38 protein-coding genes, 21 tRNA genes, 1 rRNA gene, 1 pseudogene and 1 riboswitch are annotated in these 41,482 nt (G+C 38.3%); of the genes and pseudogenes, 12 read left to right on the top strand and 49 right to left on the bottom strand.

Annotated elements, in window-relative coordinates; translation table 11 throughout:
- Window positions 1-985: 985 nt before the first annotated feature.
- From HNP81_RS21340 to HNP81_RS21330, 3 genes are all read right to left on the bottom strand, one after another.
- The gene (locus tag HNP81_RS21340; protein WP_182503951.1) at window positions 986-2,017 is read right to left on the bottom strand and encodes a S66 family peptidase; all 1,032 of its coding nucleotides are present in this window, start codon (window positions 2,015-2,017) and stop codon (window positions 986-988) included.
- A 105-nt stretch (window positions 2,018-2,122) separates the two neighbouring features.
- Window positions 2,123-2,812: a DUF2306 domain-containing protein gene (locus HNP81_RS21335; RefSeq protein ID WP_312859719.1), complete on the bottom strand. Its 690-nt coding sequence runs from the start codon at window positions 2,810-2,812 to the stop codon at window positions 2,123-2,125.
- Window positions 2,813-2,886: 74 nt separating this feature from the next.
- Entirely contained in the window at window positions 2,887-3,471 is a 585-nt protein-coding gene (locus tag HNP81_RS21330; protein WP_182503949.1) for a GNAT family N-acetyltransferase, read from the bottom strand.
- A gap of 721 nt (window positions 3,472-4,192) precedes the next feature.
- Between HNP81_RS21330 and HNP81_RS21325 the strand changes: the two genes are divergently transcribed.
- Window positions 4,193-4,330: a hypothetical protein gene (locus tag HNP81_RS21325; RefSeq protein ID WP_182503948.1), complete on the top strand. Its 138-nt coding sequence runs from the start codon at window positions 4,193-4,195 to the stop codon at window positions 4,328-4,330.
- A gap of 223 nt (window positions 4,331-4,553) precedes the next feature.
- On the opposite strand, the gene HNP81_RS21320 is transcribed toward HNP81_RS21325, so the two are convergent.
- The 5 genes from HNP81_RS21320 to efeO form a co-directional block, all read right to left on the bottom strand.
- Window positions 4,554-5,582 (bottom strand): NADH:flavin oxidoreductase/NADH oxidase, encoded by a 1,029-nt coding sequence (locus HNP81_RS21320; protein ID WP_182503947.1) that lies wholly within the window; start codon window positions 5,580-5,582, stop codon window positions 4,554-4,556.
- Window positions 5,583-5,755: 173 nt separating this feature from the next.
- Window positions 5,756-6,178, bottom strand: a complete 423-nt coding sequence (locus HNP81_RS21315; protein ID WP_182503946.1) for a MarR family winged helix-turn-helix transcriptional regulator — start codon at window positions 6,176-6,178, stop codon at window positions 5,756-5,758.
- Window positions 6,179-6,559: 381 nt separating this feature from the next.
- Window positions 6,560-8,275 (bottom strand): FTR1 family iron permease, encoded by a 1,716-nt coding sequence (locus HNP81_RS21310; RefSeq protein ID WP_182503945.1) that lies wholly within the window; start codon window positions 8,273-8,275, stop codon window positions 6,560-6,562.
- On the bottom strand, window positions 8,250-9,509 hold the full coding sequence (efeB, locus tag HNP81_RS21305) for an iron uptake transporter deferrochelatase/peroxidase subunit (protein WP_182503944.1): 1,260 nt from the start codon (window positions 9,507-9,509) through the stop codon (window positions 8,250-8,252). The genes HNP81_RS21310 and efeB overlap by 26 nt, the downstream gene beginning before the upstream one ends.
- 6 nt (window positions 9,510-9,515) lie before the next feature.
- A complete protein-coding gene (gene efeO, locus HNP81_RS21300; protein ID WP_028392629.1) occupies window positions 9,516-10,385 on the bottom strand; it encodes an iron uptake system protein EfeO in 870 nt (289 codons plus the stop codon).
- Window positions 10,386-10,598: 213 nt separating this feature from the next.
- Here efeO and HNP81_RS21295 point away from each other — a divergent pair.
- Window positions 10,599-10,946: pseudogene (locus tag HNP81_RS21295) on the top strand (alpha/beta fold hydrolase); the annotation flags it as partial.
- Window positions 10,947-11,253: 307 nt separating this feature from the next.
- Here HNP81_RS21295 and HNP81_RS21290 read toward each other — a convergent pair.
- The 8 genes from HNP81_RS21290 to HNP81_RS21255 form a co-directional block, all read right to left on the bottom strand.
- Complete coding sequence (locus HNP81_RS21290; RefSeq protein ID WP_182503942.1) at window positions 11,254-12,753, bottom strand: malate:quinone oxidoreductase; 1,500 nt, start codon at window positions 12,751-12,753, stop codon at window positions 11,254-11,256.
- A 434-nt stretch (window positions 12,754-13,187) separates the two neighbouring features.
- Window positions 13,188-13,943 carry a class I SAM-dependent methyltransferase gene (locus HNP81_RS21285; RefSeq protein WP_182503941.1) on the bottom strand — a complete coding sequence of 252 codons (756 nt, stop codon included), beginning with the start codon at window positions 13,941-13,943 and terminating at the stop codon, window positions 13,188-13,190.
- A gap of 206 nt (window positions 13,944-14,149) precedes the next feature.
- Entirely contained in the window at window positions 14,150-14,386 is a 237-nt protein-coding gene (locus HNP81_RS21280) for a DUF3953 domain-containing protein (protein ID WP_182503940.1), read from the bottom strand.
- 123 nt (window positions 14,387-14,509) lie between these two features.
- Window positions 14,510-14,962: a DUF5071 domain-containing protein gene (locus HNP81_RS21275; protein WP_182503939.1), complete on the bottom strand. Its 453-nt coding sequence runs from the start codon at window positions 14,960-14,962 to the stop codon at window positions 14,510-14,512.
- Window positions 14,963-15,428: 466 nt separating this feature from the next.
- Entirely contained in the window at window positions 15,429-16,637 is a 1,209-nt protein-coding gene (locus tag HNP81_RS21270; RefSeq protein WP_182503938.1) for a homoserine dehydrogenase, read from the bottom strand.
- Between the two features lie 111 nt (window positions 16,638-16,748).
- Window positions 16,749-16,854, bottom strand: a riboswitch (SAM riboswitch).
- 294 nt (window positions 16,855-17,148) lie between these two features.
- Window positions 17,149-17,391, bottom strand: a complete 243-nt coding sequence (locus HNP81_RS21265; RefSeq protein ID WP_028392635.1) for a DUF2584 domain-containing protein — start codon at window positions 17,389-17,391, stop codon at window positions 17,149-17,151.
- A gap of 29 nt (window positions 17,392-17,420) precedes the next feature.
- Complete coding sequence (locus HNP81_RS21260; protein ID WP_182503953.1) at window positions 17,421-18,221, bottom strand: alpha/beta hydrolase family protein; 801 nt, start codon at window positions 18,219-18,221, stop codon at window positions 17,421-17,423.
- Window positions 18,222-18,802: 581 nt separating this feature from the next.
- On the bottom strand, window positions 18,803-19,756 hold the full coding sequence (locus HNP81_RS21255; RefSeq protein WP_182503937.1) for an alpha/beta hydrolase: 954 nt from the start codon (window positions 19,754-19,756) through the stop codon (window positions 18,803-18,805).
- 771 nt (window positions 19,757-20,527) lie between these two features.
- On the opposite strand from HNP81_RS21255, the gene HNP81_RS21250 reads away from it, so the two are divergent.
- Genes HNP81_RS21250 through HNP81_RS21240 form a run of 3 tightly spaced genes read left to right on the top strand, consistent with a single transcriptional unit; the run spans window position 20,528 to window position 23,083 of the window.
- Window positions 20,528-21,523: an ABC transporter substrate-binding protein gene (locus HNP81_RS21250; protein ID WP_182503936.1), complete on the top strand. Its 996-nt coding sequence runs from the start codon at window positions 20,528-20,530 to the stop codon at window positions 21,521-21,523.
- A 2-nt stretch (window positions 21,524-21,525) separates the two neighbouring features.
- A complete protein-coding gene (locus HNP81_RS21245; protein WP_182503935.1) occupies window positions 21,526-22,308 on the top strand; it encodes an ABC transporter ATP-binding protein in 783 nt (260 codons plus the stop codon).
- A complete protein-coding gene (locus HNP81_RS21240; RefSeq protein WP_246399527.1) occupies window positions 22,286-23,083 on the top strand; it encodes an ABC transporter permease in 798 nt (265 codons plus the stop codon). The genes HNP81_RS21245 and HNP81_RS21240 overlap by 23 nt, the downstream gene beginning before the upstream one ends.
- Window positions 23,084-23,160: 77 nt before the next feature.
- Here the strand turns inward: HNP81_RS21240 and ytkD are convergent, their stop codons facing one another.
- Entirely contained in the window at window positions 23,161-23,637 is a 477-nt protein-coding gene (gene ytkD, locus HNP81_RS21235; protein ID WP_028392641.1) for an RNA deprotection pyrophosphohydrolase, read from the bottom strand.
- A 133-nt stretch (window positions 23,638-23,770) separates the two neighbouring features.
- On the opposite strand from ytkD, the gene HNP81_RS21230 reads away from it, so the two are divergent.
- Window positions 23,771-24,640 (top strand): DUF6612 family protein, encoded by an 870-nt coding sequence (locus tag HNP81_RS21230; protein ID WP_182503933.1) that lies wholly within the window; start codon window positions 23,771-23,773, stop codon window positions 24,638-24,640.
- Window positions 24,641-25,078: 438 nt separating this feature from the next.
- Here HNP81_RS21230 and HNP81_RS21225 read toward each other — a convergent pair whose 3' ends face one another.
- Window positions 25,079-25,423, bottom strand: a complete 345-nt coding sequence (locus HNP81_RS21225) for a hydrolase (protein WP_312859718.1) — start codon at window positions 25,421-25,423, stop codon at window positions 25,079-25,081.
- Window positions 25,424-25,589: 166 nt separating this feature from the next.
- Between HNP81_RS21225 and HNP81_RS21220 the strand changes: the two genes are divergently transcribed.
- Window positions 25,590-25,847, top strand: a complete 258-nt coding sequence (locus tag HNP81_RS21220; RefSeq protein ID WP_182503931.1) for a DUF6154 family protein — start codon at window positions 25,590-25,592, stop codon at window positions 25,845-25,847.
- Window positions 25,848-25,966: 119 nt separating this feature from the next.
- On the opposite strand, the gene HNP81_RS21215 is transcribed toward HNP81_RS21220, so the two are convergent.
- On the bottom strand, window positions 25,967-26,455 hold the full coding sequence (locus tag HNP81_RS21215; RefSeq protein WP_246399524.1) for a Dps family protein: 489 nt from the start codon (window positions 26,453-26,455) through the stop codon (window positions 25,967-25,969).
- A 131-nt stretch (window positions 26,456-26,586) separates the two neighbouring features.
- Here HNP81_RS21215 and ytzI point away from each other — a divergent pair, with 131 nt between their 5' ends.
- On the top strand, window positions 26,587-26,745 hold the full coding sequence (gene ytzI, locus HNP81_RS21210; RefSeq protein ID WP_182503930.1) for a YtzI protein: 159 nt from the start codon (window positions 26,587-26,589) through the stop codon (window positions 26,743-26,745).
- A 230-nt stretch (window positions 26,746-26,975) separates the two neighbouring features.
- Here the strand turns inward: ytzI and HNP81_RS21205 are convergent, their stop codons facing one another.
- Complete coding sequence (locus HNP81_RS21205) at window positions 26,976-27,449, bottom strand: S-ribosylhomocysteine lyase (RefSeq protein WP_028392646.1); 474 nt, start codon at window positions 27,447-27,449, stop codon at window positions 26,976-26,978.
- A gap of 167 nt (window positions 27,450-27,616) precedes the next feature.
- Here HNP81_RS21205 and yidD point away from each other — a divergent pair, with 167 nt between their 5' ends.
- Both yidD and HNP81_RS21195 read left to right on the top strand, forming a co-directional pair.
- Window positions 27,617-27,850 (top strand): membrane protein insertion efficiency factor YidD, encoded by a 234-nt coding sequence (gene yidD, locus HNP81_RS21200; RefSeq protein WP_084552399.1) that lies wholly within the window; start codon window positions 27,617-27,619, stop codon window positions 27,848-27,850.
- Window positions 27,851-27,984: 134 nt separating this feature from the next.
- Window positions 27,985-28,977 (top strand): metal ABC transporter solute-binding protein, Zn/Mn family, encoded by a 993-nt coding sequence (locus HNP81_RS21195; RefSeq protein WP_182503929.1) that lies wholly within the window; start codon window positions 27,985-27,987, stop codon window positions 28,975-28,977.
- 167 nt (window positions 28,978-29,144) lie between these two features.
- Here HNP81_RS21195 and HNP81_RS21190 read toward each other — a convergent pair whose 3' ends face one another.
- From HNP81_RS21190 to HNP81_RS21160, 7 genes are all read right to left on the bottom strand, one after another.
- Window positions 29,145-29,285 (bottom strand): hypothetical protein, encoded by a 141-nt coding sequence (locus tag HNP81_RS21190; protein ID WP_182503928.1) that lies wholly within the window; start codon window positions 29,283-29,285, stop codon window positions 29,145-29,147.
- A 150-nt stretch (window positions 29,286-29,435) separates the two neighbouring features.
- Complete coding sequence (gene menC, locus HNP81_RS21185) at window positions 29,436-30,542, bottom strand: o-succinylbenzoate synthase (protein WP_182503927.1); 1,107 nt, start codon at window positions 30,540-30,542, stop codon at window positions 29,436-29,438.
- Window positions 30,543-30,546: 4 nt separating this feature from the next.
- A complete protein-coding gene (locus tag HNP81_RS21180; RefSeq protein ID WP_182503926.1) occupies window positions 30,547-32,034 on the bottom strand; it encodes an o-succinylbenzoate--CoA ligase in 1,488 nt (495 codons plus the stop codon).
- A 264-nt stretch (window positions 32,035-32,298) separates the two neighbouring features.
- Entirely contained in the window at window positions 32,299-33,117 is an 819-nt protein-coding gene (gene menB, locus HNP81_RS21175; RefSeq protein ID WP_182503925.1) for a 1,4-dihydroxy-2-naphthoyl-CoA synthase, read from the bottom strand.
- Between the two features lies 1 nt (window position 33,118).
- Window positions 33,119-33,937: a 2-succinyl-6-hydroxy-2,4-cyclohexadiene-1-carboxylate synthase gene (menH, locus tag HNP81_RS21170; RefSeq protein WP_182503924.1), complete on the bottom strand. Its 819-nt coding sequence runs from the start codon at window positions 33,935-33,937 to the stop codon at window positions 33,119-33,121.
- Window positions 33,934-35,679, bottom strand: a complete 1,746-nt coding sequence (gene menD / locus HNP81_RS21165) for a 2-succinyl-5-enolpyruvyl-6-hydroxy-3-cyclohexene-1-carboxylic-acid synthase (protein WP_182503923.1) — start codon at window positions 35,677-35,679, stop codon at window positions 33,934-33,936. Before menD ends, menH begins: the two co-directional genes overlap by 4 nt.
- The gene (locus HNP81_RS21160) at window positions 35,672-37,081 is read right to left on the bottom strand and encodes an isochorismate synthase (RefSeq protein WP_182503922.1); all 1,410 of its coding nucleotides are present in this window, start codon (window positions 37,079-37,081) and stop codon (window positions 35,672-35,674) included. The genes menD and HNP81_RS21160 overlap by 8 nt, the downstream gene beginning before the upstream one ends.
- A 265-nt stretch (window positions 37,082-37,346) precedes the next feature.
- Here HNP81_RS21160 and HNP81_RS21155 point away from each other — a divergent pair, with 265 nt between their 5' ends.
- Window positions 37,347-38,276, top strand: a complete 930-nt coding sequence (locus HNP81_RS21155; RefSeq protein WP_182503921.1) for a 1,4-dihydroxy-2-naphthoate polyprenyltransferase — start codon at window positions 37,347-37,349, stop codon at window positions 38,274-38,276.
- 267 nt (window positions 38,277-38,543) lie between these two features.
- Complete coding sequence (locus tag HNP81_RS21150; RefSeq protein ID WP_182503920.1) at window positions 38,544-39,203, top strand: TraR/DksA C4-type zinc finger protein; 660 nt, start codon at window positions 38,544-38,546, stop codon at window positions 39,201-39,203.
- A 96-nt stretch (window positions 39,204-39,299) separates the two neighbouring features.
- Here HNP81_RS21150 and HNP81_RS21145 read toward each other — a convergent pair.
- From HNP81_RS21145 to rrf, 22 genes are all read right to left on the bottom strand, one after another.
- Window positions 39,300-39,371 (bottom strand) — tRNA-Glu (locus tag HNP81_RS21145).
- Between the two features lie 3 nt (window positions 39,372-39,374).
- Window positions 39,375-39,465, bottom strand: a tRNA-Ser gene (locus HNP81_RS21140).
- A gap of 3 nt (window positions 39,466-39,468) precedes the next feature.
- Window positions 39,469-39,543, bottom strand: a tRNA-Asn gene (locus HNP81_RS21135).
- Between the two features lie 18 nt (window positions 39,544-39,561).
- Window positions 39,562-39,638 (bottom strand) — tRNA-Ile (locus tag HNP81_RS21130).
- A gap of 4 nt (window positions 39,639-39,642) precedes the next feature.
- A tRNA-Gly gene (locus HNP81_RS21125) sits at window positions 39,643-39,716 on the bottom strand.
- Window positions 39,717-39,721: 5 nt separating this feature from the next.
- Window positions 39,722-39,797: transfer RNA gene (locus HNP81_RS21120), tRNA-His, on the bottom strand.
- Between the two features lie 26 nt (window positions 39,798-39,823).
- A tRNA-Phe gene (locus HNP81_RS21115) sits at window positions 39,824-39,896 on the bottom strand.
- Window positions 39,897-40,080: 184 nt separating this feature from the next.
- A tRNA-Asp gene (locus HNP81_RS21110) sits at window positions 40,081-40,157 on the bottom strand.
- A 3-nt stretch (window positions 40,158-40,160) separates the two neighbouring features.
- Window positions 40,161-40,234, bottom strand: a tRNA-Met gene (locus HNP81_RS21105).
- Window positions 40,235-40,267: 33 nt separating this feature from the next.
- Window positions 40,268-40,360 (bottom strand) — tRNA-Ser (locus tag HNP81_RS21100).
- Window positions 40,361-40,372: 12 nt separating this feature from the next.
- A tRNA-Ile gene (locus tag HNP81_RS21095) sits at window positions 40,373-40,449 on the bottom strand.
- A gap of 8 nt (window positions 40,450-40,457) precedes the next feature.
- Window positions 40,458-40,534: transfer RNA gene (locus HNP81_RS21090), tRNA-Met, on the bottom strand.
- A 23-nt stretch (window positions 40,535-40,557) separates the two neighbouring features.
- Window positions 40,558-40,633: transfer RNA gene (locus HNP81_RS21085), tRNA-Ala, on the bottom strand.
- A 22-nt stretch (window positions 40,634-40,655) separates the two neighbouring features.
- Window positions 40,656-40,732: transfer RNA gene (locus HNP81_RS21080), tRNA-Pro, on the bottom strand.
- Window positions 40,733-40,740: 8 nt separating this feature from the next.
- A tRNA-Arg gene (locus HNP81_RS21075) sits at window positions 40,741-40,817 on the bottom strand.
- 14 nt (window positions 40,818-40,831) lie between these two features.
- Window positions 40,832-40,920: transfer RNA gene (locus HNP81_RS21070), tRNA-Leu, on the bottom strand.
- Between the two features lie 12 nt (window positions 40,921-40,932).
- Window positions 40,933-41,007 (bottom strand) — tRNA-Gly (locus HNP81_RS21065).
- Window positions 41,008-41,016: 9 nt separating this feature from the next.
- Window positions 41,017-41,098, bottom strand: a tRNA-Leu gene (locus HNP81_RS21060).
- 12 nt (window positions 41,099-41,110) lie between these two features.
- Window positions 41,111-41,186 (bottom strand) — tRNA-Lys (locus tag HNP81_RS21055).
- Between the two features lie 29 nt (window positions 41,187-41,215).
- Window positions 41,216-41,291, bottom strand: a tRNA-Thr gene (locus HNP81_RS21050).
- An 11-nt stretch (window positions 41,292-41,302) separates the two neighbouring features.
- A tRNA-Val gene (locus tag HNP81_RS21045) sits at window positions 41,303-41,378 on the bottom strand.
- A gap of 12 nt (window positions 41,379-41,390) precedes the next feature.
- Window positions 41,391-41,482, bottom strand: a 5S ribosomal RNA gene (gene rrf, locus HNP81_RS21040); the annotation flags it as partial.

Raw genomic sequence — 41,482 nt, 5'->3', positions numbered from 1 at the left:
TCGAGAGACTTCTAGCAAATAGATGCTACAGTAAATTTAATAAAGAAGAAAATCCTGTATTTTGATTTGCAGGATTTTTTTATTCCGCAATCGGGTGCGATTGTTTAATAAGCGTCTCTGTTCTTATTCAACCAACGGGGGCTTTAGTAAATAAAAGAAGGGTTCTACATATTAGTCATATCTAATATGTAGAACCCTTTAATTTATCTATCTTTTTTTAAATTAGGTCTTGATAATTTAATTGTAGGAAGGCTCTAACTTCTTTAAGTAAAAAATTACATTTGCATCCAATAAATCACAATTATTTCCCCCTATTAGCAGACGTTCCACCACTTATACTACGACTTTTTTTGATCAATCCTTTTTATTGACGATAAATGTAATTATGAATGAACTAGAATTATGTATATGCTATTCAATATTTTACTCTCATTTTTATTTTTTGGACTTAAAAAAGTCATAAACAAACCAATAGATAAGTGGAAATATTACAATAGATATAAAACCATACTTGATTGGAACAAATTTATAAATTAAAAACATGATAATTGCAAAAATAATATAAACTACCCATTTATTATTTTTATTTCTAGACATTTTTTACAAAGCTCCTTTTTAAAAATAGGAGAAATTAAAAGTAAATATTCTAATAATCTAAAAGACACCCTTAAAAAAATATGGCAACCAAACTGCCTATAGGAAGTAAAATAGAGAAAAAATTTAGCACATTTTGAAGGATAAAACTTTTTAGAAAAAATAAGCCGAGATCACCTAACCTAGCTCTCAACTTTTCGATAATACATCTTCCACTTCGCTATCCGATGAGAATATTGATGGTGTTGAATTAGGACTGATATTAATACCTACAAGTTCATTGAAGATATTTGGGAATGCTACAGTGCAAAAGAAAGATGATTGTTGATTTATAAAAAATTTGATCATTTTCTACCAGTGCTGCTCAACTATCAAAATGAATAGGTTACAACTATTGTACTCCGCTTTCCAGAATCGAGAATTTCCCCTTCATACAATCTATTTCTGCTTTCGCACCATAAGGCAAAATAAATTTCGGTTCTGTATGACCAAAATTCAAGTTATAAAGAATCGGCAAATCCTCCAAGTTAAATTCCCTCATGACTTTTTGTATTTCTTCCTTATACTCGTCGTAGTACTTTTCGTCTTGCGGTTTACCAAAAATGATTCCATTCGCTTTTTGAAGAATGCCTTGTACAGCATAATTTCGCAACCAATACTTAATAAAATCTGGTTCCGGCTTTTCTTCTGATGTTTCAAAAAAAAGAATACTATTATTCCAATATTTCTTATCTGGCCAAAGTTCTGTTCCTTTCGCAAACTCTAATACTTCAATACAACCACCAATTAGATGTCCTTGTACTACACCTGATCCTTGAAGTAACTCGTAACCCGAATTTTCCTGCATTTTCCGTCGTCGATTCTTATTCTCTTCAATCCATTCTAAACGCTCACTCGTCCATTCTTTAGCCGGTTGAATTTCACCAATAATCTCATTTGAAAAGAGCGTTCGATTTACCATTTCAACTGTATATGGATCCATCTCAACATTTTCAGCAAAATCGGTTAAAATTGCTGGACCGTAATAAGAAGAAATTCCTGCTTTAAGACAAAATAAATGTGAAACGGTCACATCAGAGTAACCCATAAAAATTTTCGGATTTTCACGAATAACATCAAAATCTATATAAGGAAACAGGCGAATACTATCCTCTCCACCAATATTTGCAAAGATTCCTTTAATACTTTCATCATTAAATGCCGTCATCAAATCTTCAGCACGAGCTTGTGGATTTTTATAAAGATATTCTCCCCCTTTCAAACTGTTCGGCATGGGGACAACTTTCAGTTCAAAGACTTCTTCTAATCTCTTTACCCCTTGTTCATAACGCCATCTAAGTCCAGGATCACCAGCTCCACCCCAGGAAGGACTTACTGTCGCAACACGATCTCCAGGCTGTAATTTCTTTGGCTTTATTATCACATTAACTCCCACCCTTATATCATTCAATTTCCTACGACTTACGACCCGATTGCTGAATTAATAAAAATCTTTCATACAGGAAAAAATAAGATCATGAGTTTAAAGTTAGCTCCGGAGGCTTTTTTTAATATGTTTTTTTCCATAGTATATATTGAAACCAACTAACATAGGAACAAGAATTAACGATGGCATAATCCAGAGAAGCAGATTCGTAGAAGAAATATTTAAAAGTCGAGGTGCTCCGAAAACTGTAAAAGCGGTCACTGTTGAAATACAACAAGCAATCATTCCACCGAAGTGCTCAAAGAGCCAGTGCATTCGCTTTACCGGATTCCTTAACCAGTAGTGTAATTGAATCGCTCCAAGAAAAATTCCGAGCAAAGGAAAATATGTAATTAAAGGGGATTGAATCATCACGCCATAGATCCCAATTGCGACTCCGGATACGAGCAATAAGCCACTAACAAATAGGTCCATCATATTTCGGTGTGGGGTTTGTCTTTTCTTAAATCGAAGCACCCGAATTCCATACCATCCTGATGCCCCACTTAAAATGGCAATAAAAATTAAAAACCATGAAAATGAAACTCGCTCTGCATTTGCATGTTCATCCCATAACACACGATAACCGCCCATATAAAAGGCCGATATCGAAACAATTGCCATCGCGCATACATATAACCAACCAACGAAGTTATGAATTTTCCCACCTTTTTTTGTGACAATTGGAATCCAAAACACAAGTAATGCAGTAAAACCACCTATAATATGGAGCCATCTAAAAAAGGAGAACACTTCCACCTTTATCTCATCTCTCATTCAATTGAAATTTATGGTTCTACCTTAGTGAATTGTTTTATTCTTCCAATTTATTTAATACTCAATTTATCTTTTTGAAGTATATCAAAGTCTTGCTTTAACAAAGAATACATATATAAATCGTCAAATTTACCACAAGTAAACTCATAATTTCTCAACAAGCCTTCTTTAATAAAGCCTTGTTTTTCTGCTAACTTTTGTGACGATATATTAAGCGGTTCTATTAACGCTTCTATCCTTTGTAATTTCAAATGTTCAAATCCGTACGTTAATACAGCTTCCAATGCCTCACTTGCTATTCCTTTCCCCCAATAACTTTTGCTTAATTCATAGCCAATTCCAGTTCGATAATGTTGAGGAATCATGTTAAGAAAGCCGCAACTACCAATAACCTCATCTTCCCCTTTTAAAGTAATCCCCCATCTTATTCCTGTTTTATTATTTAATATCGATTGATACCATGATATCTCGCTTAAAGCATCGTTAATTGTTTTAAAAGGTTCTAACCCATAATATTTTATTACTTCTATATCGGACATATATTTCAAAATACTGTTTGCGTCGCCTTTTTTAACTTCTCTTAATACTAATCTATTCGTTTCAAGTACCGGAAAGGTTTCAACATCTTTGATCATAATAAATGCCTCCCTTATTTAATTCTCCAGTTCATTTATTATCACTTTCACTTCCTGGAAAATTACCTCTTTCTTTTAAATTATATTACTGGATAATAGGATAAATATTGGAAATTTTATTATGAATCTTTCGATTTTATAATTTATTTTGTCGAAACATAGGATAAGTTTAACATTCAAAAATTTGGAATTAGATAGATTTTTGGAAGAATGTTCATTAAATAATCCTGCCGGGCATTAGAACAATAAGAAATGGCTATCACTAAGACAGCCATGTTGTTTTCCTAAAGCACCCGATTATTGGACGAAGATTGTACTTCTTTAATCATTAGAATTTTCATCATAAGTACTTTACAGTAAAATTTTACCACATAAAAATCAAAAAATCCTTATCAAAATATTTTTCCCTGTTACTTGAGTAAGAAAATAGCTTTACTCCTTATTGAAGTAAAGCATCCTTTATTATTAAGATAAGGGCTGTTTAGTTAAATAAGTTTTTGAATTTCAATTCCAAATTCCATATCACAGTAACTTATATCAATTACACCAATCTGTTCACATTCATCATCATAAAAGATCTACCCATATTTTAAATGTAATTTCAGTTTTTATCTTGGAAATAAAGGTCAGAATATCACCTGATATGAATGTTTAAGAGGAAAAACATAAGTTCTCAAAAAAAGGACAAACTGTATTTGAAATAAGAAAGGAGATGTGAGACATGACAAAAAAATTTAATAAAGGCAGCCATAATCAAAACTCACCGCAATTACACGGACAAGGTCCTGTTAGTGGAGACAATAGTAAAGGTAATAAAAGAAATAAAAATCAGAGCACTAAAACAGATGGTGTAAATTAAATGATATAAACTAGTCATATTCATTTTAATAATGACTTGAGGAAAAGGAAATATTATATACTGTTGCATATGATATAAGGAAAAAAGAAGGATAGATAAAATTGCTTTATCTATCCTTCTTTTTAATAAGAGATTCGGAGGTAATTCCTCTCTACCTTGCTTTGATTTATCCCGCATTAACGGGCAGTAAAACCCACTGATTGAAGTTTCACTTTATAATTAATTATCTTTTAAAACCATATTTATACTGTTTGGGAACTTCAATTTCTTTTCTCAATTTAGTTGCAGCTTCTATTGGCCAATGAGGATTTCGTAACATTCCTCGTCCGACAGCTACAAGATCTGCCTCCTCATTTCCAATAACAGCGTTTGCCAATGCAGGGTCATCCAATCTTCCCACTGCAATGACTGGAACCTTGAGAGCTTTCTTAATTTCTCCAGCTAATGGTACTTGGTAAGCAGCATGCGTACCCGGTTTCCCCCACGCAGCGATAGGACCTTCACCACCTGAAGAGATGTCAAAAATATCTACCCCTGCATCTTGATATTCTTTTGCAAACTCTATACTTTCGTTAATTCCATATCCACCTTCTACATATTCTTTAGCAGATATACGCATCATTAACGGCATATCTTCTGGTATCTCAGCTTTGGCTGCTTCAATAATTTCTCGGCCAAATTTAGTTAGATCCTTTCCATACTCATCATCTCTTTTATTTGTTAAAGGAGAGTGGAATTGATGAATTAAATATCCATGAGCGCCATGGATTTCAATTGCGTCAACTCCTGCTTTTACTGCGCGCTGTACGGCCTTGCGAAACTTTTCTACCATTTCTTTCACTTCATCTGTTGAAAGAGCTCTAGGTGTTTTTGAATTTTCATCAAATGGAATAGCAGAAGGTGCAACTGGTAACGCAACATCCTCTGCCTTACGTCCAGCGTGAGCGATTTGAATACCAACTTTTGCTCCATAACCGTGGCAAGCTTCTACAATTCTTGCTAAAGCAGGGATTTGCTCGTCTGACCATAATCCTAAGTCAAAGTCTGTAATACGGCCATCAGGCTCAACATCTGTCATTTCAATCATAATAAATCCAGTTCCACCAATCGCTCTATTTACATAGTGCAGGTAATGCCAATCCGTAGCGATCCCATCTTTATTTTCAACCGAATATTGACACATCGGAGACAACACAATACGGTTTTTTAACTCCAATCCTTTTATCTTATAAGGACTAAATAAATGTTCCATGTGAAAAAACTCCTTTTTATTTAATTTGAATGCATGACGCATACATTAAAATTTGAAAATTTTTTTAATAAATTATATGTATGACGCATGCATATAATTTATCGCTAAGTTTACTCCCTGTCAAGCCAAAGTACTCCATCTTAAAATTGAGTACTTTGACTGATGAGGCACTTTCATAACTCTTCTATTAACTGTTTCATTAATCCTTCAACATGAACAGTAGAGAGATATGATTTTAGTATTTCATGGAAAGCAACTAAACTTCCTTGTAGCTTCTTCTCACCTAAGTCAGTTAGGCGAGTATAGGTACCTCTACGGTCATCGGTACAAACATGCTTTTCTAATGCACCACATCTACTCGTTTCCATATTACCGACTAGCCTAGAAAGCGCACTCTGACTTAAACCGATCATCTCTTGCAATTGCTGTAGTCTGAGTTTTTTGTCGGGTGCTTTGTAAAGGTAGTAGAGCACGTAGAATTCTTTTAAAGATAAGCTGTATTTTGCTTGCAGGACATTCTCCAATTCTTTCTTTATTTTATTTTGTATAGAGTCTATGGTTAACCAATGATCCATAAAATCATGATTAGTATTCATGATATTCCACCTATTCTACATAATATTATAGCGTTCTAATCAAAATATATGCACAAACTGGTACGAGACCAAGGGCAAGTTACATTATAGTTCATTAACATATAATTTTACCAAAGTAAAGTGCAAATAGTCAAATTTCTATAAGGTATCTAAGTGAGCACCCAAAATAAAACAACCTATTTGTAAAATATCCAATTTATCCACCAAGTAAAGTGCCACAGACGCTGAATAGCATAAACACAGATAATAACCAAAGAGATAAAGCATTAAGAGTTTATTCCAAACCCAGCATATTGTACCCTTCGATTTAGAACGACCATCTCATTGGTATAATTCATTGAATTAGGGTAGATGAATATATGTAATCATCTACCCTAATAGTTATTTTTGTTTCTTTTTATAGGCAATCGTCGCCCCAACTAGTACAAGTAAAACTGCCTGTCCCATCATTGTTTCAACCGTTGGATAGAAACCAATGATGCTGACTAATGGCAAGCCATCCACAATTGTTGTTGAAACTATGTCCCTTAGTTGTAGTGTATGCAGACTGACCCCAATAATTTTAAAGGCTAGTACGTAAATCAATATTGTTGCCACAGCAAATAATTTATGAATAGGAATTTTTCCACTTGCTTTAAATAACACAAGGGCAAAGATAACTAAAATAAGAAGTGCTACTACGATTCCTAGCACAAATTTAGAAGTCTCCATTTTTGGAGCAATTCCTGCATAAAAAACAAGTGTTTCTGCTCCTTCACGAAATACGGATAGGAAGCTAATGGCTGCCATGGCAAACACGGAGCCACTAGAAATAGCATTGCCTATTTGTTTGGAGATATAGCGATTCCAGCTCGACACACTTGACTTACTATGAAGCCATATTCCTACTCCGATCATCATGGCAGCCGCTAGTAAGCCAACATATCCTTCCATGAGCTCTCTATTCGTATCAACCATTGCAGAGTTGAAAATAGTTGACATTAAAATAGCAGCGAGTGCCGATAAAAGAACTCCTATCAATGCGCCTAGATAAATCCATTTACGCATTGTCTTTTGTCCTGATTTATCTAAAAATGACACTAATGCTAAAATTATGAGCAACGCCTCTAGACCTTCACGTAATAAAATAAGCGCTGAATCCCACATCGTATAGTCAGTACTTCCCTGTACCAGCTCTATCTCTGTGCGGAAAGTATCTAGCTTACTCCTAATGGCTTTGGCATCGACTTTAGATTTCAATAAATCACTAACAAGAATCGGCATATCACTTTCTATCTTTGTATACAGACTGCCATTACGTGTTGAAATATCAATCTCAACATTTGGCCATATTTTAATAAAATCTTTTATTTTATCAGAGGCTGCTATATAGTTCCCTGCTTCAATAAAATTAATCGACTCATCAATATAGGCGATTAATGTCGATAAAGAATATTCTCCCTCAACGACCTCCGCCGTATCATTCCCTGCTACAAAATCCTCGATCGTTTGTTTTAAATCCGCATATTGCGATTTCATTAAGTCTACATCAGGCTCTTCTGAAGCAAGTGTTATCCGTATAAAAGCCATTTGCGTTTCAATTTGGCCATACATGGCAATACTCTGCTCTCGCACTGGACGTTCAATTTTTTTCCATTTGGTATTAAAATCCTTATAGGCTGAATCAATTGTAGGAATGTCACCACTTGTTAGAGCATCTTCAAAGGCTTTCATAATAGGCTTAAATTTCGTACCAAACTCAGCTCTCTGTGCTGCTTCATCCACTGGATTTTCTAGCTTCTCTAGTGCTCTTAATGCGTTTGTCAAAGTGGAAAGAGCTTGTAAACGATCTTCCTTTGACGAAGCTTCCCTTGCTTGTGCAAGAATATCATCAACCTTTTCTTTAGCTTCCTTTTGTTCAGATGTGACGGAAGCCCAATCCTTGGCAAACTGGGCAAGTGCAAGCTCCGCCTCGGCATCCTTATCCTGCTTCGTATTCATTAGCGCATCACTAATAGAAATATATAAGTGACTGTAAGATTGGGCCGCCTGCACTGGTATAGCAAGTGTCAGGACTAAACAGATAATAATACTACACCGCGTTAAAAAGTGCTTCACCTAAATAACTCCCCTTTTGTACACCAGGGAAGCAAGCAAACACGGCACTGCCTCGATGGGTAATGTACTCATTCATTTTATCCAATCGTCCTAAACTATTTTGAACAGTTGTAAATTGGGCTGGATCTTTTTGAAAAGAGATGAATATTAGCCCTGCGTCATGTTCTCCGGTATTCGACATAACACCTGATGCGTAAGAATATGAGCGACGTAAAATACGCGCACCCGATTTACGTGCCAAATGTACATGTGACGTATCTGGCATAATATATTCACCCTTACTATCCTTCGCCTCTACATCAAAATCATCAAATTCCTTGGTTTTCCCAAATGGAGCACCACTATCCCGATAGCGTCCAAATGTTGCTTCCTGATCCTTTAAAGATGTACGATCCCATGTTTCAAGATGCATTTGAATTTTACGTGCAACTAAATAAGTACCATCCTTTAGCCATCCCTTATCGACCCAGACAACTTTATTTAAATCTTTTTCATCTGTAATCGTGGGGTTCACCGTACCATCCTTGAACGCAAATAAATTACGTGGTGTTCCTCCATCAGCCGGGAACGAGTTAAACCCTGCCTGTGACCATTTAATCTCTACCTTACCAGAGGCTGCACGTACTAAATTGCGCACGGCATGGAACGCTACCTGTGGATCATCCGCACAAGCTTGAATACATATATCGCCACCCGTAAATTCTTTTTGTAGTTGATCTTTCGGGAAATGTGGTAAATCCTTTAACTCCGCAGGCTTCAAATGCGAAATACCAAGCTTATCAAACAAAGATGGTCCTACACCGATCGTAATAGATAAATTTGCAACATCCATCCCCGCTGCTTCACCGGTATCTCCTGTAGGAATTCTAGTATTTGTTGTTAAATCGACCATTAATTCACCATTCATTAATCGTTCAACAAGAGGTGTCCATTTTTGGAACAACTCTTGTAGATCTTTCTTCGATGTAAATAATACATCCAAAGAAGCAAAATAAATATTCGTTTGTACAGGGGTAGTGATGCCAGATTGATACTTGCCATAAAAATCCACTTTATTGATTGCTCTAGTACTATCAGCAACAGGCTCAAAGACATCAGAGCCCATTGCTTTTATCACACCACCTAAGCTTGTGGCACCAATAGCAACCCCAGCGGCACCGACGCCTGTCAACTTCAATATGTCACGTCTAGAGACTTTCTTATTTATCCATTTTTCATCGATTGGCTCTGTCATTTATGCTCACTCCAAAATAATGCCCATTTGACTTAATGGTTCACCAAGTTGATTAACAGCTGTTGCAAGTGCTTTCGTGTGGTCCTCTGTTAATTCCTCATATGATACATAGCCACCATTAGCTGTTGCATGCTGTGCTAATAAATCGTCCACTGCTTTGAATTTTTCATCTAATGTTGCTACTAGCTCCTTATCTTTTGCTTCTAATTTTGGACGTAGAATCTCAAAGATTTTTTCTGCCCCTTCAATATTTGCCTTAAAGTCATAAAGGTCCGTGTGAGAATAGATTTCTTCTTCACCAGTAATTTTAGATGTTGATACTTCATTTAATAAATCAACGGCACCAGTAATCATTAAATCCGCTGTAACATCAACCGTTTGAACCAATGCGTGTAGTTCCTTCACATCTGCTAGTAGTTGATCTGCCACACCCTCGTAGCCTGCCGTTTTATTTTCTACCCACAATGCATGTTCAAGTTTATGGTAGCCCGACCATTCTTCCTCGCCTTTGCCCTCTTCCTGAATATCCGCTAAACGACCGTCAATACGTGGATCAAGGTCTCCAAAGCTTTCAGCGATTGGCTCTGACCGCTCGAAGTACATACGTGCTGGTGCATAGGCTGCTTTTGCCCCTTCAATGTCGCCAGCTTTAAAGAGGTTCACAAACTTTTCTGTCTCAAGTAAAAATTGATCCATTTGCTCAAATGCAAATTCTTGATAGCTTGATAGCTCCGTAGATAAATCAACCTCTTGTGCTGCTGGTTCAGTTTCTTCTGTTGCAGGTTTGTCGTCTTTTTTCAATTCCTCTGTATTCTCACACCCAGTTATTAGAATGCCCCCTGCTACTAACACTGACAATAATGATTTTTTTTTCATACTTATACCCACTTCCGAAATAGTTTCATACTTTGATGATAACGATTATCATCATCGATTACAATGAATTTTTTTAAATGAGCCCTGTAAAGTTAATCCATTTACCCAATTAGCAAACTGTATTGTTTTAGTTCTTTGATTAGTTCACAGTTGTATACTAAGAGATAGTTAAAAAATCAAAAGGGGGAAGCTTCGCTACGTTTTTAAAACGTCGATGAAAAGAGAGCGTTTCAGCAGGTTACAAAAGAAATCAATCGAGCTAACAATCTACTATGTATGTTTAATCATGCCCTTCTTAAGGGCGATGACTTCTATGAAGATAAGATAAAGGAAATTAATCCAACCTTGGTAATTCACGGGACAGAAGACACTATCCTGCCATTTGAGCATGCGCTGGCTCTAATAGATGAATTTCCTTACAGCTTGTTGGTCACCCTCAAAGGGACAGGTCATGAAAATCACTCTGACGATTGGACTGGCACAGTTGGCACTGGTAAGGGTAAAGGTAACTTTATCACGGCTGTCGGGAAATTTATGGCAGCTGTTTTTATGTTTGTTTAAAATCTATACTGTCATAACCTTATTATTACTAATATATTAGAAAATTCACCTTTACTTATAGTACGGTTCACCATAGCCTCTCTAACTACGAATATAAAAAAGAACCTTTAATCCAAAGATTTCAAAGGTTCTGTGTCTTATTTCCAATGATATTCTATTATTTACTCAATTCTTTAAGTAATTTTTTATTTTATCTCTGTTTTTTCAATCATTGCCTTATCAATCTCTTCATCATAGAAACGATGTCTATAGATGAAAATGTTGCTTAAACTTATCATTCAATATCATTATTTCTATGTCCAGAGAATTAACTATAGACTAGCTCTTTTTGGCTTAGACCAAGCGTCTCTGCCGTTGAAGTATGAATTTCTTGCAGAAGCTCTGGATTTTCCATTAATGACACGCCATAAGAAGGAATCATTTCTTTGATCTTTGGTTCCCACTCTTCGATCTGTTGCGGGAAGCATTTTTTCATTACCTCAAGCATAACGTGTACAGCAGTAGAAGCACCTGGAGATGCACCTAATAAAGCTGCAATCGATCCATCAGCGGCAGTAATCACTTCGGTACCAAATTGAAGCGTTCCTTTTCCTTCAGGAGTATCTTTGATAACTTGTACACGTTGGCCCGCTACTACTAAGTCCCAGTCTTCGAGCTTAGCGTTCGGGATAAACTCTCTTAACTCTTCCATACGCTGTTCTTTCGATAACATCACTTGCTGGATCAGGTATTTTGTCAATGACATCTCTTTTGCGCCTGCCGCCAACATAGTTAACACATTACTCGGTTTGACTGAAGTTACTAAATCCAACATTGAACCTGTTTTTAAAAACTTCGGTGAGAAGCCGGCAAATGGTCCAAATAGCAATGATTTTTTATTGTCGATAAATCGTGTGTCAAGATGTGGAACAGACATTGGTGGAGCACCAACTTTAGCTTTCCCGTATACTTTTGCATGATGTTGCGCAACAACTTCTGGATTATTACATACCATGAAAATCCCGCTTACTGGGAATCCGCCAATGTTTTTCCCTTCTGGAATACCGGATTTTTGGAGTAAATGTAAGCTTCCACCCCCGCCTCCGATAAAGACGAATTTTGCAGTATGGCGTTCGACGCTACCGCTATCTACATTACGCACTTTTAATTCCCATGAGCCATCACTAGTACGTTTCATATTATCAACGCTATGTTTAAAGTTAATATCGACGTTTTTAGTCTTTAAGTGGTCAAACAACATGTTCGTTAATGCACCAAAGTTGACATCCGTTCCAGAGTCGATTTTTGTTGCCGCTATTGCTTCATTCAATGGACGGTCTTGCATAACTAGCGGAATCCATTCCATCAGTTTTGCTGAATCATCAGAAAACTCCATCCCTTGGAACAATGGATTGTTTGACAGCGCTTCAAAACGTTTCTTTAAGAACGTTACATTTTTATCTCCTTGTACCATACTCATATGAGGCAATGGCATGATAAAGTCCTGTGGATTTTTTATCAGCTTGCTGTTTACAAGATAAGACCAAAACTGCATGGAAACCTGAAACTGTTCATTAATTTTTATCGCTTTACTAATATCTACAGATCCGTCTGGTTGTTCGACCGTGTAGTTAAGCTCGCACAATGCCGCATGCCCCGTTCCCGCATTATTCCATTCATTAGAGCTTTCCTCTCCTGCGTTTGCGAGTTTCTCAAACACTGTAATTTCCCATTCCGGTACTAATTCTTTCAAGAGTGTCCCTAAAGTCGCACTCATGATTCCGGCGCCAATTAAAATGACGTCTGCTTTAGTTTCTCTGCTGCTCATTTTTATCAACCTTTTCCCCTTAAATTTAGCAAAAAAGATGTAGGTTTCACATCACGCTAAGAAATGACCGACTCTCACACCTTTTCTGACTCAATTATACCCCTAAATTTTGCATTACAATTATTTCTATTATATGATAATTTAAATTTATTTAAAAGGTCATAAAAAATGAGAAGCCATCTACAGAGTCTAGCAACATACATAAACATGGCTTATTAATTCATGAACTTTACTTATCACTTTTATAAAAAGAACAAGAAGCCCTCAATTCCTAATGAAATTAATCCTATCCCACCAGAATATAATGCTATTTTAGTTCGGAAGTTTCTATGTTCACTTATTTCTGAATGAAAGTTTGCTCTTTGCTTTTGTCCACCCGCCTATCATGCTAATGCACTTTTTTATTTGAACCATGAATCCAAAAATATTTAATTTTACTTTTTTAATTTAAAGACTATAAAATCAGCACATCTAAAATCTTCTTCAAATGAAGGATATTTTTTTAATATCTCCTTTGATGGCTTTGGTTCTACTATGCTTTCTAAAATAAAACCCGTTTTGATTAAAGTATTAATATAACTTGTTAAGGTTCTATGGAAGAATAACATTTTTTCTTTATCTCCTAACCTTTGTTCATACGCACCTTCATAAAAATATTTATCTACGTTCCAATGTAATTTTTTTCCGTCTTTTGTTTTCTCCCAACCACTTTCTGGAGTAACAAAACAAGGATGTAAAATTGAAAAAATAAAACAGCCTCCATCTACTAATAACCGATACATTTCTTGAAATGCTTTTTCGTAATTTTCAAGGTCTTGAATAACCATATTGGATACTATTAAATCGAAACTTTTATCTTTTAAAAAATTCAAGTCCTCACAATTACCCTGCCTATAATCAATTAACAAATCATTTGGAGTTCTTCCTTTAGCTATTTCTATCATTCTTGGTGAATAATCCACAGCCGTTACAGCAGCTTTAGACTTGGCTAAAATTCTACTTAAATATCCTTCGCCGCACCCAGCATCTAAAACTTTTTTATTATTTACCTTTCCCATAAGTGTTATTAATGTTGGATTTAAAAAAACTTCTTTATGAAGGTCTCCTTGTTCGGTATGAGTTGCTGAATATGTATCCGCGAAACGATCCCACCTTTTAATTGCTTCTTCTGTACCAACATTTAGTTTCATATTTCCCCTCCCTCTAATACAATAATTTTCCTAATTTAATAACCCTTCCCGTTTAAGAAGAAAAAATCCTGCATTGTACAGGATTTTTAATCGAGCTATTTTACAGATTATCTAAAACATCCTAACTAATTTTTTTAGTTACTTAATTGATTCAGCTTATACTTTTAGTAGAAATAGATAATCCTATTGTTTTACTAACTGTCCCTTTAGCTTAATAAAAACCCCTGTATGGAAACATAAAAAGCAAACAAAGAAACACCGATGCACATATAACCCCAAAACTCTTTTTTATCTTTTTGAAGTTCAATTCCTCCTGTAATCATTATTGAAATACTTAATATCAACATCAAATAAGGAATAAACTCAACATTTTGAGTTATTAGACAAAAAACTGCTAACATAACACCAACTATTGATAAGATAATTCTTAATGTTTTTAGCATATTGCTCCCCCTTACAATCGCTCCCCTAAATTCTTGTTTAATTGTATCATTTTTACAGTATAATTTTGTATGAAATCGTAAATTCCTACTTGAATAAACCGCCCCGTAGATTAAGATGAGTAATTATTCAATACCTGCAAACTGCTCCAGTTTATGAATATGTTTTTTATCATACATATGGGTCATGTGTAATTTATCAATAAGAAATAATAAACCAAAAATCCAGAAATCATCTTGTTCATTGAGTCCTTGTGTAATGGCATTATCAATATGTAATTTAAGTTCCTCCCTATCTATACTTTTGAAGATTTCAACAACTGTACTTACACCAGGCCAGTTAATATCTTGAAACCATTGCATGAGGTATGGAATGGATTCTTTATTGTTTGGATATCCAATATTTTGTAAGACAATTGCTGAATTAAACCAGCATGCTTTATGATTTAATTCTGTTTGTTCAGCTAAAATAATTACTTCTTTACCACTTAGTTTAGATAGCTCATTTATGGACTTTTTTTGTACTTCTTCAGAGTTGTGCCAATTTAAGCCCTGAAGCAATGTATTAATATTCTTCATTTATCTACCTTTATTCTATATTTTTATTACTTAATCTGAACTGATTTTGGTATTGCAAGCGTTAATTCCTAGCAAATTAATTAAATTTTGTAGTTAGACTAATCTGAAACGTTGGCATAATGAGAAAAGGCTATCACAAAGATAGCCAAATTTTAAACGTTATCTATGTTCAATTTGAGGATTATACCCACATCTAATTTAACTTATAAGTTGAGCAAGAAATAGCTCAATTCATTTCTGATTGAAATACCATTTTAGATCAAATACATCAAAAGAAATACGACCTATTAAATACATCCTTATATTACATTTATTACTAGATTACTTATTAATATCATATATTAATAAGCAATTATTCTCCATTCAGATAGGTAAGGATTTGCGTTATAGCTCCCTTTTCCTCCCACTCACGTTGTTTGTGCGACTTTCACCACGTAAAGCGTTCCACTTTATAAGTCAAATTAATTCATGAACGAACAAGCGTTTTTTCAGGTAATACCCTCCCGAGAACTTGATATAAATAAACATTAGGCAACTGAATACTACATATCTCTTCCCACGAGGCTTCGACAATAAGAAAGTTTGGATTAATTCTGTTAATGATTGGAATATGGGAAGGAATATTTTCTACAGCCACATCTCCTCCAATTGCCCAGTAAGTCTTGAATGCCTTCACAGATAATTCATTTTGTTCATCTAAGAAAATGGGTGAAAAACTATGTTTATTTATATAAACCAAGTCTTCGATAATGGCGCTTGCTGTTGGAAACATTCCAGCTCCTGGCCCTTGGAGACTAATGTTCCCCACGATATCTCCATCGATGGATACTGCATTTTGCACGCCTTCGATTTGATAAAATGGATGCGTTTCATTTACCAGAACAGGTTTGACTGTGCATAGGATCCCTTTTGCTGTCTTTTCCATAGAAGCTACATGTTTAAATCGATATCCAAATGCTGAAAAGAGCTCAATTTGCTCAGGTGTGATTGATTGAATCCCTTGTCGGATCGAATCCTCCCAATTAGGTATCTCACCAAAAGCCAGTTCACTTAAAATCACTGCTTTGTAAAAGGCATCATATCCTTCCACATCATTTGTAGGATCAGCTTCAGCATACCCTTTTTCTTGAGCAAGTTTTAACGCTGTTTCAAATGGATAAAGTTCTTCTCTCATCTTTGTCAAAATAAAGTTAGAGGTCCCATTAAGAATTCCTTGCACTTTTTGTATAGTATTCACATGTAACAATTGCCTTAGTGTTTGGATAATAGGAATTCCACCTGCGACTGTCGCCTCAAACCCCAAAGTTACTCCCTGTTCTTTGGCTAACTGTTTTAATTGAGTTCCATGATAGGCAAACATTTCTTTATTTGCCGTTATCACATGACAACCTTTGTTCATCGCTTGCTGCAAGTAAGTAAAGCTTGGATTTTTACCAAAGATCGCATCAATTACAACATCTAGCTTCTCAAGTTTAACAATCTTGTTAAAATCATCTGTTAACAGAATATCAGGATCTGGTGCATGATGTTTTTCTATATTCTTAACAAGTATTGCAACCACTTTTACATCTTTCCTAAAAATATTCTTAAGCTTTTCCTGATGTGTTTGAATCGTTTTATAAACGCCCTTCCCCACAGTACCGTAGCCTAATAATGCAATATGTATAGCTGACATTAATTTATTCCTCCTGTCTTTTTTATTAACGATTTTAATGGAACATAAAAAACTCCCCACTGCATATGTACAGAAGGGGAGTTTGAATGACTATATCAAGATTTACCCACCTTCTTATCTTCGGAATTGTTAAAATTCCTCTGAATTTGGCACCGGGCATGATATGCTGGTTGCCGAGGCTTCACAGGGTCAGTCCCTCCGCCTCTCTTGATAAGAAAAGTTATAATTTTTTAACTATTTATAATAATATAATACTTTATATATTTATCGTCAATAGCGTAAATTATACATGTGTTACCAAACTCTATATTTATATATGACGCCATATCTATTTATAGGCATCAACCATTTCTATAAAAGACTACATTTTACGGTTTGCTATTAATAAATGTAAAGCATTGATAACAGTTAATATGTAAAGGGTGAAATCAATGCATTTTCACCCTAACTTGTACTGTTCTTTATATTGTTATACCTCTAAATGGAGACCGTTTCTATTAGGTCAGCTCGCTTAATTCGTTGAATTCAACGACACCAACTGATAGGTAATTTCGGTTTGGTTGTTTGTCCAAGAGATTTTTTGAATAACGGCCATTCCGTTTGTTTCACTTTCGATCGTTTTGCGAACTTCAATTGGAATATCAATTGGGTAGAGGCGATAGCCTTCTTTCGTCAAACGGAAAAGATTTTCTTCCTCTCTATTTTCACGGCCTTTTGTCACGATCATTGTATTTAGTTCCATCGGCATTCCCATAGCATAACCTCTTTCCTTTACTTACGTTTTTAAGCCCATTGTTTTTTTGTTTGGTTTTTCATCCACTGTGTTAAATCACAAACGACTTTTCGGTTGATGTTCGGCGGAAAATAGTGGGTAAATTCGGCAAAATACCAACTCCAAACAGGCTTGTCTTTTTCCTTTAATAGTTTCTCCAGCCTGTAGGCATGTTCAATCGATACGTTATTGTCCTGTTCACCATGAATAATCAGGACAGGTGCAAAAAGTTCATCTACTGCAAACAGTGGTGTGCGGTATTTATATTCGTTTGGAACTTTCTGAGGCGTACCACCAATAACACGCTTCATCATTCGACGTAGGTCTACTCGTTCCACGTAGGTTAGAAACATATCAGACACTCCGCCCCATGTTACAACGGAAGCTGCTGTTTTACAATAGATGGCTGTCCATAGGGCCATAACGCCCCCTCGTGAAAAGCCAAAAATATGTATGTTATCGGGATTTACACGTGGATGTTGTTCGAGTAATGTAAAGCCACTAATCCCATCAGCGCGATCTTCGCCTGCAAAATCTTCATCCCCTTCTCCACCTTGATTTCCCCGATAATACGGTGCAAATACAATGAAGCCTTCTGCTGCAAATTGAACAATACGACTTGGGCGTACTTTACCGACATTTTTAATGCCTCCTCGTAAATATAAGAAGCCGTCATAAATTTGATCATCATCTGGCTCAGCAAGTAGGCCCTTCACTTTCAAGCCTTGCGAAAAATACGTTACGATAAACAGACGAATATTTGGATGCGGTGATGGAAACCGCTGCTTCATTATAATTGTGCCATCTTCCATCATACATCCTCCTTTCATAAAGTGAAACTTCAATCAGTGGGTGCCTTTCCCAACTGATTGTTAGTTGAACCAATCGGGATTTTACGGGCAGTTATCCCCCACCTACGCTTCTTCGATTCCTCTAATCCTCGGGGTGGGGGGTTACTGTCCGTTAATGCGGGATAAAACTCAACCCTTATTGTAAATCAACTCACCCATTTTATCCCGCATTAACAGGCATTATCTAGACTTTTTATAGTGAAACATACCGATGATTAGTTAAGTTGAGGGTCCTCTCTCACAGACGAAGATATGATGTCGCAGTGTATGTAGTCTGTAATTCATTGAGTTAGGGTTGTATTGTTTTCTTTATCGAAGCGGAGTGAAGGTTATTAGCGATACTAGAGGAGACTTAAAAACATGGAAAATTTTATAAATTCATTAGACTTTCTGGTTTTGCTTCCATCCAAAAGCGTACCTCATTCCATCCTTTAGGTTTTTGAAAGCATAATCTCCCTTTTGATTAAAAAAATCGAAAAGGAGATTATGACAAAAGAAGTTCTGCCCATTAATAGTTAATCTTCTTTTTTTGGATGTTCTCTCTATTCACTCAGCCATGCGTTTGCAAGCATCATGGCCCCTTTTGCTGCTTCTGTGTCTGCGAAATCGTTAAGCATCACAAAGTCATGAATGATACCTTGGAAGCGCACAGCAGTTACCTTTACACCAGCCTCACGAAGCTTGTTGGCATATGCCTCTCCTTCGTCGCGCAATACGTCGGCTTCTGCCGTGATAACTAAAGCTTCAGGAAGTCCCTTTAATTGTTCTGTTGTTGCCCGAAGTGGAGATGCAGTAATTTCTGCTCTCTGCTGTGGATCGGAAGTATACTGGTCCCAGAACCACTGCATCCCATCCCTACGTAGAAAATATCCGGTAGCAAATTGTTTATATGAGTCTGTATCAAATGAAGCATCCGTTACAGGATAGAAAAGTAATTGCTTGCGAATAGCTGGGCCTTTTCGTTCTTTAGCCATTAACGTAATAGCTGCCGACATATTTCCGCCAACACTGTCACCTGCTACTGTAATATTACTTGTATCCATCCCGTGATGATCGCCTTCTTTAGCAATCCATTCTAAGACCGTATAGACCTCTTCTATTGCAATCGGATATTTGGCTTCTGGAGAAAGACTGTAATTAGTGAACACAACAGCTGATTGTGATCCAACAGCTAGCTCCCGAACTAAACGATCATGTGTGTGAGCGTTTCCGAAAACCCAGCCTGCACCATGCGTATATAGAATGACTGGAAGATTTTCCGAGGCGTTTTCAGGACGCAATATTTTAATGGATACAGGTCCAGTTGTTTCTCCCTCAATGACAAGCTCTTCTACCTCAACCGGCCACTTCTTAACCTCACCGGACTGTACTTCATCTACAGTTTCCCTGCCCTTCTCTGGGCCAAGATCAAACAGGTACGGCGGGTTAGCCGTGTCCTCAACGAATTTTTGTGCTGCTGGTTCCAATACAAATTTATTATTTTGATTTTGCGTCATCTTTAACTCCTCCTAAAACTTTATTAGTTTTCATTTTATATTTCTCTAAATTTAACCGCATATGACATGCCAAGAACGACCAAAGCTCAGAGAAATTTGTTACAAAGGATTAAAAACGCTTATAAGAATAGGCAACGTCATACCGCCATTTAATGTAACAGGCACACCACATCGATTCGTACTATTGCCATTAACTTAAAACAGATCAGACTGTCAATTACGAAGGTTAGCAAACCTGTGCTAAGGAAAGTGTCACTTCGCACTTCTTAAAAAGAGACAGCTGTTGAAAAAGAAGTTTTCCTCATCTATACCCAACATAGAAGTGAATATAACTACCATTATCATTTTTCCACGCAGAGTGATTCCATCAAATACAAATTGCCAACCGAATGCATCTGCCATCTTCCAAGAGATACGCCGATAATTAATCAAGCTTATTGAGGTGACAATGAAAACCATACTAAATCGTTATTAAGGATGACAGTTATCCACAAAATATCTAAAACGCATTGGCATAGGTATGTGCACAACATAATGAAAAAGAGAATGGTTGTATGTGTCTATCGTCAAAAAGCAACACTTACAACCAGCCTCTTTACTACTTTCATATGAAAGTACGCGTGCAGTTATTATTGGGGAACATATGGGAGGCTATTATGTTGGTTTATTGAAGTGGCTCGATCCTTTTTTCTCTTATAGGCATTCACACATTTTTCACTTCTGCATACGTTATTTTAGGTGAATGACCTATGATTAGAGGAGGAATGAAAGATGAAACATTGGGTAAAATCAGGATTCATGATCGCATTAGCATGTTTTTTAATCCTCGCTCTTTTAGCATGTGGCAAAGAAGATCTGACAAAAGTACGAGTCGCCGAGGTAACTCGATCTATTTTCTATGCACCGCAATATGTAGCGATAGAAAAAGGTTTTTTTGAAGAAGAAGGATTAAAAATTGAATTAAAAACGACAGCTGGCGGCGATAAAACGATGACTGCTTTATTATCGGACGGCGCGGATGTTGCCCTTGTTGGGTCTGAAACATCGATTTACGTGACTGCTCAAGGTGCAAATGATCCAATAATTAATTTTGCGCAACTCACCCAGACAGATGGAACCTTCCTCGTATCCCGTGAAAAAATCGATGACTTTTCTTGGGATATGCTAAAAGGCTCTACCTTCCTAGGTCAGCGTAAAGGCGGCATGCCACAAATGGCTGGTGAGTTTGTACTTAAGAAACATGGCATCGACCCTCACAACGATCTTACGCTGATTCAAAACATTGATTTTGCCAATGTTGCAACAGCTTTTGCTTCAGGTACAGGCGATTATGTACAACTATTTGAACCGACTGCCAGCCTGTTTGAAAAAGAAGGGAAAGGACATATTGTCGCTTCATTCGGAACGGAATCAGGGCATATCCCTTACACAACATTCATGACCAAAGCTAGTTATATAGAAAAGAATGGCGAAACGGTCGAAAAGTTCACCCGTGCGGTAAAAAAAGCACAAGATTGGGTGCAAGAGCATAGTAGCAAGGAAGTAGCTGAAGTGATTCAACCATTTTTTGAAGACAGCGATGTAGCTTTAATCGAAACGGTGGTTGATCGTTATAAAGCACAAGGCTCATTTGCAACAGACCCTATTTTAGATAAAGAAGAGTGGAATAACTTACAGAATATTATGGATGCAGCAGGTGAGCTTCCAAGTAGATTAACCTATGAAGACTTAGTGAACACAACATATGCAGAAAAGGTATCGAAATAATTATGGACTTTCTAACGATTAATCACGTTGATCACACGTACTTTTCGAAGCAAACGGCAACACAGGCACTACAAAATATTAATTTATCCATCAAGAAAGGGGAGTTTATCTCCTTTCTTGGCCCAAGCGGCTGTGGGAAAACAACTCTATTATCTATTATCGCTGGTCTGTTCCCACCAACAGCGGGAACCGTTTTGCTAGAAGGGCTGCCCGTATTTTCACGGGATGAGCTTTCAATAGGCTATATGTTGCAGCAAGATTACTTATTTCCGTGGAAAACGATTGGGCAAAATATAACACTCGGGTTAAAGTTATTAAAACATGATAAAGAAGCTTCTCTATCAATTGCGACCAAGCTCCTTCAAGATGTTGGATTACCTGGTGTTGAGCATCAATACCCAAGGGAGTTGTCAGGTGGGATGAGACAACGGGCAGCGCTAGCAAGAACACTCGCCGTTGATCCAAAAATCCTCTTGCTAGACGAACCATTCTCTGCGCTCGATTATCAAACGAAACTGAAGCTTGAAGACCTCGTTTCTGAAACATTGAAGGCATATGGAAAAACAGCTGTCCTTGTTACACATGATATCGGCGAATCAATTGCCATGAGCGACCGTATTTACATGTTCGCGGCACGTCCTGGCAGAATTCACAAAGTATTCGAAGTACCTAATGAGCTTAGATCGTTAACTCCTTTTCAAGCCCGCAACCATCCGAGCTACTCCTCCCTATTTCAAACGATATGGAAGGAGCTTGAGAGTCTTGAGTATTCATACACTGCATAACCAATACAAATCAGCACTCGTCAAAGAAAAACGTTGGGTTCGTTTTTATCAACTTCTCATCTTCATTGCTTTTTTTTCGGGATGGGAGATTGCTTCAAGACTCAAGTGGATTGATCAACTTATTTTCAGCTCACCGTCAAAAATTTGGCAACTATTTTTAGCCAAAATTACCGATGGCACTTTGTTTAACCATTTAAGTATAACCTTGGCAGAAACAGTACTTGGATTTATCCTCGGTACCCTGCTTGGAACATTGCTTGCCACGATTCTGTGGTGGTCGCCATTTCTTTCAAAAGTGCTTGATCCTTATCTCGTCATCTTGAATGCGATGCCAAAAGTCGCTCTTGGACCAATCTTAATCGTAGCACTCGGACCAGGCTTCACGTCTATCATTACAATGGGAGCGATCATATCAGTTATTATTACGACCATTGTTGTTTACACCGCATTTAAAGGTGTTGACCCGAATTATCTATTAGTGCTCCAAACATTTGGCGCCAACCGCTTTCAAACGTTTAAAGAAGCAGTACTACCCGCATCCTTTCCAACCATCATCTCGACCTTGAAAGTTAATGTAGGTCTTTCCTGGGTTGGCGTCATCGTCGGTGAATTCCTGGTTTCTTCAAAAGGTCTTGGCTATTTGATTATTTACGGGTTCCAAGTATTTAATTTCAATCTTGTCCTATTGTCGCTCATGATTATTGCTGTCTGTGCCACGGTTATGTATCAACTCGTTGAACTGCTTGAAAAAGCGTTAATTAAGCATGACCGCTGAAGTAATAAGGCTATTAAAAAGGGCCTAGCCTCGCTCTACTAGTAATAATAGTTGCGTGATCTGACCCTTAGCCTTATTTATAATTTATAATTCGGTTGAATGTGGCGCAGTCGCTCGATACTTAACGGAATAACTTCATCTCGCATAATAAAGCTATATTTAGAGTCCGCTTCTAAACAATCTGGAAGTTTATCTAACAATACAGGTCCTTCCGTCTCCAAATAATCGTCCTTTTCAACGAGCTCGCTCAGTTCAGCAAAGTATATCGACTTAATAAACAACCCGCTTACTGCATGTACACGATATTGTCCAAGGAAAAGCAAACTGGCCACCTTCCCACCTGTTTCCTCGTACACCTCACGCACTGCTGCCTCCTCAATCGTTTCTCCTTTTTCCCGCTTTCCACCTGGAAATTCAAGTCCCCTAACCTTATGCCGAGTTACAACCCATTGCTCGTTCCAACGTGTTAAAACAAGCACATGCCACGCATCACCAAATTCAGCTTTACAGGTAAAATCAACTTGATGTCCGTGATTATCAAAAAATATTTTCATACTTTCTCCCTGTTTTCCCACCTAAAAAAATTAGGCAGAAAGGTTTATTTATATAGAATATAAGGGATAAATAACCATTTTTCCCTTGTTTTATTATATTATGTATGTATATGACCAAAAAGGAGTCGATGTAATGAAGCTCAAATCATTAGCTATCTCGTTCTTCGCACTAGTAGTACTTTTAAGTGGTTGTGGCCAAAAAGCTACACCCGTTTCAGAATCTGGAAAATCAGAAACTAAAACAAACACCGAACACCCTGCACAAAAAGAAGAATCACTTACTCTTGAAGAAGTTTTTGAAAAAACCATTGCAGCAAGTCAAGATCTAAAGAGTTTAACGGTAAAGATGAAGAATGAGCAAACCATCACTTCTAGCAGTGATTCAGAACCAATGGATATTAGTTCAACCATTGACATAGATGTCATTCAAGACCCAATCTCACTCTATCAAGTCATGTCAATCAATATGCCAGGTGAAGAACCAATGAAAACAGAAAGTTATTTCACAAATCAAGGTTTCTTTACATATGATCCAACACAAGGAACATGGATGAAGCTCCCTGACGAAATGTCTACAGAACTTCTTAAAACAACAGAACAGCAAGGTGATCCAGCAGCCGAATTGAAAAAAATGCAAGAATATATTGAAGACTTCACATTTGAACAAGACGATTCCTCTTACATTTTATCACTAAATGCTTCAGCTGAAAAATTCAATGCGTTCATGAAAGAGCAACTCGCACAAAGCTTTGGTCAAGAATTAGGACTTGATTTACAAAATGTAGATGTTAGCGGATTAAAGTATTCATATACCATTGACAAAAAAAACTTTTATCCTACGGCAATGACTATGGATATGGCATTTAAGACTACTGAAGGCAGTGAAGAAACGACACTCGAACAAAAAACAAATGCAACATTCAGTAATTATAATGGCGTGAAGGATATTACCATCCCAGACGAAGTAATAAATTCTGCCCAAGAGATCGAACTTCCACAATAAGAGAGTAAAAGAGGGATTCTAAAAAGGGTCAAACACCCTGCAGCGGTGTTTGACCCTTTTTTATTAAGGCTCTTTTCGTAAAGATTGTTGTTTTTAGCAAGAAACCAAACCAATTCGAACAGATGTTGATCTTCGTTACAGGTGCGAGACTCCTGCGGGAAAAGCGTGTTGAGGGAGACCCCGCAAGTGCAAAGCACTGAGGAGGCTTCTGAGACCGCCCGCGGAAAGCGAGGACCTGCAACGGAAATCAACCCGGGTTATTAGTGTAAAAATGATTGAAAAGCGACAAAGTATGTGAAAACAGCCTTTATTAAAAATCGGCAGTTCAGAAGCAATCCATTATCCGATTGTTATATATCGCTATACCGGTCTATCCAATCTGCCGCCTACAGCCTAAGATGCACTTTCCTTAACTTGATTCTTCAAATAAGATACCCATTACATATCCTCCCCTGTTTCTCTAGGAAAAGACGATAATATCCCCATATTCGCAATATGATTTCTCGCATTAGTATCACCAAGTTTATAAATCAACTCATACACCTCATGAAGCGTCTTATCATAAGCATCATTTCCTGGATCATGGTGATACTCTAAAAACGGAATATGTGCCCGATAAAAGTTCCCAATCTCTGTTGAATAATTTTGATTAAAATATGCACGAAGCTGGCCGATTTCTTCATCATTCGCTTCAATCTTATAATTCCAAGGTGAACTTTCACTATCCTGAAAGATTTGTCCACTCGGCAGCCAAACATAATAAGTCTTTCGGTTTTCAGCCACTCTAATCCCTCCTATATTAGTATTATTTTCCCTTGCGTCTTCCTTGTTCATACTTCACTTATTCTTCCATTACTTGCAATTTTCAGGTAAAATAATTGATTAAGTATCTTTCTTAGGGTAAAACATATAATAAGTACGAATTAATAATTGAAAATGAGGTGAAAAAATGAAACTTATCGAGGATTTGTACAACCTATACCGTGATAAATTGTCTGGTGATGAAGAAGATATTGATATGCTAACCTTCGCTGTCCTTGAACAACTTGATCGAAAGGAAATCTTCAACTTACTTGAAGAAATGGATGATCAAGAAATTAACAATCTCCTTGGTATTTACATTATTGAATCACTCAAAGGAAAATTTGCACACGATAGCATGAATAATACAAAAGTTACCCATTATCACCCTCGCAATATTCATTGAAAGCGTTTTTATACATAAACAAAAGCCTTCATTCGATTTGTGAAGGCTTTTCATATGCCCTTCTCCATCACGCCAAAAAAGCCCCACCTATGTTAAGGTGGGATTTCAAAATTACTTTACTATTTTTTTAAATAAGCTCGCAGCATCCATGTATGTTTTTCGAAGCTTTTTTGGATGCCTACAAACATATCGCCTGTCACTTGGTCCGTGTTTTCTTCTGCCAATTCAATGGCTTTTGAAAATTCTTGTGACAATTGCTCAAAATCACTAATGATTGTTTGTATCATTTTTTCTGTTTCTTCTTTTCCGGTCGCTTCTTTTATTGTTGCTATATCAAGTTGTTCTTTAAGCGTAGCTACAGGCTTTGCACCTAATGCAAGCAATCTTTCTGCAAGGTCATCCATATGGGCTGTAACCTCGTCGTAGAGTTCTTCCAATTTCACATGCAGAGAGAAGAAATGGGGACCGTCTACGTACCAATGATAATTATGCAATTTTGTGTATAAAACGCTAAAGTTTGCAATTTCTTGATTTACCAGTTCAACCAATTGGTCCACTTTACGATTCTCACCTTGTTTGTATTCAACAATATTATTTTTGGCCATCATTATCACCCTCCTGTACACTATAATTCCCGCTCTGTTTTAAGTTAAAACATGTATTTTTTCCTAAAGAGCCAAGGTTTTATCTAGTATTTTCCTGTATAATAGAAGAAAATTACATGTAAAGGAGCAGACAGGTGACAGCATTCATCATTATTAGCATTATTATTGTCCTTGTAATCTTAGCGCTATCTGTTTTTACCATAAACAAAGGATACGATTATAAACATACGATTGATCCATCACCGCATCCAGATGAGAGTGGAGCAGACAAAACTTCAGATGACAAGCAATAAGGAAAAGGTGTTTAAAAGCACAGGGTCTGCCCCCGCAACAACTACCAACAGTATATGAGTATAAACACTATACTGATTTAGTGTGCAAGACTAGACCCTGGAAACACCCTATTCTTACTTTTCTGTGGAGGGCAGAGCTTCGCAAAACCTGCTCCGCATTGCTCCCTTTATAATGTAATACAATTTGAGTACCTACGTGTTAGTTGGGATCAGGTGCTGTTGGATGTTTTTTAACCAAAAACTTTATGAAGATCCTCTTTACTTTGTGATAACCAGAAATTCATTAATTTCTTCGCACCTTCAAGGTCATGCAGTTTTGCTTGACCGCATTGTTTTTCATTTGCTGCAGGAATTTCTGTTATTTGGACAGCATCCTTCATTGTGTCTTCTAGTACATCAATGATCTCAGAAACGGATGGTTCTCCGCTTACGACAAGATAGTACCCAGTTTGGCAGCCCATTGGCGAAATATCAATAATATCAAAGTGTTCATATTTCTCTGAGTGCTCCCGAAGATTGAAAGCAAGCAAATGCTCTAACGTATGAATCACATCTGGCTTCATTGCTTGTTTATTAGGTTGGCAAAAACGAATGTCAAATTTATTGACTACTCCATCTGTCCCCACTTTATGTACTCCACAGTGACGTACATAAGGTGCTCTCACAGCATTATGATCTAATTCAAAACTCTCTACTGAAGGCATTCTATCACTCCTCTTTCCATATATATGTATATACTACATCTAATCCCGATTTATTTCATCAATTTAATGTTGGATTAAAAGGAAAATGTTTATCAGCATCTTTTTGAATGAAAATATGATATATTGTTACCAATATATATTCTAAAGAATGAAGGCTGATTCTTATAATGCAAAAGATATTAATTTTCGGAATAAAATTTTACCAAAAAGTTATTTCTCCTCTAAAACCACCTACTTGTCGCTTTTATCCAACATGCTCACATTATGGATTAGAAGCGATTAAACGATTCGGTCCCATTAAAGGTAGCTGGCTTACCATTAGACGAATTCTTAAATGCCATCCGTTTCATCCAGGCGGCATTGACCCAGTTCCTGATAAGTCTTGCAAACATCGACCTTAAATTTTTTTCTTGCACTTTTAGCTTATTTAAGGTACGATACTTAAGTCAAATCGTAATGATTTCGTTTATATTCATTTTTATTAAACCGTAATGGTTTCGTTTAATATACAAAAATATAGTGGGGAGAAAGATAAATGAAAAAAAAGCTCAGTATCGCTATCTTGTTTATATTTGCCACTTTATTGGCAGGGTGCAATTCAACGACTACTAAACAAGACGCGCAAACAGATGATAGCAAAGAAAAGTTAATGGTTTACACAACAGTCTATGCCTTAGAAGATTTCACTAAAGAAATTGGTGGCGATTTTGTAGACGTCAAAACGGTCTATCCACCAGGAACGGACGAACATAGTTTTGAACCATCTCAAAAGGATATCATTGGAATGGCACAGTCTGATCTTTTTTTCTATATTGGACATAACTTAGAAGGCTTTGTGAATAAATCTAAATCAATTCTCGAGGACGAAGGTGCAAAAGTTGTCGCAGTAGGTGAAAAGATTGATCTGCCTCATTCTGAAGATAAACATGATCATGGTGGGGAAGCTGCTTCGGAAGAACATGATCATGACGAGGAAGCTGCTTCGGAGGAACACCAGCATGAACATGGTGACGTAGATCCGCATATTTGGATTGATCCTGTCTATGCTACACAAATGGCTGAAATCATTAAAGATGAACTTTCTGAAAAAATGCCTGCTCAAGCTGATTACTTCCAAAAACAATATGAAGCCTTATCAGCAAAATTAAAAAATTTAGATCATCAATTTGATGAAACGATCTCTACAGCAAAAACTAAAAAACTGATCGTATCACATGCGGCCTATGGCTATTGGGAAAAGCGATACGATCTTGAACAAATCAGCGTTTCTGGCATTTCAGCAAACGAACCATCACAAAAACAACTAGAAAACATTGTTAAAACAGCAAAAGACAATGGCATTCAATACATTATTTATGAACAAAATATTTCATCCAAACTAACAAAAATTATCCAAGATGAAATTGGTGCAAAAGCATTGAAGCTCCATAATTTATCTGTACTCACCGACAATGATATTAATAACAAAGAAGATTATTTCAGCATAATGAATAAAAACCTTGAAACGTTAAAAACTGCATTAAACTAATTAATAGAGGATGTCCCAAAGGTTCTGACTTTGAGACATCCTGTTTATTTTGAATAAAATGCAATTTCTCCAATTCTTAGTTCAATTTCACTCTTCCTCTTTTAACCGATGTTAAAAAGGCAACCCCTATGGAGCTTGCCTTTCTTTTTCATAGTCGCATGCCCAAGTTAGCGTTCCAGTTCATCCAAACTCCATTTTTGCTTTAACCAAATGATTTCCTTTTCCGCAAGTCTTGTGATCTCTTTAACAACATTCTCTGGTAGGCCGCGTCTTAGTAATATGTCCGCAATTAGATATGGCTTTGTCATCAGATCATCTCCCATACAGATTCTGGATGCTTATTACCATAATTATAGCGAAAAAAAATTATAGAAAAAACAGTCAGGTGCCTATTTTATTGAAACTTCAAAAAATAATATAAGAAGTGCAATATATATCACTTCTTCCTCAAATCACAATTACACTTTAAATAATTGCTGATGAATCATCATGGATTGCAATCTATGTTCATCCACTTCAAAGCCAATTCCCACACCATCTGGAACCGTTATATTACCATTCTTGACAACAATTTCTGGATCAACAATATCCTGCTCCCAGTAGCGTGATGAAGACGACAAATCACCGGGAATCGTGAATCCATGAAGAGAGGCAAGTGCAATATTATGGGCTTTAGAAATCCCAAACTCAATCATACCACCGCACCAAACTGGGATCTCATTCTCAACGCACAGATTATGAATGTTGACAGCCTCCGCCCATCCACCTACGCGTGACATCTTTATACTGATTACTTTACCGCTCCCTAGCATTAAAGCTTGTTTAGCGTCATGAAACGAGCAGATGCTTTCATCAAGACAAATTGGCGTTTTGATTTCTTTTTGTAATATCGCATGTTCCATTAAATCATCGTGCCCGAGTGGCTGTTCAATCATTTGCAAATTGAATTCATCGAGCTTTTTCAAATGCTCCATATCCAAAAGAGAGTACGAAGAATTCGCATCCGCCATAAGTGGAATGTCTGGAAAATGACGCCGGATTTCTGATAAAACGGAAATGTCCGTAGATCGTTGAATCTTTATTTTATAGCGCTGATAACCGATTGTAGCAAATTCATCGATCTGCTTAAGAGCTTTCCTCACATCATCCGCTGCAATGACAACTCCTGCTGCAACTGTTTTCCGCACCCCTCCGAATAGTTGACCAAGATACACTTCCTCCTGCTTTGCATATAAGTCCCAAATGGCTTGACTGAGGCCCGACTTCGCCATTGAATTTCTTCGAATGCCGGCCCATAAACTTACAAGTTCCTTAGGGTGTTGAATCGGCTGGCTTAGTACAAGCGGAATTAAAAAATCTCCTAATATATGCCAACATGTTTTAATTGTTTCTTCCGTATACCACGGGCTTGAAAAAGGTACCGCTTCACCATAGCCGATTCTGCCATCACTATCTCGTACTTCAATCACGATTGCTTCCCGTTTTGTCACCTTCTCTAAGTGAGTCAGAAATGGGATCTTTAAAGGAGCAGAAATAAGAGAAATAGTAACTGAAGAGATTCTCATAAAATTAGTCCTCCAATCGCTTTCTTAATTCTCTTCGCAACAATTTATTCGAAGCGTTACGGGGCAGCTCTTCGCAAAAAATGACTCTTTTCGGTACCTTATAGGAAGCTAAACATGTTAAACAATATTCAATAATCTGCTTCTCAGTCAACTCACTTCCTGGTTTTCTAACAACAAAGGCTACAGCAATTTGGCCCCATACTTCATCAGACACTCCTGTTACACCTGCTTCAAACACATCTGGGTGACTGCTTACTACTGCTTCAATCTCAGCAGGATAAACATTTTCTCCCCCAGAAATGATTAAATCTGAGCGACGATCCATGACAAATAGATAGCCTTCTTCATCCACATACCCTATATCACCTGTATACAGCCAACCATTCTTGATTGCTTCGTCCGTCGCTTCTTTTCGGTTTAAATAACCTTGTGTCACATTCGGGCCTTTTACGACAATTTCACCAGGTTGATTCGGTTCTGCTTCAAGTCCATCCTTTTCAATTCGCAATTGTGATGGAAATAATGCTTTCCCAGCCGAACCTATTTTCTGTAGACTATCCTCAGGTGCAAGTGTAACAATTTGTGAACTCGTTTCCGTCATTCCATATGTTTGATATACGGGAATTCCTTTTTCTTTACACTCTAAAAGCATGTATCGAGGTGCAGGACCACCGCCAAGGAGCATACAGCGGAAACTGTTTGGATACTTCTCACTCCCAAGATTAATAAGCATCCTATTTAACATAGTCGTTACAACCGAAATAATTGTCACGCCATTTTCGATGATCATTTGATTGGCCTCTGTTTCATTAAATTTATCTACGAGCACAACCTTCATTCCATAAATAACGTTTCGCATAAAGATTGAAAGCCCGCTAATATGAAAAATAGGAACCGCGCAATACCAGCTGTCCTGTTCTGTCAGACCAAGATTCAAAACCGAACCTATTGCACTCCACCAATGATTTCCAAAAGTTTGAATGACTCCCTTTGGATTACCCGTTGTCCCCGATGTATACATAATAGTTGCTGTCTCATGCAAATCAAATTCTTCTAAAATGGCTACGTCTTCTATACCTCGAATAGAAGCTAAGTCCTCTTTTTCAATAATGGATATTTCCTGCATAAAAGATTGAATATCATTTAGTTTTTCACAAAAATATTGTTCAGACAAAAGCAGCTTTGCTTCACTATCGCGAAGCTGCCAAATAAGTTCAGCCGCAGTTAAGCGGGTATTTAGCATAACAATCTTCACACCAAGATAAAACAGAGCATGAATGATTACAACACTATCTTTGTGATTCCGAATTAATAAAGCACAGGAATCTCCCCGTTTTACATTTTGAGAAGCAAGCTTTGCTGCCATTTCTTCCGCTAACGAATCAAGCTCGCGAAAAGTAAGAACCTTTCCTTCAAATTCAAGAGCTGGCCGATTCGGCGACAACTTAGCTCTTTTCTTTAGCCAATTGGGCAGTCTTTCGGTTTTATTCATGACAAGCGCCTCTTTCTGTAAAGTCTAGGTACATTTCTCAGATCAAAAGCCAGTGTTTCGGTCAACCTAATAGCTAACATATGATGAAAATTGTGAGGCTTGTTTCTCCCTATCAGCTGGGTAACTCTTACCTATTAAGAATTTGGCTGTTTGTGGTAGATAAGAACAGTCTTAAAAAAATCCACATAAATAATTTCTAATCGTTCCGATGCAAATCTAAAAACAGCTCGACGAGAAACTCGCCAAGCTGCTTTGTCTAATCTATTAAGGAAAACGCGGGAATTGACCGAAGTCAGGTTTACGTTTTTCTTTGAAAGCATCGCGGCCTTCTTTTGCTTCGTCAGTTGTGTAATACAGAAGTGTAGCATCACCAGCAAATTGCTGAATGCCTGCCAGACCATCTGTATCTGCATTAAATGCAGCTTTTAAGAAACGAAGAGCAGTCGGACTCTTTTCAAGCATCTCTTCACACCATTGTACAGTTTCAGCTTCCAATTGCTCTAAAGGAACAACTGTATTAACTAAGCCCATATCCAATGCTTCCTGAGCACCGTATTGACGGCATAGATACCAGATTTCACGCGCTTTCTTATGTCCTACAATTCGTGCTAAGTAGCCAGAACCATAGCCCGCATCAAAACTTCCTACTTTTGGTCCTGTTTGTCCGAAGATTGCATTGTCTGCAGCAATTGTTAAGTCACAGACGATGTGTAGTACATGTCCTCCACCAATGGCATAACCAGCAACCATAGCAACAACTGGCTTTGGAATCGTACGAATTAAACGTTGTAGATCTAATACGTTCAAACGTGGAATCTCATCATCGCCTACATATCCACCATGGCCACGTACTTTCTGGTCACCGCCTGAACAGAATGCTTTACCACCTTCACCTGTTAAAATAATCACACCAATACTAGAGTCATCACGTGCTCTTGCAAAGGCATCGATCATTTCAGATACTGTTTTCGGAGTGAACGCGTTATGTACATGTGGACGGTTAATTGATACTTTAGCAATTCCATTATATTTTTCGAATAAAATTTCTTCATATTCACGAATCGTTTCCCACTGAATTGTCATCTTATATCCTCCTTAATTGTTTTGTTAAAAACACACTTACTATCTTACCAAACTTCTCTTCATCTTCCACATGAATTGCATGGCCAGCATTATTTATTATTTGCCATTCGCATTCTTTCATAATCGATTGCATCATTTTTGCTATGTCACAGAATTTTTTATCTAGCTCCCCTGTAATAAGAAGGATTGGCATCGATAAGTTTTCAAGCTGACTCCACCAGGAAGGCTGAGAGCCCGTGCCCATTCCAAGTAAACTGTTCGCAAGGCCAAGTTCCGTGTTCCCAAGCCGCTCTTTTCGAACGGACTGTTGTTTTTCAACCGGCAATTTCTTCTGTGAATCGAATAGGGGGATATTCTCCCAGTCAGCGACAAACGCCAAAATGCCTCTTTCGATAATTTTATTCGCTAGCTTTGCATCTTGAATCCTGCGCTCCTGTCTAGCAGTCTCTGTCTTCAAACCTGGAGAAGCACTTTCAAGAATCAATGACTGTACATATTCAGGATATAAGCAAGCAAAACCCAGTGCCAGCCTTCCACCCATTGAATAGCCAAGCACATGGATTTTTTGAATCGAAAGTTTTTCTAAAATTTCCCGAAGATCCTTCGCTACTTCCAGCATAGTATATCGCTCGGCATTGTCTGGAGACCCTGTAGAACCATGGCCAATGATATCCACCATGATCAGTTGATATCTCTTTAGCATATGCCCTAGAAATCTCCATGTTTCAAGGCTACCTGTAAATCCATGTAAAAGGAGAAGAGGTTCACCTTGACCTATGATATCTATATGGTACTCGACACTTCGACAAACAAGTTTCACTGTATTTCCCCGATTAATGCATCTGCTATTTCCCGGGAAACAAAACTCCACAAATTACGATGCTTTAGAACATTCGACTCGCGATTTGTCGGAATCTCAATGATTTTTAATCCAGGTATTGAAAATGACGCTGTAAAGACCTCGCTAAATTCATCCCAATTCTGGATCTTTTGATATGTTGCATTATAAAGTTGGGCTGAATGTGAAAAATCAAGTCCATGTGGAGTACCGAATAATACTTCGAAATATTCTTTTTCTGATGCTTGCGATAAGAAAGAGAAGATTCCGCCCCCATCATTATTAATCACCAAAATGGTCAAATTTTGTCCTTGAAGCTTTCCAGCAAGCAAACCATTCATATCGTGGAAAAAGCTTAAATCACCTATCACAAGTACGGTCTTTTCTTTAACCGTACTCACACCAAGAGCGGTCGAAACGATTCCATCAATACCGTTTGCACCACGATTAGCATAGATTTCTACGTTTTTATTATTTGAAAAGAAAAACGTGTCCAAATCTCGGATAGGCATACTGTTTCCGACAAATAAATGAGAATGCTCCGGCATAAGCTCGTTTAAATGATAAAATAGCTTCCCTTCATCCAACTCTTCTTCATTAGCTATGCTTCGGAGTGCATGTTTTGTCGCTTCATTAACCTTAACCCAGCGTTGCAACCAGCCTTGATCAAGATTTTTATGAAGTCGTTCGACAAGATCTCGGCAAAATTTTTCTTCTTCCGAGTAGACCATATGCGTTGCAAGGCCACTTGGGTCCCGAAAACCTGCTCCACCATCAATGACAAAATACTGAGCTTGTTGTTTTTTTAACCAAAGGAGCAAAGGTTTCGACACTGGCATCGCTCCAAAGCGGAGGATGACATCTGGATGAAATGCCTCTATCACTTGCTCATCGCGTAAAAAAGTATCATAGCAGTCTATCACGTTCGAAAAAGAATGTTGACCGCTTCGCAACTGTGAGAGTGGATCGGCAAGAATAGGAAATCCTAGTGTTTCGCCAAGCTCTGTTACGGCCTCTTTCATGCCATTATTCTTCAGGTCTCCACATATAATCAGCCCTCTTTTAGCTTGCCCAATCTCTTTAGCTATCGCAGCCAATTGGTTCGTCGATAATGTTAACGCACCAGGTTCAATCGCTACAGTAGCTTGTTTCTCCTGACGGTACTTTTCCGCTTCTGCCAAATTCGGAATAAGCGGTTCTCGCAGAGGGAAATTTAGATGAACCGGACCTGCTGGCTCATTAGCAGCAGTCGCTACAGCTCTTGCACAAATCGTTCGCGCATACCGTATCATACTCATGCTGCTTTCGGGAAGCGCCATCTCAACAAACCATTTCACATGATTACCATACATCCCGATTTGATTAATTGTCTGCGGTGCACCGACATCACGTAGTTCATGTGGTCTATCAGCCGTTAAGACTATCAGTGGAACCCGAGAGTAGAATGCTTCTACTATTGCAGGATAATAATTTGCCGTTGCTGTACCTGATGTACAAAGCATAGCCACCGGTTTCTTCATTGCTTTTGCAAGCCCTAACGCAAAAAAGGCAGCAGAGCGTTCATCCACATTAATATGAATCTTTATCTCTGGATGCTCTGCCAATAGCAAAGCCAAGGGTGTAGAACGCGATCCTGGACTAACCACTACGTCATTTATTTGATTTCGAGCTAATTCATCGACAAAAGCCGCCACATACGCAGTTAACGTATCACGATCATTCATGAAGATTCCCTCCTAAAGCACTTAACATCGGATTAAATTTAATTGCTGTTTCTTCGTATTCACTTTCAGGGGTCGAATCTTCTAACACCCCACAGCCAGCAAATAATGAAGCTTCATTACCTTGAATGAGCGCTGATCGAATCCCCACTGCAAACTCGCCATTCCCATAAGAATCACACCAGCCAATTGGTGATGCATAAAAGCCACGCTCCAGTTGTTCGTTATCACGAATCCATGCAACTGCATTTTCCGTTGGCAAACCTCCCATTGCAGGGGTTGGGTGGAGTTTGCCTATTACGTCGAAAATAGACACATTCGCATCGCATTCTCCACTCACTGGTGTATACAAATGCTGAATATGTCTATTTTTCATAACAGTCGGCTCTTTAGGTACTTCAAGCTTTGTACAAACCGAACTTAGTGCATCTTTAATCATTGAAACGACATATTGATGTTCAAGTAGGTTTTTTTGATCATGCAGTAGCTCTTGTTCCAACTGCTTATCTTTTCTTACATCTTTGCCACGAGCAATTGAGCCTGCAAGACACACGGAGAACAATTCATCACCATGTTTTTTAACGAGGCGCTCAGGGGTCGCTCCAATAAAACAATCCCCAGCAGATTCTAGACAAAAAATAAAGCTCCTTGTTTGTTCCTTTAGAAGCCGTGAAAGAACAGCTACAGTTTCAATTCGTTCCTTAAACACAAGCCGCAATTCTCTCGCTAGAACAACTTTATCCAACTCTGAATGTTTCATATGTGAAACGGCCTCTGCAACAATCTTCTTCCAACCCTCAGGGTCATCCTCGATTTGTTCCAAAGTCTCATTTTCGCTTACAGTTACATTTGTCAAACGATTTCTAATATCATTTTCCCGTTCATTTATCAGATCTTTGAAGAGGTTTGCTTGATCTTCCGATGTGCAAACAATATTGGTCGTTAAATATGCTTGTCCCTTCACAATGGATAACATGAAGGCAGGAATATAAAATAAACTATCACCAAATTGATCCCAAAGCAGGGAATCCGTTTTATTGTAATCAAATGAATATCCACCAAACACTAACGGACCTGTACCTACTACTCCGGAAACACCTGCTTTAACAGCATTTTTCTGAAGCTCAGTCCAGCTTGCTTCAATCTTCCTCACTCTGTTAGCATCCGCTTTAACTTGGATTTTTTCCACTATACCTAAACCAGCAATGATCAGTTCTTTTTCAGGATCTTGCCAGTAAAAGCGTTCTCCTACATACCGTTCTCTTCCAGCTTGATAAAATGAAAGGGGGTCTATATCATCGATTTTCCTTACTACACTGAACAAGACTTTTTGCTTTAGCTGTTTCGCTTTTTGCACAGCTTGCTGAAGTCCATAAAACCATTCAGTTTCATGTGAGATAGCCAAAAAAAATCCCCCTTAATGTCAACATTTTAAAAGCATACAAACCTATTTAAAGATACACCTCATTTCGACTCAATGTCAATTATTGCGGTCTTTATCCACCTTTTTTGACAACTTATTTCCTTATTAATATATTCTCTTTACTAACATAGTTGTTAAGAAAATCACAAATAGACATTGACACTCTTAATTTGTTTTCCTACACTTATTCTGTACCAATATTTCATTTGTGATCACATATGCAAGCTAACTTTAGAGGAGAAGAGAAATGTCTATACAATCTAATTCTGTTTCACCTAAACAAGAAAAACACAGCTGGAAGATCTGGTGGGAGCTGATTCGCCCACATACGTTGACTGCAGCGTTTGTCCCCGTATTAATTGGTACCTTGCTCGCTTTAGTAGCAGAGGAAGTGAACTGGCTACTATTTGCTGCAATGCTAATCGCTAGCCTATTAATACAAGCAGCTACTAATTTATTTAATGAATACTATGACTATAAACGTGGACTAGATACTGCTGAATCAGTTGGCATTGGTGGTGGAATCGTCCGCCATGGAATGACGCCCAAGTTAATTATGAATTTGGCACTTAGTTTTTATGCAATCTCTCTTTTACTTGGTCTATATATCTGTGCTGCTTCTTCCTGGTGGCTTGCAGTAATCGGCTTAATCTGCATGCTCATCGGATATGTATATACAGGAGGGCCTATTCCTATTTCATCTACACCATTTGGCGAACTCTTTTCTGGATTTTTCATGGGCTACGTCATTATACTAATTGCTTACTTCATCCAAACAGGACATGTGACAAGTGAAGTTTCATTTGTAGCAATCCCTAGTCTTATTCTAGTTGGCTTAATTAATATGGCTAATAACATACGTGACCACGATGGTGATAAAGCAAATGGCCGACGTACATTACCGATTTTACTAGGACGTGAAAAAAGTGTGCGCTTTATGGCGATTATGTTCGCCATTTCATACCTATGGGTTATTCTTATCGTTGCACTCGGTATCATTACACCGTGGATTCTACTAATTCTACTAAGTATACCTAAAGCGGTAAAAGCAACAAAAGGCTTTATTGGGAAAACTGTTCCGATTGAAATGATGCCTGCTATGAAAGCAACTGCTCAAACAAACACAATTTTCGGTTTACTTCTATCTATAGGATTATTGATTAGCTATTTTGCTTAATAAAAAAGAGGATGTCCCAAAAGGATCTGACCTCGCACTCTAAATCAGTATTTAGTGTTTAATACACTTATTCTATACTGTATTTAGTTATTGCGGGATCTGACCCTTTGCTTTTGGGACATCCTCTTTTTGCTCTTAATGCCCTTAGAAAAAAAGAAAAGAAACCTTTACATCCTCATTCTTCATGCCCCTAAAATGTTTCTACCACCGCCAATAGGGTATTGTACAAATACGTCCAAAACAAATCGCCCAAGGAGTGAAATGGAAATGGCTGCTAAAAAGCAAATTCAAAATTTAAAAGATAGATTACTCATGGAAAAAGAACATCTCCAAGACCAAATTCAAAGTGATGAAGAAACCTTAGTAAAAGTAGGTCAAAAAGAATTCGTAGACGAATTATCTTCTTACGATAACCACCCAGCCGATATGGGTACTGAACTTTTTGACAAAGAAAGAATTATGGCATTGAATGATCATGCTAAATCCGAGATTGAGAAAATTAATATAGCCCTTCAAGCTATAAATGAAGGTAAATATGGCCATTGTAAAGTCTGTGGTAAAACCATTTCTATAAAACGACTCGAGGCAGTCCCAGCCACTCTATATTGCTTAGAGCACTCTCAAACACAAAACACTATTCAAGCACGGCCTGTAGAAGAAGATGTACTTATCCCATCTTTAGGAAACCATTTCGAAAATCGTCGTACTGATAATGAAATCACTGACAAAGAAGATAGCTTTCGTGAGGTTGCCCGTTTTGGAACCTCAGAGACCCCTTCTGACTATAGTGGCGATCATGAGAGTTATGATACTCTTTTTGATAATGAAGACGAAACAGAAGGCTTTACAGAAGAATATGAAGCATATGTAGGAAATGATGTAGAAGTAAAGAACAGAAAAGCTTATCCAAATAACAAAAAGCTATAAAATGTGCTAATCGTAGAAAATCTCAAAACTGTTATAAATTCACTTATAAAATCAAATAAAAAAGATGCATACTTAGATGTATGCACATTTTCTATATGACCCCTACGGGATTCGAACCCGTGTTACCGCCGTGAAAGGGCGGTGTCTTAACCGCTTGACCAAGGGGCCAAATGGCGGAGAAGGAGGGATTTGAACCCTCGCGCCGGTTACCCGACCTACACCCTTAGCAGGGGCGCCTCTTCAGCCTCTTGAGTACTTCCCCATATGGCTCCGCAGGTAGGACTCGAACCTACGACCGTTCGGTTAACAGCCGAATGCTCTACCACTGAGCTACTGCGGAACAAAAAATATAGGATTATGGTGGGCCTAAATGGACTCGAACCATCGACCTCACGCTTATCAGGCGTGCGCTCTAACCAGCTGAGCTATAGGCCCATTTTGGAGCGGGTGAAGGGAATCGAACCCTCATCATCAGCTTGGAAGGCTGAGGTTTTACCACTAAACTACACCCGCGTAAATGGGGCGACTGATGGGAATCGAACCCACGAATGCCTGAACCACAATCAGGTGCGTTAACCACTTCGCCACAATCGCCATAATAAAATCTTACACAATAAAGGTGGCTCAGGACGGAATCGAACCGCCGACACAAGGATTTTCAGTCCTTTGCTCTACCGACTGAGCTACTGAGCCGTATTATATTTGACACCCTAAATAAAAATTAGCGTTGTCCTTCATCCCCATCTCAGGAGGATTATTCAAGTAGCAACTCGATGGGTACGCTGCAGCTTTTCTGAGAAGCTTATTCAACGTGCTCTACCGACTGAGCTACTGAGCCAATCAACTTTCAAAAGCAAACTTAACTATTTAATAAAAATGGCGGTCCGGACGGGACTCGAACCCGCGACCTCCTGCGTGACAGGCAGGCATTCTAACCAACTGAACTACCGGACCAGATTGCGGGGACAGGATTTGAACCTGCGACCTTCGGGTTATGAGCCCGACGAGCTACCAGACTGCTCCACCCCGCGATAATAGAAATGATGTAATTTGTTTTAAAAAAATGGAGGAGGTAGAGGGATTCGAACCCCCGCGGGATTTGACTCCCCTGTCGGTTTTCAAGACCGATCCCTTCAGCCGGACTTGGGTATACCTCCAATAACATTATATGGTGGACCTTGTAGGACTCGAACCTACGACCGGACGGTTATGAGCCGTCTGCTCTAACCAGCTGAGCTAAAGGTCCTTATATTTTGGTAGCGGCGGAGGGAGTCGAACCCACGACCTTTCGGGTATGAACCGAATGCTCTAGCCAGCTGAGCTACACCGCCAAAATAATATAAGTTTGAAGAAATGGTGGAGCCTAGCGGGATCGAACCGCTGACCTCCTGCGTGCAAGGCAGGCGCTCTCCCAGCTGAGCTAAGGCCCCATAACAATTGATTGGATATACATGGTCGGGAAGACAGGATTCGAACCTGCGACCCCTTGGTCCCAAACCAAGTGCTCTACCAAGCTGAGCTACTTCCCGTATATATATGGCGCGCCCGAAAGGAGTCGAACCCATAACCTTCTGATCCGTAGTCAGACGCTCTATCCAATTGAGCTACGGGCGCATATATATTTAAAATGGTGCCGAGGACCGGAATCGAACCGGTACGGTAGTCACCTACCGCAGGATTTTAAGTCCTGTGCGTCTGCCAGTTCCGCCACCCCGGCACATACGAAAAGTGGAGCGGAAGACGGGATTCGAACCCGCGACCCCAACCTTGGCAAGGTTGTATTCTACCACTGAACTACTTCCGCATGATAAAGTGCGGGTGAAGGGACTTGAACCCCCACGCCTCGCGGCGCCAGATCCTAAGTCTGGTGCGTCTGCCAATTCCGCCACACCCGCAATATTATATAATGGTGAGCCATGCAGGATTCGAACCTGCGACCCTCTGATTAAAAGTCAGATGCTCTACCAACTGAGCTAATGGCTCGTCTTACTCAAATAATCTGTAAATGAAACTGGTGCCGGCAAGAGGACTTGAACCCCCAACCTACTGATTACAAGTCAGTTGCTCTACCAGTTGAGCTACACCGGCACTGTAGGTAATGGTGGAGGATGACGGGATCGAACCGCCGACCCTCTGCTTGTAAGGCAGATGCTCTCCCAGCTGAGCTAATCCTCCATTATGAATATTGCTTGGCGGCGTCCTACTCTCACAGGGGGAAACCCCCAACTACCATCGGCGCTAAAGAGCTTAACTTCCGTGTTCGGAATGGGAACGGGTGT

The sequence above is a fragment of the Peribacillus huizhouensis genome, from assembly GCF_014138605.1.
Lineage (GTDB): Bacteria > Bacillota > Bacilli > Bacillales > DSM-1321 > Peribacillus > Peribacillus huizhouensis.
The sequence above is the reverse complement of the archived record's forward strand: the minus strand, read 5'-3'. Positions and strand labels throughout refer to the sequence as shown.

Bases quoted from the DNA above. Each gene is read 5' to 3' on its own strand.
- HNP81_RS21330 (WP_182503949.1), bottom strand. From the start codon at position 3,471: ATGATCAAAGATGTTGAAACCTTTCCGGTACTTGAAACGAATAGATTA.
- HNP81_RS21325 (WP_182503948.1), top strand. From the start codon at position 4,193: ATGACAAAAAAATTTAATAAAGGCAGCCATAATCAAAACTCACCGCAA.
- HNP81_RS21320 (WP_182503947.1), bottom strand. From the start codon at position 5,582: ATGGAACATTTATTTAGTCCTTATAAGATAAAAGGATTGGAGTTAAAA.
- HNP81_RS21315 (WP_182503946.1), bottom strand. From the start codon at position 6,178: ATGAATACTAATCATGATTTTATGGATCATTGGTTAACCATAGACTCT.
- efeB (WP_182503944.1), bottom strand. From the start codon at position 9,509: ATGACAGAGCCAATCGATGAAAAATGGATAAATAAGAAAGTCTCTAGA.
- efeO (WP_028392629.1), bottom strand. From the start codon at position 10,385: ATGAAAAAAAAATCATTATTGTCAGTGTTAGTAGCAGGGGGCATTCTA.
- HNP81_RS21290 (WP_182503942.1), bottom strand. From the start codon at position 12,753: ATGAGCAGCAGAGAAACTAAAGCAGACGTCATTTTAATTGGCGCCGGA.
- HNP81_RS21285 (WP_182503941.1), bottom strand. From the start codon at position 13,943: ATGAAACTAAATGTTGGTACAGAAGAAGCAATTAAAAGGTGGGATCGT.
- HNP81_RS21280 (WP_182503940.1), bottom strand. From the start codon at position 14,386: ATGCTAAAAACATTAAGAATTATCTTATCAATAGTTGGTGTTATGTTA.
- HNP81_RS21275 (WP_182503939.1), bottom strand. From the start codon at position 14,962: ATGAAGAATATTAATACATTGCTTCAGGGCTTAAATTGGCACAACTCT.
- HNP81_RS21270 (WP_182503938.1), bottom strand. From the start codon at position 16,637: ATGTCAGCTATACATATTGCATTATTAGGCTACGGTACTGTGGGGAAG.
- HNP81_RS21265 (WP_028392635.1), bottom strand. From the start codon at position 17,391: ATGGGAATGCCGATGGAACTAAATACAATGATCGTGACAAAAGGCCGT.
- HNP81_RS21260 (WP_182503953.1), bottom strand. From the start codon at position 18,221: ATGGAAGATGGCACAATTATAATGAAGCAGCGGTTTCCATCACCGCAT.
- HNP81_RS21255 (WP_182503937.1), bottom strand. From the start codon at position 19,756: ATGACGCAAAATCAAAATAATAAATTTGTATTGGAACCAGCAGCACAA.
- HNP81_RS21250 (WP_182503936.1), top strand. From the start codon at position 20,528: ATGAAACATTGGGTAAAATCAGGATTCATGATCGCATTAGCATGTTTT.
- HNP81_RS21245 (WP_182503935.1), top strand. From the start codon at position 21,526: ATGGACTTTCTAACGATTAATCACGTTGATCACACGTACTTTTCGAAG.
- ytkD (WP_028392641.1), bottom strand. From the start codon at position 23,637: ATGAAAATATTTTTTGATAATCACGGACATCAAGTTGATTTTACCTGT.
- HNP81_RS21230 (WP_182503933.1), top strand. From the start codon at position 23,771: ATGAAGCTCAAATCATTAGCTATCTCGTTCTTCGCACTAGTAGTACTT.
- HNP81_RS21220 (WP_182503931.1), top strand. From the start codon at position 25,590: ATGAAACTTATCGAGGATTTGTACAACCTATACCGTGATAAATTGTCT.
- HNP81_RS21215 (WP_246399524.1), bottom strand. From the start codon at position 26,455: ATGATGGCCAAAAATAATATTGTTGAATACAAACAAGGTGAGAATCGT.
- HNP81_RS21205 (WP_028392646.1), bottom strand. From the start codon at position 27,449: ATGCCTTCAGTAGAGAGTTTTGAATTAGATCATAATGCTGTGAGAGCA.
- yidD (WP_084552399.1), top strand. From the start codon at position 27,617: ATGCAAAAGATATTAATTTTCGGAATAAAATTTTACCAAAAAGTTATT.
- HNP81_RS21195 (WP_182503929.1), top strand. From the start codon at position 27,985: ATGAAAAAAAAGCTCAGTATCGCTATCTTGTTTATATTTGCCACTTTA.
- HNP81_RS21190 (WP_182503928.1), bottom strand. From the start codon at position 29,285: ATGACAAAGCCATATCTAATTGCGGACATATTACTAAGACGCGGCCTA.
- menC (WP_182503927.1), bottom strand. From the start codon at position 30,542: ATGAGAATCTCTTCAGTTACTATTTCTCTTATTTCTGCTCCTTTAAAG.
- HNP81_RS21180 (WP_182503926.1), bottom strand. From the start codon at position 32,034: ATGAATAAAACCGAAAGACTGCCCAATTGGCTAAAGAAAAGAGCTAAG.
- menB (WP_182503925.1), bottom strand. From the start codon at position 33,117: ATGACAATTCAGTGGGAAACGATTCGTGAATATGAAGAAATTTTATTC.
- menD (WP_182503923.1), bottom strand. From the start codon at position 35,679: ATGAATGATCGTGATACGTTAACTGCGTATGTGGCGGCTTTTGTCGAT.
- HNP81_RS21155 (WP_182503921.1), top strand. From the start codon at position 37,347: ATGTCTATACAATCTAATTCTGTTTCACCTAAACAAGAAAAACACAGC.
- HNP81_RS21150 (WP_182503920.1), top strand. From the start codon at position 38,544: ATGGCTGCTAAAAAGCAAATTCAAAATTTAAAAGATAGATTACTCATG.